Genomic DNA, 57,671 nt, shown 5'->3' on the forward strand with positions numbered 1-57,671 from the left:
CAAGGCTTTCTCGTCTCCCTCGCGGAGGCATTTTGCCAAATAAATCTTGCGGAGCATGGCGGGAAGCACATGGCTCGTCTGGAGGTCGAAATTATCGTTCGGGCCATACAGATTCGTGGGCATCACGGCAATGTAGTTCGTACCATATTGCAGATTGAAACTCTCGCACAGTTTCAGCCCCGCGATTTTGGCAATGGCGTACGGTTCGTTGGTGTATTCCAGCGGAGAAGTCAGTAGCGCCTCCTCACGAATGGGCTGCTCGGCATCGCGCGGATAAATGCAGGTGCTGCCCAAGAATACCAGTTTACGCACGTCGTGTCGGAAGCTCTCGCCGATAACGTTCTGCTGTATTTGCAGATTCTGATAAATGAAATCCGCGCGGTAACGATTGTTTGCCATAATGCCACCGACGTGGGCCGCTGCGAGGATGACACATTCGGGGCGTTCCTCGTCGAAGAAACGACGCACCGCTACGCTGTCCAGCAAATCCAACTCCGCATGTGTCCTTCCCACTAAATTCGTATACCCCTTTTCCTGCAAATTTTTCCAGATGGCCGAGCCGACCAATCCGCGATGCCCGGCTACATAGATTTTCGTTTGTTTCTCCATTTGCTTATGCCTCCTCGTTTAAGTGGTCTTTCAGATAGAGCTTCCGGACGAAACGCATATCGTGGCGCACCATGATACGCACCAACTCTTCGAACGAGGTCTTGCGCGGATTCCATCCCAAGAGCGTGCGGGCTTTCGTAGGGTCGCCGAGGAGTTGTTCCACTTCGGCCGGACGGAAATATTTCGGATCTACTTCCACCAGCACGCGGCCTGTCGCTTGGTCGATGCCCTTTTCGTCTACGCCTTCGCCCTCCCAGCGCAAATCGATACCGACTTCATGAAATGCCAACGTGCAGAAATCGCGGACGGAATGATATTCGCCGGTCGCAATCACAAAGTCTTCCGGCGTCTCGTGTTGCAGCATCAGCCACATGCATTCCACGTAGTCTTTTGCATATCCCCAATCGCGCAGCGCGTTCAGGTTTCCGAGGTAAAGTTTGTCTTGGTGCCCCTGCCGGATGCGTGCCGCCGCCAAGGTTATTTTCCGCGTCACGAACGTCTCGCCGCGCCGTTCGGATTCGTGGTTGAACAAGATGCCGTTCACCGCAAACATGCCGTAACTCTCGCGGTAGTTTTTCGTAATCCAGAAGCCGTATTGCTTGGCTACCCCGTAAGGCGAACGCGGGTAGAAGGGCGTCGTTTCCCGCTGCGGCACCTCTTGCACGAGTCCGAACAGCTCTGAAGTAGAGGCTTGGTAAATCTTCGTGCGCTGCTCGTATCCCAAAAGGCGCACCGCTTCGAGGAGGCGGAGCGTCCCGATGGCATCCGCTTCGGCCGTGTATTCCGGCACGTCGAAGCTCACCTTCACGTGGCTCTGCGCCGCCAGGTTGTAGATTTCGTCCGGTTTTACCGTATGAATGATGCGGACGAGCGAACTCGAGTCCGTCATGTCGCCCCAATGCAGGTTCACGAGCCGCTTGTTTTTCATATCGCGCACCCATTCGTCGAGGTACAGATGCTCGATTCTTCCCGTATTGAACGACGACGAGCGGCGCATAATCCCATGCACTTCGTATCCTTTTTCTATCAAAAATTCGGCGAGGAAAGAGCCGTCTTGCCCCGTTATCCCCGTAATCAACGCTACTTTCGACATAATTTCTTCCTTTTTTCCTGTTTTGGCGACTAAGGTACGCATTTTTCCGCAATTTTGCACGATGGGAAAATGGGGCGGAATTCTCCGCAGACCTCCCAACGTTGTCGGCAGCTCGGAGGAATTCTCCACAGACCTCCCGCAAGTTGCAGCAAGGCGGCGGAAATCTCCGCAAGCCTCCCACAAGCTGCAGCAAGGCAGCGGGATTTTCCGCAAGCCTCCTGCAAACTGCAGCAAGGCAGCGGGATTTTCCGCAAGCCTCCCGCAAACTGCAGCAAGGCGGCGGGATTTTCCGCAAGCCTCCTGCAAGCTGCAGCAAGGCGGCGGGATTTTCCGCTGCTTCCTTTTCACCCTTCCAACGTGACCACCGCACTTTCCACGTCTCCCCCAAAGGGCGGATTCCGTTTCGCGACACTCACCTTGGCTTGCAAAATGCGGGGAAAGCGGCCGCGCAATGCCCGTAGGATGCGCCCCGCCACGGCCTCGAGCAATTGCGAGGGCTGCGCCATCTCCTCCTTCACCACGGCATACACGGCGGCGTAATCAATCGTATCGTCCAGGCAATCGGTTTCCGCCGCCCGACCAATGTCTGCCTTCAACCAGACATCCACCACAAACCGGTTCCCTACAGCCCGCTCCTGCGGCGCCACGCCATGAAATGCATAAAACTTCATGGACTTCAATTCAATCACAGCATTCATTTCACAACCTATTTTAACTGCGTAAAAATAATACAATCAAATTATCAAGCCAAAATTTAATCTTATCTTTGCAAAAACGAAATTATCCACATCATGATTATGGGCAAAACAAAAGAAGAACAAACGAGCAGTGGCCTCCACAACGCCATGGCTGCCGGGAGTTTTGTAAAAGGAAACATCACGAGCGAGGCGGACTTCCGGCTGGACGGACGCGTAGAGGGCGACATCGCCTGCAGCGGAAAAATCGTAGTCGGGCAAAAAGGTTCGGTGACAGGTAATATCCGTTGCCAAAATGCCGAAATACATGGCGAAATCATAGGAACCATCCAAACCGACAACCACCTGACGCTGAAAGCCACCGCACGCATCCAAGGCGACATCCGCACGCAAACCCTCGAAATAGAAGCCGGTGCGCAATTCGACGGGACATGCCGGATGAAGGGAGAAGGAGAGTAAGACAGGCCGGAATGACACCATACTATCGACTAAAAAACAACACTTGTGGATAATAAAAAAGCCCACAAGCGGGAACTCATCCCCTTGTGAGCCTTTATCTTTCCTATCATTTATCGACTTATCCGCATCTCGAAGCCCCGCAATTGGTGCAAATCAAGCAACCTTCTTGATAAATGAGCGTTTCTTGTCCGCAATTCGGACATTTTTGTCCTTTAGCTTCTGTCCCATTCGGCAAATATTTCTTCAAAGCACGCTCCACACCGTTCTTCCACGTATTAATGGACTCGTTATTCAAATCCATGCCTTGCACAAGCTTAATGACTTGGTCGATGGGCATACCATAGCGCAAAACGCCCGAAATAAGTTTCGCATAATTCCAATATTCCGGGTTGAACTTACCATCCAAACCCTCAATGGTCATCTTATAGCCCCGCTTATTCTTGAATTGGAAATCATAGTGCTTCTTGCCATCTTCGTCGTAACTTTTAATGATAGACCCCTTGGTGATATTCTTCGGAAGCATGATACCCTCTTCATCGTCGGCCAAACCGGTAAAGATTTCATAAGGACGACCATTCAACAACCCTACAAAGGCAATCCATTTCTCCTTATTGTTTTGGAAACGGACCACATCCGCCTCCAATTCACGTGGACGAGTCGATACAATAACCGGCGGCTGCATGCAATTGCAATCGTCATTCTTTTTCTTTCCCTTCTCGGCAGCCAATAAGACGCCCGAACGCGAACCATCGCGATAAACCGTACAACCTTTACATCCGCTCTTCCAAGCTTCGATGTACAAGTCATTCACCAATTCTTCGCTTACGTCGCTCGGCAAGTTGATAGTTACGCTAATGGAATGATCCACCCACTTTTGAATACGTCCTTGCATACGTACTTTTTGTAACCAATCCACATCGTTAGAAGTAGCTTTATAATAAGGAGACTTAGCGACTAAGTTATCTACCTCTTCTTGCGTATATTTTCTCGTCAACGAATAGCCTTGTGCTTGCATCCAAGTCACAAACTTATGATGAAATACAATATATTCTTCAAAGGCATCACCCGTTTCATCCACGAAGTCCACCCGTGTATCGGCATCATTCGGATTCACCTTGCGACGACGTTTATAAACAGGCAAAAAGACCGGTTCGATACCGGAAGTCGTCTGCGTCATCAAGCTGGTAGTTCCAGTCGGGGCAATCGTCAAGCACGCAATATTACGCCGCCCATGCTGTACCATATCTGCATACAAGTCCGGGTCAGCCTCTCTTAAACGATTGATGAATGGATTTTTCTCTTCCCTTTTGGCATCATAAATAGGAAAAGCACCGCGTTCTTTTGCCATCTCGACTGACGAACGATATGCAGCCAAAGCTAACGCACGTTGCACTTCCTCTGCAAAATCTGTAGCCTCTTCTGTACCATAACGCAAATTCAAAGCCGCCAACATATCGCCTTCAGCCGTAATTCCTACTCCTGTACGACGTCCCATCAACGTTTTGCGACGGATTTTCTCCCACAAATAATGTTCCGGCTGTTTGATTTCCATAGACTCCGGATCGGATTCAATTTTCTTTAAAATCAAATCAATCTTTTCCGATTCCAAATCAATAATATCATCCATGATGCGCTGCGCTAACATGACATGCTTCTTAAACAACTCGAAATCGAAATAAGCTTCCGAAGTAAATGGATGTATTACATAAGAATATAAATTAATAGCTAACAAACGGCAACTATCGTACGGGCACAATGGAATCTCGCCACACGGATTTGTTGACACCGTACGAAATCCTAAATCAGCATACGAATCAGGCACCGATTCGCGTAAAATCGTATCCCAAAACAACACACCTGGTTCTGCCGATTTCCACGCATTATGAATAATTTTCCGCCACAAATCCGCCGCATTTATCTCTTTCGTATATAAAGGATTCGACGAATCTATCGGATATTGTTGGCTATACATCCGTCCTTCTATCGCTGCCTGCATGAATTCATCATCAATCTTCACAGAAACATTTGCCCCTGTTACTTTCCCTTCCACCATTTTAGCATCGATAAACGATTCCGAATCCGGATGTTTAATAGAAACGGATAGCATCAAGGCTCCTCTCCGCCCATCTTGCGCCACCTCACGTGTGGAATTAGAATAACGCTCCATAAACGGCACCAATCCGGTAGAAGTCAACGCCGAGTTCTTCACCGGCGAACCTTTCGGACGAATATGCGACAAATCGTGCCCTACACCTCCGCGCCGCTTCATTAATTGCACCTGCTCCTCATCAATGCGGATGATAGCACCATACGAATCAGCCGGGCCATCTAATCCGATTACAAAACAATTTGACAAAGAAGCAACCTGATAATCATTACCAATCCCCGTCATCGGACTTCCTTGCGGAATAATATAACGGAAATGGTCAAACAAATCAAAGAGTTCCTGTTCCGTCAACGGATTCGGATAATTACGTTCTATACGAGCAATTTCTCGCGCTAAACGACGATGCATATCCGCAGGAGATTGCTCATAAATATTCCCATAAGCATCTTTCAAGGCATATTTGTTCACCCATACCTTAGCCGCCAATTCGTCACCGGTAAAATAATCAAAAGATGCTTTATAAGCTTCATCGAATGTATAGATTTTGCTTTCCACGGCCTATATATGTTACCTTTTAATTAATACTCTTATTAACTTCTCAACAGACTTTCAATTTCTTCTACCGATGTCCGAAACGATTTGTTTGTTTCCATCTGGTCTTTGATTGTCTTACATGCATGAAGCACCGTCGCATGATCCTTCTTTCCCACAATCTTTCCGATATGTGAAAAAGAACAATCTGTATATTTCTTCGCCAAAAACATCGTTATCTGACGAGCTTGCACAATCTCTCGCTTACGAGAATTAGTCTGAATAACAGATTGATCTAAGTTGAAATATTTACAAACTGTTTCTTGGATTGACTGAACAGAAAGCTGTTTCTGCTCCAAACGCACCGAATGGCTGACTATTCGCTTCGTAAGAGAAAGATCAATTTCCTTATTGCTTACCAACGCATTCGCCATTAAAGAGACCAGAATTCCTTCTAAATCTCGAACATTTTCTGTTACATTATCTGCAATGAAATTGAATACATCTTCTGGTACATTCAATCCATCGTGCGTAATTTTGTTTTTCAAAATCTTACGACGCAAATCCAAATCCGGATGTTCCAATTCTGCTATCAATCCCCACTTCAACCGAGTGAACAGACGCTTCTCCATGCCTTGCAACTCTACAGGCGGTTTATCTGATGTCAAAACCAATTGCTTATTCAGCATGTGTAAATGATTGAATATATGGAAGAAGGTATTTTGTGTCTTATCTTTTCCTATAAACTCTTGGACATCGTCAATAATCAACACATCTACACCTTGATAAAAATATAAGAAATCATTGACATTATTCTTTCGTACTGCTTCCGTAAATTGTGTACCAAAGAGATGAGCCGACACATATAAGACTTTTTTTGACGGATGTAATTCTTGAATCCGGTTTCCTATTGCGTGACAAAGATGCGTTTTTCCTACTCCAGATGCTCCAAAGATAAACATGGGATTAAATGCTGTCTTACCTGGATTCTGAGCAATTGCTTCGCTGGCTGAACGAACAACCTTATTACTTGTTCCTTCAAAATAGTTATCAAAACTGTATTTCGAATTCAAATACGAATTCCAATCTTGCTGCGCCCGACGTTGTTCAAATAGATTCGGTACTGACGCATGTGGCATTTCCCGCGTAGGCGACGGATCCACATGCGAATCCATCATCGAACCTTCGTCTGTTACATCGCCTCCTGTAGCCACACGATAAATCAACGTCACTTCCGGTCCCATCACACGTCGAACCACCGGCAACAACAACTTTTGGAAATTCGCCTCTATATATTCACCGAAAAAATTAGACGGTACCAAGATTCGAAACTCATTCTTCTCATTAAAAGAATAAGGAATAATAGGTCGAAACCAAGTATTAAACTGTTCTTCCGACAAATTATCCTTAATAATCTCAAGGCACTTCTTCCACAATATTTGACAATCAGACTGCATCTTCTTTCTTAATACTTCTTCCTACTATTTACTTGTTTGACGGTACAAAGTTTGAAAATTAATTCCGAAAAAAAAAGTCTCTTTTTATTTTGTATTTCCAAATAAATTTATCACTCTAAAAGTCAAGTAATTAAGAAAATTCGCTCATTTCCAAATACTTACACTGTGATCTTTTTCTTTTTTTTCTTCAAAAAGCTCTTTTCGCGACATTCTGTCATTTCGTCCTTAAGAACCTTCCTGAAAGAGGAAAGCTCTATTCTTCTTATTTTCAAACGACTTGGACACATTCCTTTTTTAGAAGAAAAAAATGTGTCCAAGACAGAAAGACAGTGTCGTTTTTTAGTTTTTTTACTCTTTCCTGAATTTTTAAAATACAGAAAAATGAACATAACGCTTCGGATGTTCACGCAAATCCAACAACAGCTTCGAAGCATTGTCTGCTGTACTATTGAGATTGTCATACAAAGCGCGGTCGTTAAGCAAAAGGCCAATGCTGTTATCTGTCGAGTTGAATTTCTCAGTCGTCACCTTCAAACTAGCCAAGGTAGCATTGATACTTTCGACAGTCGTTTGCAAGTCGAGCGTTTTCAATTCCGAACTGACATCCGAGAAATTCGCCGTAATGGTCTTCAATCCAGATACAATTTCTGGCACATCGTTGGCCAATAGTTGGTTCAACTGGCGAGTTGAAGTTTCCAAATTCGCGGTTGTCTTCTCTACATGGTTGAGCGATTGTGCCAATGCCGGATGGTTTATCAACGTCTGCAAACCACCTAAAATAGAATCAATCTTTGGCAACATCGCCTCGACGCTGGGTAATATCTTCTCTTGTACAGACTGCATCATCTCTTCCGCCATGCGTCCTTCAATTTCATCACCTGGCTTCAAGTACTCGTTTACATATTTATTTAAATGGATATGCAACTCCGAGCCGCCCAGAAAGCTATTCACAATGGTAATATAGCTACCTTTATTGATGCGCATTTCGTCTTCAAGGCTGATATCGACCGTAATTTTATCCATCTTGTCATAATCGTACGTGATGTCACGCACAAGTCCGACTTTGAATCCATCGATATACACTGGACTGGAAATAGTGACTCCTTTCACATTCGTGAATATCACTTCATAATGGTTGACCGGCTTAAACAGATTAATCCCTTTCAGGTAATTAATTCCGATATACAATAAAGCCAGACTGACGATTGACACAATGCCAATCTTTGCTTCCTTGGTGAATTTCGTTTTCATCTTCTTATTATTTCGTCTTTTTGTTTTCTACTTAATTTATTGTTTCTGTTTTTGCAAACGTTGTTGCTTGCGCATCAATATATCCTCTTCGCTTCCTGCCGGAGGAAGTTTCTTTCCGGAGGCTTTCGCCTTCATCGCCGACTGATTAGCTTCGCCAACTCCCGATGCAGCCTGTCGCGTGTCAAACGTATGTTTATATCGATCAAACGCATCCGATATCGCTTTGGCCAAACGTTGTTGTCCTTCGGCCGAAGCCAAGTAACGCTCTTCCGTTCGATTCGAAATAAAACCCACTTCGATTAATACGCTTGGCATACTTGTCTTACGCAACACCAAAAAACCAGCTTGCCGTACCCCCCGGTCTTCCCTTTTAGCCTCCGAGAAACACCGCTGGATGTCAGATGCCAAACTAATACTCTGCTCCATATGCCGATTCTGGATAAACTCGAAAATAATGTACGACTCCGACGAGTTCGGATCAAAACCTTCATAACGCTGCTGATAATCTTCCTCTAAAAGGATAACAGCATTCTCGCGCATAGCTACCGCCAAATTCTCGTCCGTGCGGGCCAAACCCAACGTATAAGTCTCCGTACCCTGCACTGCGCCTCCTTTCGCCACCGAATTGGTATGGATGGAAATAAACAAGTCGGCTTTGCATCGGTTGGCTATCTCCGCCCGGTCATCCAAAGCCACAAATTTGTCCGAACTACGGGTATAAACCACGCGTACATCCTCATGGTTCGCCTCAATCAGCTTGCCCAATTTCAAAGCAATGCCGAGGTTTATCGCCTTCTCTTGGATGATTCGCCCACGCGCACCCGGATCTTTACCGCCATGACCCGCGTCGATAACGACCGTAAAATCCTTTGCCGTAGCCGGGAAAACCGTACTCCAAGCCAGCAATGCCATTATATATATAAGGTAATAACGAACCACTTCTATACATTAACTTATCATTTCCGAGGGCAAAGGTAATGTTTTTTTATATCGACCCATCATTTCCCTGCCTGATTTTTAGAAATGATTAAAGAAGATAACGGAGGAAAAGGAAAATGACTGGCGGAAAAACTTCCGACGGTGCCTATCTATTCTTTACGTATCGACGATATTTCTGTATCTTTAGACTAAAGATATACAAATATCGGCGATATTTATACAAACATCGTCGATACGTGAAGATTTAATAAGTACATACGGAAGTTTACGTAGGCACCTCGCCATTTTTTCTCCCAAACCAAGAAAAATACCCTTCGAATGAAATAAATCCGCCCCCACCCATCCAAGATTCAGCTTTTAATCGTAAATTTGTCGCAAAACAATATACATTAAAAAACAAATCATACACATGAAACCTACATTATTTGTATTAGCAGCCGGAATGGGAAGCCGTTACGGCGGATTGAAGCAGTTGGACGGACTGGGTCCTAACGGGGAGACCATCATGGATTATTCTATTTTCGATGCGATCCGCGGCGGCTTCGGGAAATTAGTATTCGTCATTCGCAAATCCTTCGAACAAGATTTCCGCGAGAAAATCGTTTCCAAATACGAAAACCATATTCCTGTAGAAGTCGTATTCCAAGACTTGAACGACTTGCCCGCCGGTTTTACTTGTCCGGAAGGACGCCAAAAGCCATGGGGAACGAACCACGCCGTGCTGATGGGAAAGGACGTCATCAAAGAACCGTTCGCCGTTATTAATGCCGACGACTTCTACGGACGTGATAGTTTTGCAGTTATCGGGAAATGGCTTTCGGAAGCAGCCGGGAAAAAGAACGAATACTGCATGGTGGGTTACCGCGTAGGTAATACGTTAAGCGAAAGTGGTTCTGTCGCACGTGGTGTTTGCGAGACGAATGCGGAAGGCTATCTGACAGGTGTCGTAGAACGGACAGCCATCGAACGTATCGATGGTGACATTCAATTCATCGACGAGAACGGCCAGAAGGTGGTACTTGAAGAAAACACGCCTGTTTCGATGAACATGTGGGGCTTCACGCCAGATTATTTCCAATACTCGGAAGATTATTTCGTAGAATTCCTAAAGAAAAACATCGATAACCTGAAGTGCGAATACTTCATCCCACTGATGGTAAACGAACTTATTACGAAAGGTATCGCCACCGTCAAAGTATTGGATACGACTTCGAAATGGTTTGGCGTTACTTACGCAGCCGACCGCCAAGGCGTAGTAGATAAAATCCAAGCATTGGTAGATGCCGGAGAATATCCCAATAAGTTGTTCCAATAAAGAAAAGAAAATGTGTCCCTATTGAAAGACACAGGTAAAACAAACCAAGCGCAGAGCTTCCTGATTCATATTTAAATCAGTGATGTTCTGCGCTTTTCATATTATCTACGCATAGTAATGCCTATTTATATTGTTCGTATAGACAAAAAAACGTAATTTTGCGGACAAATAGAAAAAAAGATTTATGACAGAGAAGAACAACGCGTTGCTGCCTGCCGCCATGTCGTACGGACTTGCAATGGGGGCGTATTGGGTAGTGAAGTATGTGTTTAATATGTTCAGCCTCTCGCATCCGCTGATGGCGGTGGTCTATTGGTTGTTGTCGTTAGCGGTACCGTATGTAGGCTATGTGTTGACGAAACGGTATAAGGCGGATTTGGGCGGACAAATCACATTTGGACAGGCTTGGCGCTTCGGCGTACTGGTCTATTTCTTTGCCGCATTGATTGTTTCGGTGATGCATTACGTATTTTATCGGTATGTAGCTCCGCCCGACTATGTAGCAAATGCTGTCAGTCAAGCTCTCGCGACACTCCAAGAGATGCAAGCAAGCCCAGAGACCATGCGTGCTATTGCGTCGATGAGTTTCTCCCCTATCCAAATGGCGTTGCAAGGTATTCTGAACAATATATTATATGGTATCATCTTTTCCCTGCCGGTCGCTGCGTTGGTGTGCCGCAAAGGGTAATGGAAAATTAAAATTTGAAAATGGATATATCAGTAGTCATTCCTTTATACAATGAAGCCGAATCGCTCCCGGAGCTTTTCGCTTGGATTCAACGTGTGATGGAAGAGCATCATTTCACGTACGAAGTCATTTTCGTAGACGATGGAAGCACAGATGATTCGTGGAAGATTATCGAAGGGTTCCGAAAACAATCAGACGTGGTACGCGGTATCCGCTTCCGCCGCAATTATGGCAAATCACCGGGATTGCAATGCGGTTTCCAACGGGCAGAGGGCGACGTAGTCATTACCATGGATGCCGACTTGCAAGATAGTCCCGACGAAATCCCTGAACTTTACCGCATGATTACCGAAGAGGGTTACGACCTCGTCTCTGGCTGGAAGAAGAAACGGTATGACCCGCTCTCGAAAACTATCCCAACGAAACTCTTCAATGCTACAGCGCGCAAAGTATCAGGTATTCATAACCTGCATGATTTCAATTGTGGACTAAAAGCCTACAAGAATGTGGTAGTGAAGAATATCGAAATTTACAACGACATGCACCGTTATATTCCCTATTTGGCGAAGATTGCTGGCTTCTCGAAGATTGGCGAAAAGGTGGTACACCATCAAGCTCGCAAATACGGCAAAACGAAATTCGGACTGGATCGTTTCGTGAATGGATATCTGGACCTTATCACACTCTGGTTCACCTCCAAGTTTGGAAAGAAGCCCATGCATTTCTTTGGTTTTTGGGGAAGCGTAATGTTTTTCGTGAGCTTTATTTCGCTGATTATCGTTTTGGGTGCCAAAATGGTATCGCTCTGGGCCGGAACGCCGCTACGGCTCGTGACCAACTCGCCCTATTTCTATATTGCCTTGACAGGTATGATTCTGGGGACGCAAATGTTCCTCGCGGGTTTTATTGGCGAACTCATCTCGCGCAATTCGCCTAACCGAAACAAGTACAAGATTGCAGAGGAAATTTAAAACAAAAGACTATGGAGAATAGGGTATAAAGCCTAATGACCAATGGCCCTATCTCCTTTGTCTATGAAAAAACATCGTCTTATATGTCTTTGATTGAGATTATACTATTAGCCGTCGGACTATCGATGGATAGTTTGGCGGTATCCGTGACGAGTGGTGCCATTATCCGCCAATGTACCGTATGGCGTGTAGCAAAGATTGCAAGCGTATTGGCTTTCTTCCAAGCCTTGTTTACGTTGGTAGGTTATTTGCTTGGTTATAGCTTCTTGAAGTTGATTGAAGCATTCGACCATTGGATAGCTTTCGGTCTCTTGCTCTATTTGGGTGGACGAATGGTTTGGGAAAGCCTCAGCCATAAGGAAGAAACGGAGCGTATGAATCCTCTTTGCTTGAAAACATTATGCGGATTGGGGGTGGCAACCAGCATCGACGCATTGGCTGTCGGCGTGTCGTTGGCTCTCTTGAAGAGTTCTTTATCCCAGATTGTCTTGATTATTGCTTTGGTAACGTTCCTATTCGCCTCCTTTGGCGTCTGTTTCGGGAGCAAAGTGGGAAATCGAGTAAACTTGAAGCTCGACCTTATCGGTGGCCTTATCCTTATTGGCATCGGAGTGAAAATCCTTATCGAGCATTTATTCTTAAACTAAACACGGCGAGGCACGAGGTTTTCCCTTTCAATTCCCAACAGGAAACTTCATGCCTCTTCTTATATTTCAGCGGGTAGTTATTCCCTCACCGTCACATGGAAACAACCTTGACGACGTTCATGTTTCACATAGCAACGGTCGTCTCGCTTTAAATCGCGGAGCACCATGGCTAGCACCATCTTAAGACGGTCTTTGTCTATATTCAACGTATCACTCTCGTCCACTTTGGTATAACGTACCCACGAAATGTCGAAGGTCGTACCGTATTGGTGCGTCGAGTTCTTCGACGAATTCGTATTACGTTTGCGGAGCTTTTTTACATCGTCTATCGTTCGTGTAACGCTTGTCACCTTTATCTTATAGAGCGAAGCATTGCGATGGCGTAGCGTATCTTGGAAATTCCGTCCGATATCTTCCAGCAACTCGGCTGCCGAAGGAATCAGATATGGGATAGAGTGCGTCAGCTCTTCCACCTCATAATACTCGTTCGTCTCCACCTTTTCCATTTTGTGCAACGCCTCTTCGGCCTCTTCCCGCGTCGTAGCGGGTTGGATACCAATCTTCTTCGCCATCGCCAGCTGGACATCATTCATGTCGTTGAAATCGCGATTGTAACTACCATCATACCAAATCCGTTTCAGCGGTCCGCGCTCCTCTTTACATGAGGGCAAGAGTGTCATCAGGCTAAAAGCGCCTATCAATAAAGAAATTCCAATATGTTTCATGCGATACTAATCCTTATTTCTTCCTATTCCGGATAAATTCGGACACAAAGGTAAACGTTTCTTGCCGCTATGCCAAGCAATCGAGAGAGAAAAACAGGCTTCCGCCTTAGGCAATGGAAAACATATGGAAAGAACTATCCCGGCTGAACTTCTTCAGGAAAAGGGAGGGAAAAAAGAATTCCCCCTTTCCAAAACTTTATAACATCCGACAAAATCTCTATCTTTAGGCTAAAGATACATATCTTCAACTTAAAGATACATATCTGCAGCCTAAAGATATGTATCTGCAACTTAAAGATAAAGATTTCCTCCTATCTTTTCTATTTTTAGGTCGTATCTTTTGGGAAATTAGTCCGATGGTTTAGAAAAAAAGAGCCGCCCCAGCAGGAAAGCGGAGCAGCTCAGGGAGAAACGTACTAACCTGTGGTTTTCCGTGTGGTTTCCAGGTTAACGCATAATAGTTTATTCGTTCTTGATGCTATTCACCGGGTTCTCGTTTGCTGCGTGCCAGTTCTGGTACGTCACGGTTGCCACCGTAATCAAACCAATCAAGAGGAATGCGAGCGGGAATACCCACCAATAGATAGGTATCTTGTAAGCAAAGTTCTGCAGCCAAACGTGGATGCCGTACCACGCACAGGGAGCCGCCACGACGAAACAGAGGACGAGCACTTTCACGTAACTCTTGTTGAAAAGCACCAATATCTCTGCCGTAGTCGACCCCAATACCTTGCGGATGCCAATCTCTTTCCGCTTGTATTCGCTGTCGAACACCACCATGCCGAACACGCCGACGATGGAGATGAACACCGCGAGGAGGCTGAACAGGGTGATGAGCGTCGTGAAGTTGCGTTCCGTCTGGTAAGTCGTCTCCAGCATCGTGTCGAAGAAGCGGACGTTCGAGGGGTAAGAGCTATCGAACTGCGCCAAGGTCTTCTCGACGGCTTCGCGGACGGTATACATATCCACGCCCGGCGCGGTCTTGATGTAGGCGTAAGGCATCTCCCAATCAGAAAGGTAGAAGGCCATCGGCTCGACCTCCGAACGCAAGGAGGCAAAACGGATATTCGGGACAACGCCCACGATTGGCCAGGTATTGCTGAGTTTCGCCCCTACCGGTATTTCATACTTGTCTTTCATCGCTTTATTCATGATGAATGAACCACGCCCCACACTATCGCCAGGCAGGAAGTCGCGCCCTTCCAAGATGGGGATATTCATCAGCTTCAAAAACGAAGGATCAACATGCAGGATATTGAACTCGACCGCCTTGCCGTTGTATTCGCGTCCCCACGAAGGGAAGTTATCGCCCGAAGCCAAGACCACGCTGGCAAAGGATACGCCTTCGATGCCTGCCTGCTTCTGCAAGTCGGAACGCACTGCTTCATAGGACGCTTGTGCTTTCGGACTGAGGTCGACAATGAGGATATTCTCTTTGTCATACCCTAACGAAGTCGTCCGCATGAACCGGTTCTGCAAAGACATGAAGATGGAGGCAATGACAAGGGCAAAGGCGGTAATGAACTGCACGCTCATCAGCACCGTGCGCAACCGCCTGCCTGCCAACGACAGCCCGAACGAGCCTTTCAGCACGAGGGCGGGTTGGAACGAGGTCATATAGTAAGCCGGATAAACACCTGCCACCGCACCCAAGAGCAATGAAATCAAACCGGTCAGCAGCACAATACCAACGTTCTGCCATACAGAAAGCTCGGCAGTAATCAACGCACCCAAGCCTAATCTTTCTGCCAAATACAACCAGTAAACCGAAAGAATATAGGCAAAGAAGGAAACAAGCACCGTCTCAATCGTCAGGTTCCGTCTTAACTCTCCTACCGTGCTACCCAATACCCGCTGCGTGTTGATGCTCTTCATGCGGATGGGCGAAAGGGCGGTGTTGAAGTTAGTAAAGTTGATAGCGGCGATAATCAGGATGACCCACGCGATGGAGAAAAGCAAATAGACGGTCATGCGGTTTGCCTTCGGGGTGAAATCATACATGATGTCATTCGCAAAGTGTAATCCAAGCAGCGGTTCCAATGTCATTTTATACATAGAGCCACCATATCTACTATTGTTTATCATCTCCTCCAGGCCGATTTGCTTGGCATAGCGGTCGAAGTTGTCCATCAAACCCTCTGCTGCTTCCGGCGAATCCAAGCGGACATACAAAGCGCCGGTCATTGTCCCCCATTCGTCTTTACCATAATCGTTCATAGAGATATAGGGACGGTTCGAAAGCAGGCTGTTCTCCGGGAAATCCCGAAAGACACCGCCCACATAATAGATGCCATTCTCTTTGAAGCGCGTCAAATCGGTATCGAACCGTTTGCCTAATGCCGACTCGTCGCCAAACATCTTCCGAGCCAAACTCTCTGGAATCAAGATTTGGTCGGGCACTTGCAACGCATCTGCCGCCCCCTCCAACATATCGAACTGGAAAACACCCGTAATGCCAGGCGTACAAGCAATGACCTGTTCCTTAAAAGATTGTATATTGCTTTGCATTCCTTCTACCTTCATATAGGTAGTTCCTGGATATTGTACCATCATCCCTCCTGCCACAATGTGCGGCGAGGATTGAATAAATACATTCGCCATCGGCAAACTTGACGTGGCTGCTTGGCGCATACCAAATGAATCCAACACATCCACCCGATAGATACAGTCTGCATTCGGGGTATCCTTGTCGAACGTCGTGTCGTACCGCCACTGCATCATGATAATCATGAAGGCGGTAAAGGCTATCGATAGCCCTAAGATGTTGAGCGTCATTGCCAACTTGAACCGCTGGAAGATGCGGATGAAGTTTCGTATTATCAGTCTCATATTCTTATTCTTTTAGTTTATTCGTTCTTGATGCTATTCACCGGATTCTCATTTGCTGCGTGCCAGTTTTGGTACGTTACCGTTAGCAATGTGACCGCAGAGACCAGCAGGAAGGCGAGCGGGAAGACCCACCAATAGATAGGTATCTTGTAAGCAAAGTTCTGCAACCAGCCGTCGACGGCGTACCACGCCAAGGGTGAGGCCACGATGAAGCAAATCAGCAGGATGTAGACGTAGCTCTTGTTGAACATCAGGAGGATTTCGCCCGTCGTCGAGCCTAATACCTTGCGGATGCCTATCTCTTTACGACGCGATTCGCTGTCGAACACCACCAATCCGAACACGCCCACTACCGAAATGAACACCGCGAGGAGACTGAAGAGCGTGATGAGCGTCGTAAACCGCTGCTCGTCCTCGTAGAGTTGGTTCAGCACATCGTCGAAGAAGCGCACGTCGAACGGATAATCCGGGCTGATGGCGTTCAGTTCGTCGCGAACAATCTGCAACATTGTACTTAAATCGGTTCCGGAAGCGGCCTTTACATATAAATATTGATACGGGCTCCCGAAGTTTCCATTTTCATCCATCGCTAACATCGCCGTCGGCACATTACCCAAACGCATCGAACGATAGATAAAGTCCGGAACAATACCGATAATTTCTGCATCATTAATTTTGTCTCCGACTTGCATGTCATATTCGTCTGCCATACGACGGTTAATCAAATAAACGCCGGCACCTCGTCCATCACCTTCGCGGAAACTCCGTCCTTCCAATGGCTGAATGCCCATCACGGTGTTGAAATTATCAGCCACGACAAGCGCATTATACGTAATCTGATGGTCCTGGTATTCGCGCCCCCAATTAGGATAAATATCTTCTTTATTACCTATTTGGTTTTGAGCAAATGTGACACCTACGATTTCAGGATGGCCCAGCAATTTATCCTGCAATACTTTGCGTTCTTTAATTGTTTGTTCGTTCATATCGGATAGAATCAACATCTCCTTGTCAAAACCCAGTGAAGTCGTCTTCGCATAGCGATTTTGTAAGAACATAAAGGCGGCTGCGATAATCAACGTAAACGAAGCCACGAATTGGACGCTCATCAACAAACTGCGCAACATTCTTCCTTTCGGAGAGAGACCGAACGAACCCTTCAGTACCAATGCCGGAGCGAACGAGGTCGTATAGTAAGCCGGATAGGCTCCTGCCAACGCACCCACCAAAGTCGCAATGCCTGCCGAAATCAACAGTAAATAGGGATGATGCCATACATGGATGTCCGCTTTCACCAACTGATTAATACCTGTTTTTTCCAGATTCCATAAGATAAGCACACCCAATACAAAAGCGAACAGGCTCACCAAGACAGATTCTATAATCAACGCTCTTCGCAATTCGCCACTCGTCGCACCCAGGACCTTTTGCGTATTGATGTTTTTCATGCGCAAGGGAGATATGGCGGTATTGAAGTTCGTAAAGTTGATGCCGGCAATCACCAAAATAATAATAGCAATGGAAATCATCACAATTACGGTCTGCCGTGTGGCCCGCGGCGTACTGTCGTACAACACAGGACCAAACGAGTGGATTTCGGGTAATGCCAATGCTGTCAGTTTGATATCCACACCCATTTGCTCGAATATACCTTTGCTTCCGGTCAGTTCTTCGCGCTGCATAAAGGTATCGAGCAGCTGGTATAACTCTGCCACATCGGTAAAGTCCGTCTGCACGTAAAACGTGTAATTCATATTGCCCCATTCGTTCTTATTCTCATCGCCCATCGAAACGTAAACGGCATTGCGCAACGATGAATTGCCTGGAAAGTCACGATACACACCACCCACGGTAAGAGACTGGCCGTTGCAGACCGCCATTTTGCCCACCGCCGATTCGTGTCCAAACCATCGTTGCGCCATGCTTTGCGGAATAAGGCATTGCCTCTCGTCGACAATCGATTTCGTATCGCCTTCTACCATATTAAAATGGAACACGTCAGAGATTTCAGGCGTGACGGAAATAAACGTCTCCCTAAACATGTGCTGCGTGCCGTCTCGGTCTATCTGAAAGGTATTATCTTCTGGGAAGTTCAGCAAGCAACCCTTCAAAATGTGCGGAGACGATTGCATGAACATCTCTGCCATAGGCCGGCTGGCAAGTGCCACCTGACTTCCTTGCCAAAGCGCGTCGATACGATATATCTTATCGGCATTCGGGTCGTGCCGGTCAAACTGCCGGTCGTAATCCCATTGCATCATCAACAGCATAAAGGCGATGAAGGCGACCGAGAGTCCCAAGATATTCAACGTCATGGCCAACCGAAACCGCTGGAAGATGCGGATGAAGTTTCGTATTATCAGTCTCATAGATTTATCTTTTTCGTCATTACTTAATGCGTTACTTATATACTCCCGACCTCAGAACAACCCTGCTCGAAACCTCAGAGCAGCTCTGCTCAAGACCTTAGAGCAACCCTGCTTGAGACCTTAGAGCAAGCCGCCTCTTGGAATTAGATGAACTCCGATACGGAGTTGACAATCTGCCCGTCGAAGAGGTTGATGATGCGATGCGCGAACCCGGCGTCGTGGCGCGAGTGCGTTACCATCACGATGGTCGTGCCCTCCTTGTTGAGTTCGGTCAGGAGCTGCATCACTTCGGCACCGTTCTTCGAGTCCAAGTTACCCGTCGGCTCATCGGCGAGGATGATTTTCGGATTCGAAACTACGGCACGGGCGATGGCTACGCGCTGTTGCTGACCACCGGAGAGCTGTTGCGGGAAGTGCTGCGCACGGTGGCTAATGTCCATGCGGTCGAGGATTTCCTTCACGCGCTGCTTGCGTTCGGGCGCCTTGACGTTGAGGTAGGTCAAGGGCAGTTCCACGTTCTCGAACACGTTCAGCTCGTCAATCAAGTTGAAGCTCTGGAACACGAAACCGATGTTTCCCTTGCGCACCTGCGTACGCTCCTTCTCCTTCAGGTGGCCCACCTCTTGCGAGCCAAGGAAATAATCGCCCGCCGTCGGGTTATCCAGCAAACCCAGGATGTTCAACAACGTAGATTTACCGCAACCCGAGGGACCCATGATGGCAACAAACTCCCCATCCTTCACCTCCAACGACACTTGGTTCAACGCAATCGTTTCTACTTCTTCCGTACGGAATGACTTACAAAGTCCTTCAATCTTAATCATAATCTCAATCTATTTATAATGTTATTACTATTATCTAAATCCATTTATTCCTCATGCAAACCGACCGTATCCGACCCTGCCTACCAGATAAGACGCATCCCGTGGGCAAATGGTTGCGAATAATCGGATTCTTATTTCTTCCATTTTATTTTTCTCACCTTAAATCAAGCAAATATCGTGCCAAACAAGATAAACACATAATAACCAACGCAGTAACACTCCTTAACAAACAGAAAAGTGTCAAAAAATTTGACACCACTGTCCAATTTTTTGACACTCTACCGAGCCGCTGCGCTCACGGTCTATACCGTCCCGTCGTCTGCCTCCTTCACTACTTCGATGCGCTCAAACTTGGGCTGGGCAGCCATGTTCTTCAGTTTGGCACCCGGCGTGAAGATAATCTTCCCTTTCTTGAAGAGCGAGGTATCGAAGTCCTCTTTGTTGATGACACCCCTCGAACCACAGCTCATGCGAAAGCTCCCGAAGTCGCCCATCTGCACAGAGTTCCCGTTTTGGAGCTGCTGGTTGAGCACATGGATGAGCCCATCAAGCACCACCTGCACGTCTCCTTTCGAGGCCGTCGAGCGGTCGGCAATCGTTTCACACAGTTGGTCGAACGTAATCTGTTGCCTTACGCGCACCTGTCCGTAATACAACTTGGCATCCTCGGCTGCCCCTTCCGACTTGTCGGGGCGTTGCACTAAATGATACATCAATGACATAATCTGTTTCCTCCTATCTTTTGGTTTACGATGTAAAGGTACGAAACATGCCAGACTCCCTGTGAAGGAATGTGAAGATAGCCGAAAATAGCGGTGCATAGGTTTGCATATCTCCCTGTTTTTCCATATCTTAGAGACATATAAAGAATGAGTTATGACGATAAACGAATTTAAAATACGTGCCTACGGTTGGCAGGAGTTGGCTGTATGCTATGCCCCGAACCTCACGCCCGAATCGGCTGGCAAACGGCTCTCTGCGTGGGTGAAGCAGAACCCTTCCCTTACTGAAGCCCTGCAGCTAGCAGGTTGGCAACGCGGGCAAAAAGTACTTACACCGCTTCAGGTACAACGGATGGTGGAGTACCTGGGCGAGCCGTGATAAGTCCTTACCTATATAGAAATAGGTGCCTATGTTTTTATAGATACATAGCTATTTATATATTAAAATATACTAAAATGTGAACCAATATTTGGATGTAAATGATGAATCTTGTATACTTGCATCGTCTCTCTTAGCTAAGAGATAGAGATATTTAAGTTATTAATGCTACTGCTAAAGGTAAGAGACCTCCTGTTGGTAATGATGAAGTTAGAGGTCGTTCTAATAATGTTTTTAAGGGTAGTGCTGATAATCCTCCTCGAACTGGCAGTGGCTTTTTTACTAATCATCACGTGATAAGTCGAGGAGCACGTGATAATAATTTTATAAACCTTTTTTAAATTCTTTTTTATGAAAGAAAAAATTTCAATGCCAAGTCTTCGCACCGTGCAAGTGTCATGGTTCGAAGACAAAAGAGTCAGTGCTCCCTCAGGCGACCTGACTTTAGAACAAGTTGCGGACATCATCTGCAACCCCAAATGCACCTTTCTGCAGGGAAGGGTTTTAGGCTACACCAAGACGGCGTATGCTATGTTGAAACAGGGTAAAAAGCAGGCGTATGACCACTGGAAAGGCAAAATGCCAGCCTTTACACCTGCGGGACTCTTCCGCGAAAGACGTGCTATCAGCTGCTGTATAGCAGAAACAGGCGCAGCCTTGATAGACTTCGACCACCTTCCGGAAGATGTGTGCCAAGAGGTCTTGAAGAAGGCGAAAACGCTTTCGTATGTTGTTTTTGCTTGGCGCTCTCTGTCTCGCAACGGTGTCCATCTTTTAATCGCACTGCCAGATAGCGGTACGTTTAAGGAAAACATCGAACCGGCGCAGCGGCAAGTCATCAAAGACATGGCTATCCCTGGGCTGGAGCTGGACAAAGTATGTAAAGACGTATCCCGTCTCTGCTTTTTTAATCATGACCCTGAGCTTTATGTAAACTGGGACGCAGAGTCGATGGTGCTTAGCGAGGAGGTGAAGCAAACCGTGCAGACCCCCCGTAGGAAAGATGTACCGAGAAGGGGCGTATGCAACAAACCTGACATCCGCCTCTTTATGGCAGACCTGGAGCGTTACTTCAACGCAAAGATGGCAGGGTTGGTAAAAGGCAGTACAGCAACGCCTACCGCAGGTTTGGCAGGTATGTGCAACTCGCGCGGTTACGCCGAAGCTGAAGTCGTAGACCTGTGTTGGAAGCAGTTTGGAAGCCGTACCGGGCAGACGGAGGAAGAGTTCCGCAATACCTTTTCTTTTGTGTACCGTAAATATGCCGACCAGTTTGCGTCAAAAAAAGATGAAGCCCTCTTCAAGGGGGCTACCTATCTTGGCAAGGCTGCTTTGGCTGCTGAGGCTGCTATAGATGTTTTGGAAAAAGACATCGAGCTGCCGGTACTTCCGAAAGAGGTGTATGAGCTTCTGCCTACCTTCTTTACCGATGTACTGAACTTGGAGAAAAGGGAAGTGCATGAAGCGGATGCCGTCGTCATCGGTCTGTTGCCACTTTTGGGTGCTGCGCTCAACAACACGGAAGTCTATGAAGGCAAGTGGGTTTATCCTGCAGTCTATGCAACGGTGGTAGGCAAACCAGCTTCGGGAAAGGGTGCCGTATCGTCTATCCAGTTCCTTTCGGCTTTATGGGAACATCATCTGCAGCAGTACTACGAAGGCAACGATACGCAACCAGCACACCGCGTAGGTGGAGACATCACGCTGGCCAAGTTCGTAGAACAACTGCGCGACAACGGTGCGTATCCTTTGCTGCAACACGATAGCGAGATGAACGCGATGGCAAAGGCTAACAAAAACCGCGATACAGGTGGCTACGACCCTATCCTAAACAAAGCGTATGAAGGCGAAGATGTGTTGCGCAGCACAAAGACGGCAGGCAACATCGTCGTGAAAGCGCCCAAGCTCCAGTTGAGCATGACCGGAACGAAAGGCCAGTTCTTTAACGCTTTCGAGACGAACGAGAACGGGCTGACGTCGCGTCTCTTGGGCTATGTGATGCCGGAGAAGGTTAAGTATAAAAAACTCGTTTACATCGAAAGCGAAGATGCGCTGAAAGAACAGGAGAAGGCCGGACTCCAAGAGCGTTACGAACAGTTGGCTGCCTCGCAAGCAAACCACAACACGCCTATGCGTTGGGTACTGAGCGAAAAGCACACAAACAAGCTGAACTCGCTTATCAAGAAGCAACTGGAAGATAGTTCGGATACGCCCTACGAGGAGAGCACCATCATCCGTATGCGGGCGAAGGTGATACGCATCGCGGCTATCCTGTCGGCGGTACGTTTCTTTGAAACGGGTGGAGATGCTGAGCTCAACCCTTTCTCTACGGGGTATCTCACGATAGACGACAAGAGCTTCCGGGCAGCCTGCCTGACAGTGGAAACTTCGCTGGAGCATACCCTTGCGCTGCAAAGCATGTTGAGTGAAGCGAGCGGACGGAAACCGATGCACCTGCGCAAAGACTGGCGCGACCAGTTCATCGAACAGCTGCCCGATGTGTTCAAGTACAGCGAAGGGCTCCAGCTCTGCCTGGAGTATGGCAAGCGAAAGGACTCTTGGAAGAAGGCGTTGCACTACTGGCGGGAAAAAGGCCTGCTTGAAAAGTGCGAAAACGGCAAGTGGGTCAAACTGAAACCTGCTCCCGAAGCTGACGCACCTAAGCAGCCTTAGCAGCCCAGCAGCCTAAAGTGCGACTGTACGGCTAAATGATTTATCCCCGGCAAAATATTTCCCAAAAAAGTTTGGAAGTTTGCCGGGGATCTTTTATACCTTTGTAGCATGAGCGAGGGAAGTGTCCCGTTTGGGAAGCTCATGGATAGTTTGAAAATAGACGAAGCGTTATGTCTTCTTCTTGTGTGTACGAAGCCTGAGAAACTTCAAAAAACAAAGGAAACAAGAGATGATATGATGGCTCCTGCGCATACGCGTGGGGCTGTTATACCCACATCTTTTCCGAAGGTTTTCTCAGGGCCTGTACACAGAGGAGTGTGGCATACAGTTCCACGCTTCGTGTTTATGTAACCTTTTAAACAAGTCTTTTTGGGAGCTGTGAAGGACACGTTTTTAGAACATGAATAACAGAAAATGCATAAGATTTTTGATGACAATTCCTTTGTTGTTATCTTCTATAACAGCATACGCAGGGATTGATTGGAGTAGATATGATGATGGTCCTGTACTTTTCTTTGGATGGGAAACGTCTTTATATTTCGCTATCGCAGCGGTCATCCTTTTTGGGGTATCAGGTTTTTTATCAAATTTATTCAGAAATGACCAAGGAAGCATAGAAGGGGGAGGAGTTGGATGTTTTATTTGTATTATTAATATTGCGATGATAATTTGTGCAATATGCTCATTTTATCTATTGATACCTTTGGTAATGATTTTTATATTTCTTAGAGGAAACAAGAAGTAAAAATCTATTGCTACTTCCATTGTTAAGATAAGAAAGAAACAGAATATATACAAACTAAAAATAGGGAGGATATCGTCATGAGAACTTCAACGAAACAAGTTATTGTTAGGCTTATTTTTATGGTACTTTGTTTCATACCGCTGGTGACACATGCACAGTCTTTTCGACTGAAAGCGTTTGGGATATCTTACAAAGTAAAAGATAGCTGGGGAGGCTGGTCCGACTGGACCGACTGGAAAGCTTGCAACATCGATATATCTGTCAACTTTAACACTCATCGGATTCTTATCTTTTCAAAAGAGACGCAAGACTATGCTATTTCAGAGATGCTACCTACTGCGCGTTACGACGAAAACGGAAAGTCGGTCGTGATGCGATGCGTGGACGACGATGGTTTGATCTGTATCCTCCGGCTAAGATCTCAATATCACCCCGATATGATACAACTCTATATAGAGTATAGTGATATGATTTGGGTGTATAACGTGGAAGAATACTAAAGTTCTCCCCTTGTAGGGAAAAAGGCAACTCCATCCATCTCTCCTACGGGGGGTATCCCATAATATAACATATATATATCACTAAAATCCCACAACCTTTCCCCCACCCTCGTTGTTATGATAAGAAAGTAACGAAAGGAAACGAAGATGAAAAGTTTGAACAACGCCATTTGGCGAGGTATTTTTGCAATCCTGTTAGGATTAGCACTTATTTTATGGCCAGAAACGGCTGTGATCTATATGATTATGGTGATTGGTGCAGGGTTCTTGCTGCCTGGGATTTTTACGATTGTCAGTTATTTCTTGCGAAGCCGGAACGACGTGATGACCCCGATGTTTTTCCCGTTCGATGGGTTGGGAAGCATCTTGCTGGGCATTTGGTTGCTCTTCATGCCAGCGTTTTTTGTCAACATATTAATGTATGTGTTGGGCGCGATTCTGGTGATTGCCGGCCTACAACAGATTATATGGCTCATCTCTGCCCGTAAATGGCGAACGGTCGGGGCGATGTTTTATATCCTTCCGTCGCTCATTTTGCTGACGGGCATCCTCATTCTGGTATATCCCATGGGCGTCATTGCCAACACGCTCATGCTCTTTGGCATTGCCATCTTGGTATATGGCGCGAACGAGCTGGTAAACTGGTTTAAGTTTCGGAAATATAGATACATCCAGCTGGATTAGTTGGGAGACTTGCGATACTCCATGGGCGACATGCCGGTACGCCGCTTGAAGAACTTCCCAAACGTGCTTTGGTCGGAAAAGTGCAACGCATCGGCCACCTCTTGGATAGAGGCTTGAGGCGCTTTAAGCAAGAGTTTGGATTCCTGCAAGAGCGCATCGTCTATCCATTTATTGGCCGATTGCCCACTCAGTTCTTTTAATACAAGCGAAAGGTATTGAGGCGTAATTAATAGATGATCCGCATAAAAAGAAACCACATGTTGTTCGCGACAATGGGTATACAAAAGCTTAAGAAACGACTCGAAGAGTTCCTCTTTGCGGGTTAATGCGGGGGGAGTAGCAAACTCCTTGCGGTCGTAAAAGATATTTCCTATCTCAATAAAGAAGCCTAAAATGACGTTCTGCAACAAGGCACGATGCAAGTTATGATGCCGAAGCCCCATCTTGGCACGGAGCACCGCCAGGTTATCATAAAGTACTTCCGTCTCACGCGGAAGAAGTTTCACGCAGGGATTCTTGCGGATCGTCATATATTTAATGGTAGGCGAGGAATTGCCCGGGTGCATCGTTTGTTGAAGAAACGAATGCGAAATGATTAACAACCTCCCTTTGAAGTCGGAACTGATTTCCTGTATCTGTACGATATGCGTCGGCATAATGACTACCATCGTATCCGGTTGGATCGCATAAGCTTTATAATCAATATTTATCTTGAGCGACCCCTTGCGCAACAATAACACCTGCAGCGCATTTGTCCGTATTAACCCAGATGTATACGTGAAATCTGCATCTAAGTCGGCCAACAAAAGGTCGTTTTGGAAACTCGTGCTTCCAGGCAAAAGCTGTTTTAATCGTTCGAACTCAATAATAGGCAATTCTATCATACCAATCCAATCTTTAATTTTTCATTCATTCCAAGGGCACAAACATACGGAAAAGATAAGAAACTTCCCGAAGAAAAAGACTAAAAAATTTGGCACGTGCGAAAAAAAGAGCTACTTTTGCACCGTTTTCTCGCGTGTGATGGGAAAATTAGAATGTATTAACAAACTGAGTAACTCTAATTTTGAGTAACACATTTAACAAAGTAAAATGAAAACATTTCAATTAACAGGCAAGACAAGAGAAATCGCCGTTCGTTCGGCAGATCAGAAGAGAGCATTGAAAGCAATGCGCAACCAGAGTGAAATCCCAGCTGTATTGTATGGTGGAGAACAAGTTGTTCACTTCGCTGTAACACAGAGTGACGTACGCAAATTAATCTATACGCCAGACATTTTCGCTATCGAATTGACTATCGACGGCGTACAGAAAATGGCTGTGATGAAAGAAATCCAATTCCACCCGGTAACAGATGCTATCCTGCATATCGATTTCTTGGAAGTATTCCCAGAAAAGCCTATCGTAATGGAAGTTCCGGTCGTATTGGAAGGTCATGCGGAAGGTGTAAAAGCCGGTGGTAAGTTACAGCTCCAGATGCGTAAGTTGAAAGTTAAAGCCAACTATACGGATATTCCTGAAAGATTGATTATCAATGTAGATAACTTAGGCTTGGGTAAGACAATGCAAGTAGGCGATATCCATTTCGAAGGATTGGAAATCATGAACGCGAAGAATGCAGTCGTTTGTGCTGTTCAGTTGACGCGTGCCGCTCGTGGAGCTCAAGCTAAAGCTTAATAAGATAATTTCATAAGAGATTCATATTTATAAATTGTGAAAAGTATGAGGGTTTATTCGTGAGAATAAGCCCTTTTTTTATCGAGAAAAGAGATTAATTGAAAGATGAAATATTTAATTGCTGGATTGGGAAACATCGGACCAGAATATTTAGGTACACGCCATAATATAGGTTTCCGCGTCGTGAACCGCTTGGTAGAAGCGTGTGGTGGCACATTCCGCGAAGAGCGGTACGGAGCGATTGCCCGCGTGCGCGTCAAAAACTGCGAACTGGTCGTGTTGAAGCCAAATACTTTTATGAATTTGAGCGGAAACGCCATCCGCTATTGGCTACAGAAAGAGAATATTCCGGTAGAAAACCTATTGGTGGTCGTAGACGATTTGGCACTTCCGTTCGGGACGTTGCGCCTCAAACCCAAAGGAAGCGATGCGGGGCACAACGGACTGAAAAACATTGCCCAGATGTTGAATACGCAAAATTATGCCCGGCTGCGCTTCGGGTTGGGTAATAACTTCCCCAAAGGTGCCCAAATTGATTTCGTATTAGGTCAGTTTCTCCCTGAAGAATTAGAAGCCATGCCCGAAAAGTTGGACAGAGCCGTCGAGATTATCAAGGCTTTCTGCCTTTCGGGCGTACAATTTGCCATGAACCAGTATAACAACAAATAAATAAACAAGCAAGCCGACTCCCGCTCCGTACCTACCCGGAAGGACACAAGTACCTACCCGGATATACAGCGGTAGGGACATAGGCTCGCCTCAAAAAGCGAAAGGAAAAAAGATATGAACGAAGTTCGGATAGATAAATGGATGTGGGCGGTGCGCATCTTCAAGACGCGCAGTATCGCGGCTGATGCCTGTAAGAAGGGCCGCGTCATGATAGGCGGCGTGAACGTCAAACCCTCGCGCATGGTGAAAGTAGGAGATGTCATCCAAGTACGGAAACCGCCCGTGACGTTCTCTTTCAAAGTCCTTGCCCTAAGCGAAAACCGAATGGGTGCCAAACTGGTCCCCAATTTTATGGAGAACGTGACAACACCAGACCAATACGAAATTTTAGAAATGAACCGCATCTCCGGATTCGTGAACCGTGCCAAAGGATTGGGACGGCCCACGAAGAAAGACCGGCGCGAGTTGGAGCAATTTACCGGTGCCGATTTCTATGAGGCAGCCGACGACTTCGACTTCGATTTCGATTTTGATTCGGAAGAGGAGGATTCATAGTTTGTCGCGTTTTCTTGCCGGAACTGTTTCCGGCATTCGGTAGGCGACATTCCAAAGTGTTGCCGGCAATATTTCCCGAAAAAGGAGATGCTGGGAAAATCCAGGTAATCTGCCACCTCCTTAATGGATTTGGTGGAGTTCTTCAGCAGATGGCGAATGTCAATCAGCATATATTCGTTAATCCAATCGAAAGCGGTTTTCCCACTCACCTGCTTACAGACGGTAGACAAATATTTGGGCGTGACGCACAATTGGTCGGCATACCAAGAGATATAGCGGGGTTTCACCTTACAACCTGAAAGAAGTTTGATGAATTGTTTGAAAAGGACATCCCGTTGCTTCGTCGACTCGCTTTGGTCGGACGTGTAGTTGTCCGCACTGGCCAGCAATTCATACATGACCGCCCTGACGAGCGACAGGATGATTTCTTTCCTGAACAGTGTCTGTTTGTTCCTTATTTTCGTTTGAATAATCTCTCCGTAAAGTTGGAACAAGCGGATGTTCTCCTCATTAATAAAGATGACCGGATTCTTGGCGAAATGAAACGCCCGGTCCCATAAATTGCTATCGGAAAAACTCTCCATGACCATCTTTTGCGACATATGCAATACGCCTCCCTCGAAATCAGGGCTCAGCATACAGTTGCAGACCAGGTCGTTCGGGAGACATATCAGGAGGTGGTTCTGCTGGATGGTGTAGGGTACCGTATTGATTTCCACTTGCAGTTTTCCCGTGATACAGACGGCTATCGTATACATATCCGTTTTAAAGGCGCCGTCTTTGAGAGGAATCTCTCGTATGTCGGAATGAAACGCGATGTTCCCATCCATGTAATCCACGTCTTGAATATGGTCTTCTATTTGATCGAAACTAACCTGTTTAATGTCCTCTTTCTTATCCATAATTTTTCTTCCTTGTTCAATTTGTCCGCAAAAATAGTTCTTTAAGGGGCAAGGAATCTGTTCTACAAATCTTAAATAGTTGTCTTATATTCGGATGTTGGGTTCTGGGTGAATTATAGTTACGCTATATCGTACTTTTAGAACACAAGGGATAGATGATTTATCCTCATTTTTGCAACCAAAAGTTTAGTATCAAGCAAATGAGAACAAATATGAAGATGAAGTATTATGACTTACTGGTCTTGTGTTCCCTCGTGTGTTGGGCGACGGGATGTAAGCAACCGGCCACAACGGAATCACGTCCGGTAAAAGTGAAAATCATGAGGGTTGAGTCCGTTCCTATTCATCAGGGGCGGGAGTTTTCAGGTACGATTGAGGAATCGGTCGGCTCGACATTGAGTTTTCCGGTAGCAGGAACCCTCGAGCAGATACGGGTCTCGGCGGGACAGCACGTCGAGCAGGGGGAATTGATTGCCGCATTGGACGAGTCGACCTTACGTCATGCGTATGAGGCGGCTTCCGCTTCGCTCGTTCAGGCGGAGGATGTCTATCAGCGTATGAAACAGCTGCACGATAACCATAGTTTGCCGGATATCCAATGGGTAGAAGTGCAAAGCAAACTGAAGCAAGCGCAATCGATGGAACGTATCTCGCGGAAGAATCTGGAGGACGGTAGGCTGTATGCTCCCTTCTCGGGCGTTATCTCGGAGAAGCATGTAGAGGTCGGCCAAAATGTGATGCCGGGTATCCCGGTCGTGAAGTTAGTGACCGTCAGTCCGGTGAAAGTGCGTATCTCGGTGCCGGAGAACGAAATCTCCCAGGTGGACTTAGGGCAGGCGGTTCGTATTTCCGTATCGGCTTTAGGGGGAAAGCTCCTGGAGGGGAAAGTGGTGGAAAAGGGAATCGCGGCGGATCCCTTATCACGGTCGTATGAGGTGAAGGCGTTGGTCGATAATCCTTCAGGGGAACTCATGCCCGGCATGATCTGTGAGCTTTACCTGGAGAAAGCGGAGGAAAGGGATTCGGCTATTGTATTGCCCAGCCGGATTGTCCAGTTGGACCACGCGAACCATCCTTTTGTCTGGGTGCATCAAAGTGGAAAGGCGCATAAGCGGATAGTTGAGATGGGCCCGTTCGTACAGGAGGGCGTCACGGTTTTGTCGGGTATCTCCGTCGGCGACGAGGTGTTGGTGGAGGGACAACAAAAGGTAAGTGAACAAATGGATATCCAGATTGAAAATTGAGTACTATGAGAGAAGCAAAGAGACGTAACTTCGTGGAATGGGCCATGCACTACCGTCAGATTGTCATCTTGGTAGTGACCTGTCTGGTGGCCTTTGGTATTTATAGCTTGCCCGAAATGCGGAAGAACGAGTTCCCCGACTTTACGGTGCGGCAGGGAATTGTGGTAGCGGTGGCGCCCGGAAACACGGCGCAGGAGATGGTGGAACAGGTCGCCAAGCCGCTGGAATCGTATATCTTCACCTACAAGGAGGTAAAGAAGGAGAAGACCTTCTCGAAGAGTCGCGACGGCATCGTCTATATCCAGGTGGAGCTGAATGACGATCTAACGAACAAGGATGAGTTTTGGAGTAAGTTTAAGCATGGGGTCGCGCAGTTCAAGAGTTCGTTACCGAGCAACGTATTGGCAGTCATGGTGCAGGATGATTTTGGGGATACCTCTGCCCTACTCATTACGATGGAGAGCGAGGATAAAACCTATCGCGAGCTGGATAATTACATGGATCGTCTGCAGGACCGTCTGTGTCGGATCCCTACCGTCGGGCGTATGTCGGTGAGCGGACTTCAGCAGGAGCAAATCTCCGTCTACGTAGACCCAGACCGCCTAAGTCAGTATGGACTGAATGAACAGACGCTGGCGCTCGGACTGATGCAAAAGGGGTTCGTCACGGGCGGAGGCCGAGTAAAGGACGGCGAGATAGTGGAGCCTATCTATGTGGCTCGCTCACTGAATACCGTGCGCGACGTGCAGGAGCAGATTGTGTATGCGGATGCGCAGGGGCATATTATCCGATTGAAGGATGTGGCGCACGTGGTGCGCGAGTATCCCGAATCGGATAGCTACATTACGAATAACGGAAGGAAGTGTCTCCTCCTCTCGGTGGAGATGAAGAAGAATCAGAATATCGTGGCCATGGGCGACGAGGTGAATCGGGTGGTCGATGCTTTTCAGGAGGAACTGCCCAATGGTGTGACGCTCTACCGCATTACGGACCAGAGCCAGGTGGTTGCGGACAGCGTGGCGAACTTCTTGCATGAGCTGCTCATTGCCATCGTAGCGGTGGTGGTGGTCGTGATGCTATTGCTCCCCTTGCGCGTCGCGTTGGTGGCGGCGTCTACTATCCCGATTACCATCTTTATCTCCTTAGGACTCTTCTACGCCTTCGGTATCGAGCTGAATACGGTTACGCTGGCGGGACTGATTGTTACCTTAGGGATGATTGTGGATAACAGTATCGTGATTATCGATAGTTACTTAGAGAAGCTCGGCGAGGGCATGTCGCGCTGGCATGCTTCTATCGAGAGTACCACGCATTTCTTACGTTCTATCTTCTCGGCCACGCTGGCCATCAGCATTACCTTCTTCCCTTTCCTAATGACTTGCACAGGTATGATTCACGACTTCCTGCTGCACTTCCCGTGGAGCATTACGATTGTGCTGGCCGTCTCGCTATTGGTGGCTACGTTGCTGGTTCCCTTTATGCAGTTCTACTTTATCCGTAAGCCGATGGCAGTTTCACCGGAAGGAAGTAGGAAGTCCTTCTCGTTTCTCGACCTGCTGCAACGGTATTATACGAAGTTGTTTAACGTTTGCTTCCGTCACCCTTACGTGACGGTGGGCGTAGGTCTGGCCTCTATCGTCGTCGGAGGCTTCCTGATGAGCCGCCTGCCTCAACAGCTTCTTCCGGAGGCGGACCGCAATCAGTTTGCCGTGGAAATCACGTTGCCGACGGGGACAGACCTGGAGGTGACGGCGGCCGTAGCGGATAGTCTGGAGCACATCTTACGTCAGGATGCGCGGGTGGTAAGTGTGGCCTCTTTCAAGGGATGTGCTTCTCCCCGCTTCCAGAACTCGTATGCGCCGCAGATTGCCGGTACGAACTATGCGCAGTTCATTGTAAATACCCAGAGCGCGGAGGCGACGGTGGAACTGCTCGATGCCTATGCGCCACGCTTCACGGACTATTTCCCCGGCGCCCGCGTGCGTTTCAAGCAGCTGAGCTATAGTGATGCGGTCTATCCGGTCGAGGTAAGGCTTTCGGGGGAGAACTGGGAAGTATTGAAGGAGGAATCTCGAAGGATAGAGGCGCGTTTACGTCAGATGGAGGGGCTGGTATTGGTACAGACCGACCTCAACGAACCACTTCCGTCTGTCGACGTTTGCCTTAAGGAGGAGGAGGCTACTCGGTTGGGAGTGACCAACTTGATGCTGGAGTCTGTCCTGGCGATGCGCTATGGGGATGGCCTGCCTATAGCGAAGGTTTGGGAGGGCGACGAGGATGTCCCCATCGTCTTGAAGAGTACGAAAGCCGACCGCGCCCTGACGACCGACCTGGAAGATGAGTTAATACCTGCAGCTGCCGGACTGAGGAACGTGCCGCTCCATCAGGTAGCGGACGTGGAACCCAGCTGGAAAGAGGGACAGATGGTAAGGCGGAATGGTATCTATACGATTACGGTGCAGGCGGATATTGCTCGGGGCGAAAATGCGATGGCGATGAATGCACGCGTCCAGGAGGTCGTGAAGGAGCTGTCGATAGCTCCGGAAGTGCAGGTGAGCTTCGGCGGAGAACAGGAGGCGACCGACGATAAGCTGCCGATGATTCTAAGCGGACTCATGCTCGCCTCGGCCATTATCTTCTTTATCCTCTTAGCGCATTTCCGCAAGGTGAGTATCGCATGTCTGATGTTTGTCAGTCTGTTGCTCTGCCTCTTTGGAACGGCAATAGGCATCTGGCTGCAAGGCGTAAACCTAAGTGTTACTTGTGTACTGGGCGTCATTGCTTTGATGGGAATCATCGTGCGCAACGGCATCATCATGTTTGATTATGCAGAGGAGCTCCGGACGACCGAGCATATGACCAGCGCGGAGGCTATCTACCATTCGGCGCTCCGTCGGATGCGACCCATCTTCTTAACCTCAGCAGCCGCCTCGATGGGCGTAATCCCTATGATTCTTGGTGGGTCAGGATTATGGATGCCGATGGGAACTGTCATCTGCTACGGCACGTTGATTACGATGCTCTTTCTGTTGACCGTCCTGCCTTGCGCCTATTTAATCTTTTTCCGAGGCAGTACCCAGCGACGGGCGAAATGGGAGGCATTGGAACAGCAATAAGGAGGAAGCTATCGGCAGAAACGTAGGAAGCCATTGGCAGAACGGGAGGAAGCCACCGACAGAACGGGAGGAGCAAACTGTGTCATGGGCATGGCACAATTGTGCCGTCGGCATGGCAAAACTGTGCACTGCGCATGGCACAATCGTGCCGTCAGCACGGCACAATGGATACTTCGGCAAGAAGGAACGGATACTTCAGCAGGAAGCCACCGATACTTCGGCAGGAAGAAATAGGAATTACAGTATGAATAAAAACAAGAACAAGATGAAACGACAAATGAATAAGTATCTTTGGATGATCGTATGCGTAGGAATAAGCCTGACGGCCGTTTACGCACAGCGATCCTACATGTTGGATGAGTGCCTCGAACAGGCGCTCGCCCATAATCTGCGCCTTAAAACGGCGGAACGAAACCTACAGATGGCCCAAGAGGACCGGAAGAATGCCTTTACGAAATACTTTCCGAGCGTGAGCGCAACGGGAGGAGGCGTGCTGGCCAACAAGGGGCTGCTGGAGATGGAACTGCAACCCGGCGCGCTGATGTCGCTGGCAGACGACGGATTGATGGGTGGGGTGACGGCGACCCTCCCCCTATTTGCCGGCGGGCAAATCGTGAATAGCAACAAACTCGCTGAGGTGCAAGTGGAGGTGAACAAGCTACAACTGCGCCAGTCGGAAGAGGAAGTCCGGCTCACGACTACGCAATACTTCTGGCAGACGGTCATGTTGAAGGAGAAGCTCCATACATTATATATAATAGAGGAACAGCTGACGAACCTGCAGCGAGATGTGGAAGCGTCGGTCGAGGCTGGCGTAACAAACCGCAACGACCTGCTGCAGGTACAGCTGAAGCAAAATGAGACGCAGAGCCAGCGCATACAAGTAATGAATGCCCTCGCCCTCATGCGCAACCTGCTGGCTCAGTATATGGGACTGGGTGTAGACAGTGTAGAGGTCTCCTTCCAGCTGGAGGACCAGATGCCCCATACGCCCGCCTCGCTCTATACTACACCAGAAAGCGCCTTGCCCCAGACGAATGAGTACCATCTCCTCCAGCAACAAGTGAAGGCATCCCAGTTACAAAAGAAGATAGCCGTCGGGAAGAATCTGCCGAGCGTAGCGATCGGAGGAGGCTATGCCTATGAAAATCTGATGGGACGCGACCATGACTTCTGGGTGGGATTTGTGACAGTCAGCGTGCCCTTGACGGCATGGTGGGGCGGATCCCACGATATCAAGAAGCATAAGATAGTGGTACGCAATGCCGAAGATCAACTAAAAGACCAGAGCGAGATGCTCATCATCCAGATGCGCAAAAGCTGGAACGACCTGACCGATGCCTACAAACAAGTAGACATCTCCCGAAAGTCCATCGAACAGTCCACTGAGAATCTGCGCCTCCAAAATGAGTACTACACGGCCGGAACCTGTACGATGAGCGACCTCCTCGAGGCGCAGACGCTCTACCAACAGAGCCGAGACCAGTATGTGGAGAGTTACGCCCAATACGAGGTGAAGAAGCGTGAATACCTGCAAGCGACAGGACGATAACACGTCCCCGCTTGCCTATCCGCCAGCACGAGGAAGACGCAGCCCCTCCCTTATGGGAAAAAAGCGGGGAGCAACTTACTTATTTACATGTTTTGTATTATCTTTGCATCCAAATTTTAGATGACTAAAGAATGAAAAACAGCAAAATTTATTCAAAAGACTGGTTAATGCTGCACCCGTATGTGGAGAGCTCGGCAGTCGATGCTTATTATACGCAGATAGCCAACAAGATTTACGACATCTTGGTAGCTACGAATTTGGTCAATTCGTTTGAAGGCGATGAAGCACAACAGACGGCTTTGCGGCTGGCGGCTTATTTCGAAGACGTGATTTCGCAGACGAACATCTGGCGTACGTTCATCGTAGGATATAAAGAACGATATGGGCATTATTTGCCTTTCTACACGACAAGCGACCATTACTACGAAGACGAAGCGAACGTGGAAGATGTGCGTTTCTTGCTCTGGCATTATATCCAGCAATACCACGGCTGGCGGAAGGGGACGTTCGTCAATCCGGACAACCTGACCACACAGGCGGCTTCGAACATGATTTATAAACTCTTCTGCGACGAATGGACCACGGCGCCCGAGAATCCGCGCATGCAGCAATTATTTAGCAACGACACGCGCTACGAGACGCTCGACCAGTACAACGAACTCCTGCACTGGTTCCATTACCACGCTTACTTGTTTACCGAAACGGAAGCCGAACTGACCGATACGACGAAAGATTACTGGCAGAAAAAGGGCATCCAGAACCATGAGCAGGACGTGCTGCTGATTCATAACCTCCTGGCGCATGTCAGCCGTCTGCCATTTTTGGCATATACGTCACCCTACTGGCTCTCGAAGCTGGTCAGCGAAACGCATCCGGACTATGCCCTCTTCCAAGAGCAGGCAAACCAATCGCTGGCCTTCGTGAACCCGGAAGAGACGAAACGACGCGAAGAGGTGGCTACGGACTACGAGAAATTCAAGAAGTTCCTCCCCGACGACCTGTTCCTTTATCTCCACAGCGAGGCCGAGTTCTACGACTTCCTGGCACAACGCATGGGTAAATTCTTCCCCGGACGCCGTCCCAGTACGACTCCACGCCCCTTGGCGGTCTACGCATCGCCCGAAGATGGTATACAGCTCCTCAACCTGGACGTCGACTGCATCAAAGACGAGAAGAATCCCTTCTATAATCCCGAGCGGGCTGCCAAAGCTGCTTTGGGCTTCTTCATCGTGAAGCATTGTAGCCTCAGCGTGTTGCTCGAAATGCAGAAACGCGGCATGTTGGCCGACGCGCAGACGAAGAGCCTCCTCGGCGAAGAACGCGGTCAAGCCATCATTCAAGACAACTGGAAATTCCTGATTGAATATTTCTTCAAAGAAGAGGTAAAAGACTAATAGAAAGGCACGGAGCCATTCATAACAAGTACGAATTAAAAGCTCCGTGCCTTTTTTGGGGTGAATCCTTCCTTATTTCGTTTTCTTCTGGTAAGGATTCTTTACCGGTACTTCATGCTCTTCCTGCATATACGAAGGCCCATGTTTCTTTCCCGGTTTCTTCGGCTTTTTGTTTCCTGCAGCTCCCATTGTCTTTTACTCTTTTAATAATTAATTTATACCGATACAAATCTATCAAAATACATGCCACGAATGTTTGCACCGCGTTAAACTTTGCTTTTATTTCCAGCGAAAGAAAAGCGTTGTGATGAGAGTGTATCATAATGGGTGTATGGCACACAGAAAACACTGATTCAACAGATAACCACAGATTTATTTAGTTATAAGTCCATAAAAAAGAATCTGCGCCAATCTGTCTCATCTCGTATCCTCTGTGTGCCCACATATAAACTCAATAGATTCCATCAATACCCCAAATCGTACGTCTGCCGCACGGCCGGGACACCCTCTTTCATCCAGCGCGGCATCTCCTCTCCTTTCAAATAATGGTTGAAGAACTGGAACATACGGGTCTGGAAGTCGATACGGTTCGGGAGCTTCAAGGGCCAATGCGGCTCACCCGTATAGTTCAACATCCAGACCGGCTTCTGGAGGCGCTTCAGGGCCACAAAGTATTCAATACCTTGATACCAGGGCACATGACCGTCGGCATCGTTGTGCATGATGAGAAGCGGCGTCTCGACCAAATCCATACGGAAAAGCGGCGAGTTCTCGTAGTAACGCGGTTGCGCGTCCCACGGCGTCCCCCCCACACGGCTCTGTCCGTGCTCGTATTGGAACGAACGATTCAACCCGGAACCCCAACGGATACCACCATACGCACTAAACATGTTCACCACCGGCGCCCCCGATTCGATAGCCGCAAAGAGGCGTGTCCGTGCAGCCAGATAAGCTACCTGATAACCACCCCAGCTATGCCCCTGCGCACCAATCGCCCGAGGATTCACAAATCCTTGTTCGATGAGCTTCATGACACCCGGCATCAGACACTTGAAGCAATCCTCACCCGGGAGTCCGTATGCTTTATAACGAATATCAGGATTGAATATCACGTATCCGTTGCTCAGGTAGAGGTGATAATCGATAGTCGAGCGGTGCGGTTCGGGGATGTGATATTCGTAGAGCGTCTCCGCGTTCCGTTCGTAGAAATTCACCAACATCGGGTATTGCTTCGTCGGGTCGAAGTCGGCCGGCTTATACAAAACGCCTTCGAGCGTATCGCCATCCAACGAAACCCATGAGACCAACTCCGCGCTACCCCATTTATAGTTCGCTTGCTGCTCGCACAAATGAGTAAGGCGCGTTTCCTGCTTAAAAGAGGAATCGGTACAACGGATATCCGGATATTCCGCAAAACTCTCTTTCGAGAAAAGCAACACGTCCGCCTTCTTCGCCCGCTGGAGATTACCTACCTGATAAGCGCCACCCATCAACTTGACCGGTGTTTGCCCCGCCTTCCAACGATAAACGGCAGAACCTTTCGTTCGTTCGTCGAACGCCAAAAGAAGTTGCGGCGTGTTCATATCAACCGCACGTTCCTCTTCGTCCAAACGTTGCAACCGGTATGAGAGACGCTGTGCGCGTCCATTCTGCGTTAAGTTCCGAGGAGCCGATTTCCCTTCCGGATCAAATTGCCAAATGTCGTAACGGTCGTAAAGCAAAACAGACGCATCCCTCTTGCTCCATCCAGCCACGCCATAAGGATAAGGATAATCCGGCACATCCATCTCCTCTTCCCATGCACGGAAGGTGTGCGGCGTCGAGAGGCGATGCTCCTTTCCATCCGCCAACGAGATACTATACCAACTGCTATCCATCTCCGAATAAGCCAACGCATAACGAGCCTCCGGAGAGAGCCGGAACATGCGATAATCCGCCTCCGCCAACAAGGTCTTTTCGCCCGTATCAAGCGACACCCGATAGGTATCGTAGCGCGTCCGTCCTTCCCACATCGAAGAGACGAAATAGGGTTTCGAGGCCGAAAGCAACGCCCACGGCGCGTTCCCCTCATCGCCCAGTTCAATCTGTTCCAATAAAGTATCGGCCAATTGGAAGCAACTCCCCGCCTGGAGGTTGTAGACCGCCTGGTAAGAACGTTTCAAATCCTCTTCCCGATTGAAGTTTTGCACCGTATGCTGCACTGGCTCATTCCAACTCCAAACTTGCACGTTCGGGAAGTTCGTATCCAATATCGTTGAATCACGTTCGACGGGACAAGGCGCCGTACCAAAGAAAAGCCGCTCTCCGTTTCGCGAGAAAGATAACGTGCCATGCGGACTCACCACCCATGTGCGAGGTAATGCTTTGGCACCACGCGCCACCAGTTCCCGCGCCTTTCCCTTCTCGGCCAACCAAAGTGCGGCCTTCTTTTCAATAGAATCCTTTTCGGCATAGAGGAAAGCCAGGCGCGTACCACCCTCGTCGAATGCCATTTGTCGGAAATCCCCGTCGCCCGCTTTGACTTGCACCGCCTTCCCGACGTTCAAATCCAAGACATACAATCCCGCTTTCCCCGTTTCGACCGAGACGAAATAGAGCTGCGCCGCTTTTTCAGCAAAACCATAATCCGTTATCTTTCCGTATGTTTCCCGCTTCTTTCCATCCATCGAAACAACATATAACGTTGAATCTTTCCGCCCACGCTGGTAGGCCAACCAATCCGCCTCTTTGGACAATTGATAGCTTCGGATTGAATCGAGCACCGACTCCGCCCCGCGTTTCAAATCACGAATGTAGAGCCTATCCATCGGCATTTCTTCCTCTTTCGCCTTCTTTACCTTCAGCGAATCCAAGGTATGCTTCGAAGGTATCCCTTTCACCACGGCCCAACCCGATGAGGCCGAAAACTCCACCGATGAAGCGGGTTTATACGCCGCACATTCCTTTCCATCCGATTGATAAATCCGCACAGAAGCGTCACCCACCCACGGTGATATCTGAGCGGCGACATACGCCCCGTCATCCGAGACATGCCGCCCCGTGATGCGTTCCCATGCCGCCAAATCCTGCACCGTCATTGCTTTTTGCGCTTCCAACGCCGCCGGGCTTACCGCCAATAGCAATCCGCCCAGCCAATACTTCATTCCTTTCATGGTCTTTATGTTCTATTTTTCATTTAAAGACAAAGGTAAGAAAAAGAAACGAGCATTGCTCCAAGTAATAACTATGTGTGTAGAAAAATATAGTTACTTCCGCAGACATTCATAGGTAATAAACTCTCTAATTATACTTATGCATAAATCGAAACACTATAAAATCCCTAAAAGTAGGTATTGCCGGACAATTTCAAGCGCTGTATTTTTGCACAAGGGAAAAACAGTAACATTGTACATTATCCATGCAAATGCTGAAAGAAGACATACGCGACCGTATATTGGCTATTGCCAGACAGCAATTCGCACAGAAAGGATATTCCAAAACTTCCATACGCGAAATAGCCGGACTGGCAGGAGTTGGGGTCGGAAACATCTACAACTATTTTGCGAACAAAGACGAGCTGTTCCGTGAAGTGGTCCGTCCGGTCTTGTATGCCTTGGAAGCCATGTTGCAGGAGCATCACGGCATACGGGGCGAAGATATTATGATGATGCGGTCGGAAAAATACCTGAAATCCTGCATTGACGAATATGTTTCGCTTATAGACAAACACCGTTCGCTAATGGAAATACTGTTGTTCCGTGCGCAAGGTTCTTCATTGGAACGCTTCCGTGAGAATTATACCGACCGTTCCACGGAATTGGTTAAGGCGTGGTTCGCGTCCATGCAGCGGAAACATCCCGAAATCAATACGGCTGTGTCCGATTTTATCATTCATTTGCATACGGTATGGATGTTCACGATGTTCGAGGAGCTATTGATGCATTCCGTACCCCGGCAAGAGATGGAGGCTATTTTGCACGATTATATCCTGTTTGAAATCCAAGGTTGGAGGGCTATTATCAAGATATGAGATACAGACAACGTACATACGAACATTCAACCGCATCAGAACGGTTGGTAAGGAGGAAATCTTCACGGAGGTTTCCTCCTTTTTTTATGAACAATTCTGAATATCGTTCGCTTTTGCGCACTTTTCTCACATTCGGCAAAGCAAGTAAACTCGCTTTGCTCTCACTCAATCGAAACGTTTACTATTAAATTACAATATAATGAAACAGAAACACGAATTTAAGAGCATTGTGGCGGAGACGTTGCTCATTCCGCTATACATGAGAGCGAAAGAAAGCCGCCGTGTCAATCCCATTTTGGATGACAAGGCAGCGGAACGGTTGGCAGACAGCTTGGAATACGATTATTCCCAATTCGATGGGGCAAAGCTGAGCGAAGTGGGCTGCGTGGTGCGCGGCTGGTATTTCGACCGTGCCGTAAAACGGTTTATCGATACGCATCCCCGTCCGGTAGTCGTAAATGTAGGGTGCGGATTGGATACCCGTTTCCAGCGTATCGGCAACCCCAAAACTGTTTTTTATGACTTGGACTTGCCGGAAGTCATGGCACTACGTCGGGAATTGATACCCGAACAGACAGGTAATGTTTATATCGCAGCTTCCTTACTGGAAACCGACTGGATGGACGAGCTACGTCGGAAACATCCCGATGCGGAATTTATTTTCATTGTGGAAGGTGTGCTGATGTATTTTTACGAGAAGCAGGTAAAAAGCTTCCTGCATCACGTGGCAAGCCGTTTCGGAGGTGGAGAGTTGTGGTTTGACGTATGTGGCACCATGATGAGCCGGCATGGTGTAAAGCCCGATTCACTCCGCCATCATGAAGCGCAAATCCGTTCGGGATTGAGCGATGGACATCTGGTGGAACAATGGGAACCGGCTTTGCAACTCATCGAACAAGCTAACTACATGAAGTTTTTCCGCTCACGCTGGGGATTCTTCTTCGGACAAGTATTAGGGCGCATTCCTTGGCTATGTTATAAATTCAGTTCATTACTCGGATATAAAATCCTATCAAAATAATATACAATGAATCAAACAAAAAAGAAAGAAGGTCTGTCCCGGCTGTTCGAGATAGCGGGACAGAAGAAAGGGCTGCTCGTCATGGCAGGCGTGTTGTCTGCTGGCAGCGCGGTGTGTATGCTCGTGCCCTATTGGGCGGTTTATGAAGTTTTAAAAGAATTGCTGACACATGGAGGAAATCCCGCCGCTTCGGACGGAGCCGTCATGATACGTTGGGGATGGATAGCGTTTGGGGGACTTGTCGGCGGACTGGTATTGCTGTATGCCGCCTTGATGTCTTCCCACATTGCGGCTTTCCGCATACTCTATGGATTGCGTGTCCGCCTGTCCGAACACATCGGCAGGCTTCCGTTAGGGTATCTGAACAACACGTCCACCGGAGCCATCAAGAAAACAATGGACCAGAACATCGAAAAGATAGAGGGGTTCATCGCCCATACCATTCCGGACTTAGTGAACGTGGTAGCCACGGTGGCGGTGATGCTTGCCATCTTCTTTTCGCTAGATGCGTGGCTGACGGCCGTATGCCTAGTGGTTGTAGTGGTCAGTCTGTTTCTTCAATTCTCTAATTTCATGGGCAAGAGGGCAAGGGAGTTTATGGGCATCTACTACGACGCACAGGAGCGGATGAGTGCGTCCGCCGTGCAGTATGTGCGGGGGATGCCCGTGGTCAAGATATTCGGGCAAAGTGTCCGTTCGTTCCGTCAGTTCAATGCCGAAATCCAGGCATATAAGACCTTTGCCTTGAAGTGTTGCGACACCTACCAGAACGGGATGATCGCCTTTACGGTTCTGCTCAATTCGATGGTGACGTTCATTCTCCCCATGGGCATCCTGCTGATGCAGGCCAGTCCGCAGTCGCTATCATTGGCTGTGGTATGGCTGTTCTTTATCATCATGGGACCGGGCATGGCTTCACCCGTTTACAAACTGACCTTTTTAGGAGGCAACACGCGCGACATCGATGAGGGTGTAAAACGCATCGACCGCATCTTGGGAAAAAAGCCTGTACCGGAAGCGGAGCACCCACAAGTACCTACATCCTACGATGTGGAGTTCCGCCATGTATCATTCTCCTACGAAAACACGGAACAGGGCACGCGGACGAAAGCCTTGCACGATGTCAGCTTCACGGCACCGCAAGGAGAGATAACGGCGCTTGTCGGTCCTTCGGGAAGCGGCAAGTCTACGATAGCCAATCTGATTCCCCGCTTTTGGGATGTGGAACAGGGAGAAATACGCATAGGCGGCGTGGACATCCGCCAGATAGCCACGGAGAAGCTGATGGACATGGTGTCTTTCGTATTCCAGGACACGTTCCTGTTTTACGACACGCTCTATGAGAACATTGCCGTCGGCTCTCCCACTGCCACGCAGGAAAAAGTGATAGCCGCAGCCAAGGCCGCCCAATGCCATGACTTCATTGAGCGGTTGCCGCAGGGATACGACACACGGATAGGCGATAAAGGTGTGTATCTCTCCGGAGGCGAAGCCCAGCGGATATGTGTGGCACGCGCTATCCTGAAGAATGCGCCGATACTGGTGCTGGACGAAGCCACGGCTTTCGCCGACCCGGAAAACGAGTATAAGATGCAGATGGCTTTGCAATCTTTGATAAAAGACAAGACGGTCATCGTGATAGCGCACCGCCTCTCTTCCGTTGTTTCCGCAAGCCAGATTATCGTCATGAAAGAGGGACGGATGGCGCAGTGCGGAAAACACGAAGTCTTGTCCGTCACAGAAGGTGTATATAAGAATATGTGGGATGCCTATACGAGTGCTTACCACTGGACGTTGAACAAAAATTGAAAAGGAGAACAAGATATGAACGCAATCAAAAACATTACCATCGGACATACCGAACGGCTTTACAAGCCAGTCGGATACACCATGCTTGCCAACTTGGTCAATATCGTGCCGTTCTGCCTCTCTATTGAAGCGGTACGCATCATCTTCAGTGCTTTTGACGGGAGCGGACAGCCGCTTGACACCACCCGCCTGTGGTATATATTCGCTATTATGGTTGTTTATATGCTGGTCATGGCTTTGGCGGAACGGGCATCCTATCGCGCCAATTTCCGGGGAGCCTACGAAATGAGCGCATCGGGACGCCTGTCGTTGGCGGAACATCTGCGGAAACTTTCGCTGGGCTTCCTGTCCAGACGTGACCCCGGCGATTTGTCTTCCATGCTTATTATGGACTTCATGATGGCGGAAACCGGCATCTCGCACCACCTGCCCCAGCTGATGGGGGCCGTGGTCATGCCCGTACTGGCTTTTGCCTCGCTGGTCTGGATAGACTGGAGAATGGCGGTCAGCATGTTTGCCGCGCTTCCGCTTGCCATGCTTGTATTGTGGGCAAGCACTGGCGTACAAAGGAAACTGAGCGGCAAGCAGATTCAAGCCAAAATAGATGCCGGAAACCGGTTGGAAGAATACCTGCAAGGCATCCGGGCGATGAAAGCCTACAACCTGCTGGGCGACCGTTTCGTCCGGTTGCGTGATGCCTTTGCCCAGCTTCGCCGTGCCTGCATCCGCCAGGAAGCTTTGTTAGGTCCGTTCGTTTTGCTAAGTATCACAGTGGTTCGTGCCGGACTGACGATGATGGTTCTGTGCGGAACTTATCTTCTGCTAGGGGGCAAGCTTTCCATACTCGTATTCGTACTGTTCCTCGTGGTCGGCTCCCGTGTGTTCGATCCGCTGACTTCCGCCCTGACCAATTTCACCGAGTTCCGTTATTTCTCCATTGCCGGAGGACGCATCCTTTCACTGATGAACGAACCGGAAATGAAAGGGGAACGGCAATCTCCGGTGGCTGGCGACATCCGGTTCGAACACGTATCGTTCGCTTATCAGGACAAAGAAGTGTTACACGATATAAATGTGACATTGTCCAAGAACTCATTGACGGCTCTTGTCGGTCCTTCGGGAAGCGGGAAAAGTACAGTAATGAAGCTTTGCGCCCGCTTCTACGACCCACAGAAAGGGCGTATCTTCTTCAACGATGTTCCGATGGATGAAACAGATCCCGAAAGCCTGATGAGCCACATATCCATGGTATTTCAGGATGTTTACCTGTTTCAGGACACGATACGCAACAACATCCGTTTCGGCAAAACCGACGCGACGGAGGAGGAAATCATCGCCGCAGCCAAGAAAGCCTGTTGCCACGACTTCATCATGCGCTTGCCTCAAGGCTACGACACGATGGTAGGCGAAGGAGGCTGCACCCTGTCGGGCGGTGAGAAGCAGCGCATATCCATAGCCCGTGCCATTCTGAAAGACGCGCCAATCATTCTGCTGGATGAAGCGACCGCCTCCCTCGATCCCGAAAACGAAGTGGAAGTGCAGAAAGCCATCGACACGCTCATCAAAGGACGTACCGTGATAGCCATTGCCCACCGACTTAAAACCATTCAGAACGCCGACCGGATCATTGTTCTGGACAACGGGCAGATACAGGAAGAAGGTACGCACAATGAACTTATCCGAAAGAAAGGGCTGTATGCACACTTATGGAACATTCAGGAAAACATGGCTGGATGGAAATTGTAACATCATGAACTGCAAAGAGCCGGGCAGAAAGTTGGGAACACGGTATGAAAACTTTCTTACTCCGTTTTCTTTTCTTCGCATATCGACGATGTTTGTATAAATATCGTCGATATTTGTATATCTTTAGTCTGAAGATATACAAACATCGTCGATACGTAAAGAAAATATAGTTACCTATACAAGTTTTCATCGCATTCTTTTTTTCTTTTCATTCCTACCAAAATCTTATTTTTCTTTCACTTTTTTATGGTTATTCCAAATATCCTTTCTATATTTGCGGCATCCGGATAAGATTCAGCGGAGTCTTTCATCGGAAACATATTGAGTTAAAGCATTTACGATATTATTCTTGAGCGAGAAAAATCGGCAAAATTTTTACAAGATCAGAATAATAAACAAAGAATGCTTGCACTCATGCTATATTTTATTTCCCTGAAAGGAAGAAATATATCTTATAGCATAGAGTGCGGGCTATTGTTTCATTATTGATCTTGTAGGTGTTTGCCGATACCTTCTCCTCAGATAATAAACAACTCGCCCGCACTTTTTTTGTGCCCGTTTAGTTGTAGGTAAATGCACAAGCAAGCTATTTATTAAACAACTAAATTTATATGTATATGAAGAACAAAGTTTTTACATTAGTGTTCGCATTCCTGGCCATGGCCGGGAATGCGATTTGGGGGCAGAGTTATAGTGATCCAGAGGAGATTGAGATTACTGGAATTGAAGGCAATTCTTTCGGTACAGATGGAAAGAAAAGCGGAAATGGATGGGAAGCTACGCATGGGGATATAGAAAAAGAAGGAAATAAATTGGTTATTTCCGCGAATGGTTATTATGAAATTTCAGATAAAGCTACGACTGAACCGGACAATAGCAATGTCCAAATCATTGTAAAGGAAGATCTGGACAATGTTTTTATTACGGTAAAGAACGTAAAAACAAATGTCCAGCTGAATAATGATTTGGATGGGAAAAGTAGAAACGAGAAATATGGAAATCGTTGTGCCTTCGAAATAGGTTCAGGTACTACTGTTACCTTGAATTGGGAAGGCGAGAATAAGTTTTGGAGTAGTCCCGAACGTGCAGGTATTAATGTAAAGCCCGGAGCTACATTGATATTAGCGGGTCCAGATACCGGAGAAAATAGTTTGGAAGCCGGTTCGTTGTGTAATACAGGCACAGACAATACCAATGGCGCAGGCATTGGAGGAGATGAAATAGAACCAAATTTCGGAACAATCATTATAGAAAGTGGCCATGTTAAAGCACGTTGCGAATCAAAAGGAAATAAAGTAGACGCACAAGCAGCCGGTATTGGTGGTGGATATGACCCTGACGGAAAAGGAACATCAGGTACTATCATCATCAAAGGAGGTACTATTGAAGCAGCTTGCTGGTCGAATGACAAAGGGGAAGATTATAATGGAACAAATGGAAACGATTATGCCTGGGGTGCCGGCATTGGAGGCGGCATGGGTGGAACTGTTGATAACATCATTATATTAGGCGGAAATGTAAAAGCTTATTCTACAAAAGGCGATGACATTGGGACAGGTGCTAATTGTTATAATCATCCTAACATTATTATAGGCAATGCAGAAAAAGGTGGAAATACTCAAGTTAGTACTACAGATAATAACGAATTAACGGTTGATGAAACAAACTATTTCGATGGATTGTCTAAACCTGAAAAACCAGCAGAAGGTTACACAAACAAAGGTACCGTTACAATGCCCGAAGGAACACAACTTTATTATCCATATAAGATAAGCGATGAAGCTAAATTCTATGCCTATAATGTAAAGCTGGATGAAAATATGTTTTCTGAAGAGAGCCATTCTATTACAAGCAAAACAGAATATGGTAATCGAAGAAATTATTACTATGGCGCAAACATGAGCTTTACAGAAGGAGCTTTAAGTTGCAGCCAAGATCATTTGTTCTTGGGGTGGTATGATGCGGATGCTACTACCATCGTACCAATAAAAGAAGAAAAGGCTACGTTTATAATGCCTCCAACACCTCCAACTTCATTAACGCCTTATGAATATGACGCTGTCTGGGTAGATAATGAAATGGATATTACCGTAAGAACAGGTACCACATGGGCAGGAGAAACAGGTGACTATACACCGGAAATAGAGTATGTACCAACAGATCTCAATGTAAATAATTTGACTTTTAGCCTATCCACTTATGATGGTAGTACTACAACGCCAAGTGAATTTACAGACTTGAAATTTGAAGGGAACCAACTACAAGGCAAAGTTAATTTGCAAGACAATGATACATATAAAAAGATTGTTATTAAAGCCAAAGTCAAATTGGGAGATGATGGAGAAGAAAAGGAAACAACCATTAATGTGATTATTGTAGATGAATATATGATTAATTCGGCATCCGTAGATTTGAATAAAGATCATGTTTATAATGGTCAACTTCATAATGGTACAAGCGGAACAGAAATGGATGATTGGGTATTGGATGTAAAGATGACAAAAGACATTATGGACAATCCATTGCAAGAATCTGCAACATTAAGAGAAGGGAAACATTATCGCATATATCAATATACTTATAATAAGGGAACAAATCCCGAAACAGCACAAGATGATGATACAGAATCTTTGCCCATAAAAGATGCTGGTACATATAGCAATATCACTATTGAAGCCATTAATGATGCATTATTCGATTTTACTTTGGATCCAAAACAAACAGGTAAATATACACTGGCAGGAACAGACCAAGTAATTACAGTTAAACAGCGCGAAATGAATATTTTGCTTAAAGCAGAAGTAACCACTTTGGATGAATTAAACCAACTGGAAGAAAACGATGACGTGGAAAGTTTGGTGAATTTTGAAGAAATGAGAGGTATTCGCGGCTTAGTAAAAGGTGAAGTTCCAGAAGTAAATGGTACAATTTCTTCGGTGAAAAAGAAAGACGGTACAGATAATATTTATTTGGTAACGATTGAACGTTCTTCATTCAAGATTGGTGAAAGTACTACTTTCTTACCAAGCAATTATGAGATGAAAGTAGGATCAGAAAAGTTGACGAATGAAGGCCAAATGCCGACTACTGGTGATGAAGACTTAGTCATTGAAGTAGAAATAAAAGGTAATGATAACGACAACACCAACGACAACATCCACATCGACCGCCCCAAGAAGTATTACCATATTTATATAGATACCGTCTGCCCAGGTCTGCAACTGGAATTAAGCAAGGATTCGGTCATCGAAGGCGGACAAGTAAGCGTGTATCTGACGGTAGAAGAGAAGTGCGATACAACGGGCTTTACCTTCGAGTATAAACGCGGCCTCAAGAAATGGTGGCAGGATTTGAAACCGCTGGAGGGTGTCCAGCCAGGTGAGTATATCATCAAGCACATCTATTCCGACATCTATATCCAAGCCTTAGACGCGATACTGGAAATAGAAGAGGAACCGACCGGCATCGAAGACGTGGAAGGCGCGAAGGTGTATGCAAAAGAGGGAACTATTTATGTCTATACGCCGAACCACGAGCGGGTCATGATTGTTAGTATGAACGGTGCCATCGTGAAGAGCGCAGAGCAAGAAGGCATGCAATCCTACTCGCTGAACCGCGGCATTTACATCGTCCGCATAGGCGATAAGGTATTTAAGATAAAGAATTAAGGCCGATGCGAATCGCCCGATTCAATATGTTTTATTAGTGAATGGACGCCCCGGGCAATTAGTCCCGGGGCTTTTTGCATTTGCCGATAAAAAAGAACATCCAGAAAAAATATCTCAAAAAAATAGGCGAATTATTTGCACATTGTAAAATAATGCGTACATTTGCTGCCAGAATAACATAAAAAGAAAAATGAGAACAAACAATATACATACGTATTCCACCTCTAAGGTACAATATTATTATTGGTGGCGTCGCTTGCAACTCAAAAGGTCGTAAGAGACGAAGACGCGTGTATATAACTGGATAAAGAAACAGGATAAAGCGGTCTGTCGCACTTGCGACGGACCGCTTTTCTTTTTTATCCCAGACATGTAACAGCAAACTATAATTCATAATAAAAAATGGAAACATACCAAGTAAATGAAAACGGCTATTATGGGGAGTTTGGTGGGGCATATATCCCAGAAATCCTTTATCAATGCGTAGAAAACCTACGGGAAAACTACCTCGTAATCCTCGAAGACGAAGGTTTTCAATCGGAATATCAACGGCTACTTCGAGATTATGTAGGGCGTCCTTCCCCACTCTATTTGGCTCGTCGGCTCAGTGCACAATATGGATGCAAAATTTACCTCAAACGAGAAGACTTGAATCACACAGGAGCACATAAGATAAACAATGCCTTAGGGCAAGTCCTCCTCGCTCGAAGAATGGGAAAACAACGGATTATTGCCGAAACAGGTGCCGGGCAACATGGTGTAGCTACAGCCACAGCATGTGCATTGCTGAATATGGAATGCGTAGTCTATATGGGTAAAACAGACGTCGAACGCCAGCGAGCCAATGTCGAAAAGATGCGGATGCTGGGTGCGAAGGTCGTCCCAGTCACGTCGGGTAATATGACGCTCAAGGATGCAACCAACGAAGCCATCCGCGATTGGTGTTGCCATCCGGTGGATACCTATTACGTTATTGGTTCTACTATGGGGCCACATCCTTATCCCGATATGGTAGCCAGACTACAATCGGTCATTAGCAAAGAGATAAAAGAACAACTCTTGGCACATGAAGGGAGAGATTACCCTGATTACCTAATCGCCTGTGTAGGTGGAGGGAGCAACTCAGCCGGGACCATTTACCATTACGTAGACGACCTCCGAGTACAGATAGTCCTTGCCGAAGCTGGTGGGCTGGGTATCACTTCAGGAAAGAGCGCAGCGACTATCCAGTTAGGCAAGAAGGGTATTATTCACGGAGCACGTACCTTGGTGATACAAAATGAAGACGGACAAATAGAGGAACCTTATTCTATCTCTGCAGGCTTAGATTATCCGGGTGTAGGACCTATGCATGCGAATATGGCTGCTCGACATCGGGCACACATCTTGGCCATCAACGATGACGAGGCACTTCAAGCTGCTTTCCTGTTGACGCGCCTCGAAGGTATTATTCCCGCATTAGAAAGTGCCCATGCATTGGGAGCACTTCCGAAACTTCACTTTAATCCGCAGGATGTGGTTGTCTTGACCGTCTCTGGACGAGGCGATAAAGACATGGACACCTACCTGAAATTCATGTACGAATATCAACCTCAATAATACATTTGCTATGAATACTTATACGTATCAAACTGCAACTCGACGGGTATTGGGCGACCTTCAAACACCCGTCGGCATTTACCTCAAGGTAAGGGATATCTATCCGGAATCAGCCCTTTTGGAGAGTTCCGACTTCCATGGGCATGAGAACAGCCTCTCCTTTATTGCCCTCTGTCCAATAGCGTCAGTGGGTATCAATCGAGGAGAATGCCAAATGCGCTTTCCCGACGGACAAGAGGAACATATACCACTGAATACGACTTTCCGAGTCGAACATGCGTTGGATAATTTCCTATCCCGCTTCCACGTGGAGGGTAAACTGAGCGAGCGGTGCGGACTCTTCGGCTACACAGCGTTCGACGCAGTCCGGTATTTCGAGCCTATCCCTGTCCCGGAATCACACCACGAAGAGAACGACGCGCCCGACCTATTATATATAATGTATAAATACCTCATCATCTTCGATCATTTTCGTAACGAACTGACCCTTGTCGAACTGTTGGCACCGGGCGAATCCGAATCACTACATGAAATAGAGACAGCCATCAACAACCGCAATTATGCCTCTTACAACTTCCAGCGCGAAGGCGAAGAATACTCTCCCCTCTCGGACGATGAACACCGCGCACATATCCGTGCCGGCATCCGCCATTGCCTTCGGGGCGATGTATTCCAAATTGTCCTCAGCCGCCGTTTTGAACAAGCATTTACCGGAGATGACTTCAAGGTGTACCGCGCCTTACGAAGTATCAATCCCTCGCCTTACCTCTTCTATTTCGACTTCGGGGGCTTCCGTATCTTTGGTTCCTCGCCAGAAACGCATTGCAAAGTCGTCGGACGGCATGCGACAATCGACCCCATCGCAGGTACTGCCTTCCGCACGGGCGATGTAGAAGAAGATAAACGCCGAACCGAAGCACTCCGTCAAGACCCGAAGGAAAATGCCGAGCACGTCATGTTAGTCGATTTGGCGCGGAACGACCTCTCCCGGAATGCCATCCATGTACAAGTGGACTTCTACAAGGAAGTACAATATTATAGTCATGTTATCCACTTGGTATCGCGGGTATCAGGAGACCTTTTGCCTGAAGCTTCCCCCATCAAGGCTTTCATCGACACCTTCCCGGCAGGGACACTCAGTGGTGCCCCTAAAGTAAGAGCCATGCAACTTATTACGGAGATTGAAGGCATGAACCGGGGTGCGTATGGTGGTTGCATTGGGTTCATTGGGTTGAATGGCGACCTCAACCAAGCTATCACCATCCGTACTTTTGTCAGCCGGGGCAATGTACTCTATTACCAAGCAGGAGGCGGCATCGTGGCGAAAAGCGATGTCGAGCGTGAACTGCAAGAAGTGAACAACAAGCTGGGAGCGCTCAAACGAGCTATCCTTTTAGCTGAATCATTGAAGAACTAACTTAAATACATACAACAATGCGAATACTCCTATTTGATAATTACGATTCCTTTACCTACAATATCCTTCACCTGCTGCGCGAGTTGGGCGCAGACGCGGAGGTCCACCGGAACGACCAAATCACCCTCGACGAGGTGGCCCGCTACGATAAGATTATTCTTTCACCCGGACCCGGCATTCCGGAAGAGGCAGGCATCCTCTTACCGTTAATCCAAACCTATGCGCCTTCGAAACCTATCTTAGGGATTTGCTTGGGCGAACAGGCCATCGGGCAAGCATTCGGGGCAGCGTTGCAGAACCTCTCATCCGTCTTCCATGGCGTGCAATCTACAGTTCGTGTAACTGCAGACAATCCTCTGTTGGGACAAGTGGGACAATCGTACCGCGTCGGGAGATACCATTCGTGGGTGGTTTCCGACGAACACTTCCCCTCTTGTCTCGAAGTCTTGGCTCGGGACGAGGAAGACCAACTCATCATGGCACTCCGCCATCGTACCTATCCTGCATACGGCATCCAGTTCCATCCTGAATCCGTCTTGACGCCCAAGGGGAAAGAGATGATTCAACATTGGTTAGAAATGAAATAAGCATTCAAACAAACAAGATATGAAAGATATATTGTACAGGCTCTTCGAGCACCAGTATCTCGGACGGGAAGAGGCGCGGCGCATCCTCCAGTCTATCACGGCAGGCCAATATACCGAAGCGCAGGTAGCCAGCCTCATCACCGTATTCCTCATGCGCAATATCAGTCCGGAAGAGTTGGCCGGTTTTCGCGACGCCCTGCTCGACATGCGTCTTCCTGTAGATCTCTCCGAGTATACACCGCTCGACATTGTCGGAACAGGAGGAGATGGGAAGAATACCTTCAACATCAGCACGGCGGCTTGCTTGATTGTCGCAGGCGCTGGTTATCCGGTTGTCAAGCACGGGAACTACGGCGCCACGTCGGTCAGCGGCGCCAGCAACGTGATGGAACAACACGGACTCCATTTCACGACAGACGTGAACCTCCATCGCCGTTCGCTCGAGGCATGCCGCTTTGCCTATCTCCACGCGCCCCTCTTCAACCCCGCGCTCAAAGCCGTGGCGGGGGTACGGAAAAACCTCGGCGTCCGTACCTTCTTTAACATGCTGGGTCCGTTAGTAAACCCAGTGCTTCCAGCCTACCAATTGCTGGGAGTGTATAATCTTCCGCTCATGCGCCTTTACAACTACACGTACCAAGACAGCTCCACGCGCTACGCGATTGTGCATAGCCTGGACGGATACGACGAGATATCGCTCACCGGCGAGTTCAAGGTCGTCATGAAAAACCGGGAGAAACTTTACACACCGGAGATGATTGGGCTGGCTCGTTGCACGGAATCGGAATTGGAAGGAGGGCAAACTCCGGAAGAGGCCTCGCGCCTGTTCGACCGGGTACTCCGCTGCGAAGCAACCGAAGCGCAGTTGAATTGTGTCCTGGCCAATGCCGCGTTTGCCATCCGGGTCGTTTGCCCGGAAAAGAGCGTGGCGGAATGTCTGGAAGAGGCACGAAATTCTCTCTTCAGCGGACGGGCGCGCGACGTATTACATAAAAGCATAAGTATTTACAATAAATAAATTCAAAAACAAACGAAAGGAAGCCGCCGGGAACCGCTCCGCTTTTGGGAAAGGCGTTTTTACCGATAGAGGGAAGATGCTTCCCCTATGTTAGGGCGGAGGTCGCCCTAAGTAAGGAGAGGATATCGCCCTAAGTAAAGGGTGGGTGTCGCCCTGGGACGGTGGCTTTCGCATCATTAAAACAACGATTGGGATATGAAAGACATATTAGAATGGATACGAGACGAGAAACAAGCGGAAGTCTTGCAGCGGAAAATGGAATTGCCCGTAGAAGCGATGCACCATGCGTTGGCCAAGAAACCGAGGCGGGACGTGCGTTCGCTCAGCGGCGCGTTGAGGGCATCCCGCACGGGTATCATTGCCGAGTTCAAACGAAAGAGCCCCTCAAAAGGATGGATTGCCCCAGACGCGCTGGTCAGCGACATCGTACCCAAGTACGAACAGAACGGCGCCTCGGCCTGCTCTGTTTTGGGAGACAAGCATTTCTTTGGAGGTTCGATGGAAGACGTGCGGCGGGCCAGGCAGACCACCTCGCGCGTACCTATATTATATAAAGAGTTCATCGTAGACGAATATCAAGTATACGAAGCCCGGATGATTGGAGCAGATGCCATCTTGCTTATCGCCGCACTCCTATCAAAAGAGGATTGTCGGACGTGGGCGAAACTGGCCAACAGCCTGGGATTGGAAGTATTGCTCGAAATACACAACCTTGAAGAGCTGGATTGCCTCCACGAGCATGTGCAGGTGTTGGGCGTCAACAACCGCAACCTTCGTACTTTCGAAACGGGACTTTCCGAAGCGGAAAAGCGGGCAAAAGTCATCCAGAATAGATTGGCCGGAATGGAACGCCCACCCGTCCTCATCTCTGAAAGCGGACTCAAAGATGCGCAAACCATTCGCCAGTTACGGCAAATGGGCTACGAAGGTTTTCTAATTGGAGAATACTTCATGCGGCAAGTCTCTCCGGCCGACGAACTTCGCGAACTCATTCATACCTTGGAAAATGGAGAAGCTCGTTAAGGTATGCGGTATGTGTGAGGCGGAAAATATCCAGGAGGTGGCTTCGTGCGGTATCGACTGGATGGGTTTTATTTTCTATGATAAGTCACCGCGGCGATTCCGGGGAGAAACCATTGCTTTGCCGAAAACCATCCAGCGGGTCGGCGTATTCGTGAATGCGTCTTTAGACGACATCCGCTCTACAGCCCGTCGTTTCGCGCTCGACCTGCTCCAGCTACATGGGGAGGAAAGCCCGGAGATGTGCGCTTTCCTACGAGCAGAAGGCTACCGGGTCATCAAAGCGATATCCGTCGCCAACGAAGCCGATATGGAACAGACGGCACGATATGAAGCCGTTGCAGACTATTTCCTGTTCGACACCCGCTGTCCGGGCTACGGAGGCTCAGGGCTATCCTTCGACTGGTCTATTCTCAAGACTTACCACGGTTCAATCCCCTTCTTCCTCAGCGGAGGATTGAAGATGGATAGCCTCCAAACTCTTCAGACGTTACACCACCCGCAATGGATAGGTATCGACCTCAACAGCGGTTTCGAAACCCGTCCCGGACACAAGGATACACTCTTATTACAACACTTTATTAATTCATTAAAAAACTAAAAACAATGAACCGTATCACCACATTATTCGAAACAAAACAACAGAATCTCTTATCTATTTATTATCCGGCAGGTTATCCGAAACTCGACGATACACTGCCCATCTTGCATACGCTGCAAACGAAGGGTATCGACCTGGTGGAAATCGGCATTCCCTTCTCCGACCCTATGGCGGACGGACCCGTAATCCAAGAAGCGTCTACTCAAGCCTTGCGCAACGGCATCACGCTGAAACGCCTCTTCGAACAAATCCGTCCGATGCGGGCGGAAGGTATCACAATGCCAGTACTTCTTATGGGTTATCTTAATCCCATCATGCAATATGGCTTCGAACATTTCTGCCAGTCGTGTGTAGAGACAGGCGTAGATGGCGTTATCATCCCCGACCTTCCCTTCGCCGACTACCTGGCCGACTACAAACCGCTGGCCGACCAATACGGATTGAAAATGGTCATGCTCATCACACCCGAAACATCCGAAGCCCGCATCCGCCAGATAGACCAGCATACCTCTGGCTTTATCTATATGGTATCAAGTGCAGCCACGACAGGCGTCCAGCAAAGTTTTGACCAGCAGAAACAAGCCTACTTCCAGAAGATAAATGACCTGCATCTTACGAATCCTCGTCTTGTAGGCTTCGGCATCAGCAATAAAGCCACTTACGAAGCAGCGACACGTCACGCGTCGGGTGGCATTATCGGAAGCCGATTTGTTCAATTATTAAAGAGCGAACCGGATGCTGAACAAGCAATCGATAAACTTCTAGTGACGATACGCTAAATATCTGGAATATTTTCCGTACCTTTGCCTCACTTCATTAATCATAATTATTAATAATTGCATGCACGAAAGACTTATTATCCTTGATTTCGGTTCGCAGACCACTCAGCTCATCGGACGCCGCGTCCGCGAGTTGAATATGTACTGCGAAATCGTGCCCTACAACAAATTTCCGCACGAGGCTACCGACGTAAAAGGCGTAATCCTGTCAGGAAGTCCCTATTCCGTCTACGACGAGAATGCCTTCAAGGCAGATTTGAGCCAAATACGCGGTAAGTACCCCGTATTAGGTATCTGTTATGGAGCACAATTCATCGCTTATACGTCGGGCGGCAAAGTAGAACCAGCCAACTCACGCGAATATGGACGTGCCAATCTGACTACTATCGAAGCAAACGATCCGCTTTTCAATGGTATTCAGCCAGGTTCTCAGATTTGGATGTCGCATGGTGATACCATTACGCAATTGCCCGATAATTTCCATATCATTGCCAGCACAGATGATGTGAAAAATGCAGCCTATCGCGTGGAGGGAGAACAAACATGGGGGGTACAGTTCCACCCGGAAGTATTCCACACGGTAGATGGTACCAAACTACTCGACAATTTCTTGCATATTTGCGGATGTGCCAAAGACTGGACGCCTGCTTCGTTTATCGAATCGACCGTAGCTGAATTGAAAGATAAACTGGGCGACGACAAAGTCATTCTGGCTCTCTCGGGTGGCGTGGATTCGTCGGTGACGGCCGTATTGCTCAACAAAGCTATTGGCAAGAACCTGACATGTATCTTCGTAGACCATGGGCTCTTGCGCAAAAATGAGTTTGAAAACGTTTTAAGGGACTACGAACACTTAGGATTGAACGTAATTGGCGTCAATGCAAAAGCAAAATTCTATAGCGAATTAGCTGGCGTAACGGACCCGGAGAAGAAACGCAAAATCATTGGCAAAGGATTCATTGATGTATTCGACGAAGAGGCTCACAAACTGAAAGACATCAAATGGTTGGGGCAAGGTACTATTTATCCGGATGTAATCGAGTCGCTTTCTATCACGGGAACAACCATCAAGAGTCACCACAACGTAGGCGGACTTCCTAAAGAGATGAACCTGAAGTTGGTCGAACCTCTTCGCTTGTTATTTAAAGACGAAGTACGTCGCGTGGGTCTCGAATTGGGTATGCAGGAACATCTTATCAAGCGGCATCCATTTCCCGGTCCCGGACTCGGCATCCGTATTTTGGGCGATATCACCGAAGAAAAGGTACGCATCCTCCAAGATGCCGATGATATTTACATGTCGTTGATGCGCGAATGGGGCTTGTACGATAAAATTTGGCAAGCGGGTGCCATTCTGCTCCCTATTCGTTCAGTGGGCGTGATGGGCGACGAACGTACGTATGAAAATACGGTAGCTCTCCGTGCTGTGACCTCTTCCGATGCGATGACAGCAGATTGGGCACACCTCCCCTATGAGTTTTTGGCTAAAGTATCCAACGAAATCATCAATAAGGTGAAAGGCGTGAATCGCGTAGTGTACGATATCAGTTCAAAACCGCCTGCAACCATTGAATGGGAATAAAAAAACTCTGCTATTTTAATTCTATTTTAGAATGGAGGCTGTCTCAAAATTTATTTGGGATGGCCTTTTTTATAATGTCTTGACTCGGACGTTCATGTGCGTCGAAATTCCGGCAGGAAAGTGCAAATATTCCGGGAAGAATTTCGTATTCATCTCCATTGAAAGTATGAATTGGATAGTGAAACCGTCCAATTATGCGTAACCGACTGTATGATGTGAAACGGCATTTGCAGTCTATATACACTCTATATAATGTATTCTATTTATATAAAAATTTCCGACATTCCCATTCTCTATTTATTCGGAAACTTTTGTTTCTGGTGTGAAAAAAAAATTTTTTTAGCTGGAAACTTTTGTAATCGCCTTGCCGGAACTTCTGAGAAGGCGGAAACTTTTGTAACCACCTTGCTGGAACTTCCGGGAGGGCGGAAACTTTTGTAATCACCTTGCCGGAACTTCCGGAAGGACGGAAACTTTTGTAATCGCCTGGCCAA

Annotated in this window: 45 protein-coding genes and 1 pseudogene (1 of these 46 only partly in view); 30 read left to right on the forward strand and 16 right to left on the reverse strand. The window is 47.6% G+C overall.

Going from position 1 to position 57,671, the window contains the following annotated elements; genetic code table 11:
* From B5F77_RS04250 to folB, 3 genes are all read right to left on the reverse strand, one after another.
* Positions 1 to 609, reverse strand: the 5' portion of a protein-coding gene (locus B5F77_RS04250) for a GDP-L-fucose synthase (RefSeq protein WP_087328136.1). It extends 483 nt beyond the left edge of the window; 609 of the gene's 1,092 nt are visible here — the first part of the coding sequence; it begins with the start codon at positions 607 to 609; its stop codon lies off the left edge, out of view.
* A gap of 4 nt (positions 610 to 613) precedes the next feature.
* Complete coding sequence (gene gmd / locus B5F77_RS04255; protein ID WP_087328285.1) at positions 614 to 1,702, reverse strand: GDP-mannose 4,6-dehydratase; 1,089 nt, start codon at positions 1,700 to 1,702, stop codon at positions 614 to 616.
* 344 nt (positions 1,703 to 2,046) lie between these two features.
* On the reverse strand, positions 2,047 to 2,400 hold the full coding sequence (gene folB, locus B5F77_RS04265; RefSeq protein ID WP_087328141.1) for a dihydroneopterin aldolase: 354 nt from the start codon (positions 2,398 to 2,400) through the stop codon (positions 2,047 to 2,049).
* Positions 2,401 to 2,499: 99 nt separating this feature from the next.
* Between folB and B5F77_RS04270 the strand changes: the two genes are divergently transcribed.
* Entirely contained in the window at positions 2,500 to 2,856 is a 357-nt protein-coding gene (locus tag B5F77_RS04270) for a polymer-forming cytoskeletal protein (RefSeq protein ID WP_087328287.1), read from the forward strand.
* A 118-nt stretch (positions 2,857 to 2,974) separates the two neighbouring features.
* Here B5F77_RS04270 and B5F77_RS04275 read toward each other — a convergent pair whose 3' ends face one another.
* From B5F77_RS04275 to B5F77_RS04295, 4 genes and pseudogenes are all read right to left on the reverse strand, one after another.
* Complete coding sequence (locus tag B5F77_RS04275) at positions 2,975 to 5,518, reverse strand: adenosylcobalamin-dependent ribonucleoside-diphosphate reductase (RefSeq protein WP_087328144.1); 2,544 nt, start codon at positions 5,516 to 5,518, stop codon at positions 2,975 to 2,977.
* 35 nt (positions 5,519 to 5,553) lie between these two features.
* Complete coding sequence (dnaA, locus tag B5F77_RS04280; RefSeq protein ID WP_087328147.1) at positions 5,554 to 6,951, reverse strand: chromosomal replication initiator protein DnaA; 1,398 nt, start codon at positions 6,949 to 6,951, stop codon at positions 5,554 to 5,556.
* A gap of 366 nt (positions 6,952 to 7,317) precedes the next feature.
* Positions 7,318 to 8,202: an MlaD family protein gene (locus B5F77_RS04290; protein WP_087328152.1), complete on the reverse strand. Its 885-nt coding sequence runs from the start codon at positions 8,200 to 8,202 to the stop codon at positions 7,318 to 7,320.
* A 60-nt stretch (positions 8,203 to 8,262) separates the two neighbouring features.
* A pseudogene (locus B5F77_RS04295) lies at positions 8,263 to 9,114 on the reverse strand (N-acetylmuramoyl-L-alanine amidase); the annotation flags it as partial.
* Positions 9,115 to 9,550: 436 nt separating this feature from the next.
* Here B5F77_RS04295 and B5F77_RS04300 point away from each other — a divergent pair.
* The 4 genes from B5F77_RS04300 to B5F77_RS04315 all read left to right on the forward strand — a co-directional run bounded on the left by B5F77_RS04300 (position 9,551) and on the right by B5F77_RS04315 (position 12,762).
* Entirely contained in the window at positions 9,551 to 10,456 is a 906-nt protein-coding gene (locus B5F77_RS04300) for a nucleotidyltransferase (RefSeq protein WP_087328154.1), read from the forward strand.
* Between the two features lie 184 nt (positions 10,457 to 10,640).
* Entirely contained in the window at positions 10,641 to 11,144 is a 504-nt protein-coding gene (locus B5F77_RS04305; protein ID WP_087328157.1) for a DUF4199 domain-containing protein, read from the forward strand.
* 20 nt (positions 11,145 to 11,164) lie between these two features.
* Positions 11,165 to 12,115, forward strand: a complete 951-nt coding sequence (locus B5F77_RS04310) for a glycosyltransferase family 2 protein (protein ID WP_087328160.1) — start codon at positions 11,165 to 11,167, stop codon at positions 12,113 to 12,115.
* Between the two features lie 83 nt (positions 12,116 to 12,198).
* Positions 12,199 to 12,762, forward strand: coding sequence for a manganese efflux pump (locus B5F77_RS04315; protein WP_087328164.1), 564 nt, complete (start codon positions 12,199 to 12,201; stop codon positions 12,760 to 12,762).
* Between the two features lie 77 nt (positions 12,763 to 12,839).
* Here the strand turns inward: B5F77_RS04315 and B5F77_RS04320 are convergent, their stop codons facing one another.
* The 5 genes from B5F77_RS04320 to B5F77_RS04340 all read right to left on the reverse strand — a co-directional run bounded on the left by B5F77_RS04320 (position 12,840) and on the right by B5F77_RS04340 (position 20,231).
* Positions 12,840 to 13,487, reverse strand: a complete 648-nt coding sequence (locus tag B5F77_RS04320) for a DUF5715 family protein (RefSeq protein ID WP_087328167.1) — start codon at positions 13,485 to 13,487, stop codon at positions 12,840 to 12,842.
* A 462-nt stretch (positions 13,488 to 13,949) separates the two neighbouring features.
* Positions 13,950 to 16,316 carry an ABC transporter permease gene (locus B5F77_RS04325; RefSeq protein ID WP_087328169.1) on the reverse strand — a complete coding sequence of 789 codons (2,367 nt, stop codon included), beginning with the start codon at positions 16,314 to 16,316 and terminating at the stop codon, positions 13,950 to 13,952.
* 17 nt (positions 16,317 to 16,333) lie between these two features.
* Positions 16,334 to 18,685: an ABC transporter permease gene (locus B5F77_RS04330; RefSeq protein ID WP_087328171.1), complete on the reverse strand. Its 2,352-nt coding sequence runs from the start codon at positions 18,683 to 18,685 to the stop codon at positions 16,334 to 16,336.
* A gap of 143 nt (positions 18,686 to 18,828) precedes the next feature.
* The gene (locus tag B5F77_RS04335) at positions 18,829 to 19,509 is read right to left on the reverse strand and encodes an ABC transporter ATP-binding protein (protein ID WP_087328174.1); all 681 of its coding nucleotides are present in this window, start codon (positions 19,507 to 19,509) and stop codon (positions 18,829 to 18,831) included.
* Positions 19,510 to 19,811: 302 nt separating this feature from the next.
* The gene (locus B5F77_RS04340) at positions 19,812 to 20,231 is read right to left on the reverse strand and encodes an HU family DNA-binding protein (protein ID WP_087328177.1); all 420 of its coding nucleotides are present in this window, start codon (positions 20,229 to 20,231) and stop codon (positions 19,812 to 19,814) included.
* A 154-nt stretch (positions 20,232 to 20,385) separates the two neighbouring features.
* Here B5F77_RS04340 and B5F77_RS04345 point away from each other — a divergent pair, with 154 nt between their 5' ends.
* The 5 genes from B5F77_RS04345 (at position 20,386) to B5F77_RS04370 (ending at position 25,212) form a co-directional block, all read left to right on the forward strand.
* Positions 20,386 to 20,610, forward strand: a complete 225-nt coding sequence (locus B5F77_RS04345; protein WP_087328179.1) for a DUF4248 domain-containing protein — start codon at positions 20,386 to 20,388, stop codon at positions 20,608 to 20,610.
* 369 nt (positions 20,611 to 20,979) lie between these two features.
* Positions 20,980 to 23,283: a DUF3987 domain-containing protein gene (locus B5F77_RS04350; RefSeq protein ID WP_162607950.1), complete on the forward strand. Its 2,304-nt coding sequence runs from the start codon at positions 20,980 to 20,982 to the stop codon at positions 23,281 to 23,283.
* Between the two features lie 400 nt (positions 23,284 to 23,683).
* Positions 23,684 to 24,028, forward strand: a complete 345-nt coding sequence (locus tag B5F77_RS04360) for a hypothetical protein (RefSeq protein WP_087328186.1) — start codon at positions 23,684 to 23,686, stop codon at positions 24,026 to 24,028.
* Positions 24,029 to 24,147: 119 nt separating this feature from the next.
* The gene (locus tag B5F77_RS04365) at positions 24,148 to 24,528 is read left to right on the forward strand and encodes a hypothetical protein (protein ID WP_140392810.1); all 381 of its coding nucleotides are present in this window, start codon (positions 24,148 to 24,150) and stop codon (positions 24,526 to 24,528) included.
* Positions 24,529 to 24,675: 147 nt separating this feature from the next.
* Positions 24,676 to 25,212 (forward strand): DUF308 domain-containing protein, encoded by a 537-nt coding sequence (locus B5F77_RS04370; protein ID WP_087328192.1) that lies wholly within the window; start codon positions 24,676 to 24,678, stop codon positions 25,210 to 25,212.
* Here B5F77_RS04370 and B5F77_RS04375 read toward each other — a convergent pair.
* Positions 25,209 to 26,096 carry a helix-turn-helix transcriptional regulator gene (locus tag B5F77_RS04375; RefSeq protein ID WP_087328195.1) on the reverse strand — a complete coding sequence of 296 codons (888 nt, stop codon included), beginning with the start codon at positions 26,094 to 26,096 and terminating at the stop codon, positions 25,209 to 25,211. The two genes, B5F77_RS04370 and B5F77_RS04375, sit on opposite strands and share 4 nt — an antisense overlap.
* A gap of 208 nt (positions 26,097 to 26,304) precedes the next feature.
* Between B5F77_RS04375 and B5F77_RS04380 the strand changes: the two genes are divergently transcribed.
* The 3 genes from B5F77_RS04380 to B5F77_RS04390 all read left to right on the forward strand — a co-directional run bounded on the left by B5F77_RS04380 (position 26,305) and on the right by B5F77_RS04390 (position 28,113).
* Positions 26,305 to 26,889 (forward strand): 50S ribosomal protein L25/general stress protein Ctc, encoded by a 585-nt coding sequence (locus B5F77_RS04380; protein ID WP_087328198.1) that lies wholly within the window; start codon positions 26,305 to 26,307, stop codon positions 26,887 to 26,889.
* A gap of 105 nt (positions 26,890 to 26,994) precedes the next feature.
* Positions 26,995 to 27,558, forward strand: a complete 564-nt coding sequence (gene pth / locus B5F77_RS04385) for an aminoacyl-tRNA hydrolase (protein ID WP_087328201.1) — start codon at positions 26,995 to 26,997, stop codon at positions 27,556 to 27,558.
* 114 nt (positions 27,559 to 27,672) lie between these two features.
* A complete protein-coding gene (locus B5F77_RS04390; RefSeq protein WP_087328203.1) occupies positions 27,673 to 28,113 on the forward strand; it encodes an RNA-binding S4 domain-containing protein in 441 nt (146 codons plus the stop codon).
* Here the strand turns inward: B5F77_RS04390 and B5F77_RS04395 are convergent.
* A complete protein-coding gene (locus B5F77_RS04395) occupies positions 28,050 to 29,015 on the reverse strand; it encodes a helix-turn-helix domain-containing protein (RefSeq protein ID WP_087328208.1) in 966 nt (321 codons plus the stop codon). The two genes, B5F77_RS04390 and B5F77_RS04395, sit on opposite strands and share 64 nt — an antisense overlap.
* A gap of 212 nt (positions 29,016 to 29,227) precedes the next feature.
* Here B5F77_RS04395 and B5F77_RS04400 point away from each other — a divergent pair, with 212 nt between their 5' ends.
* The 4 genes from B5F77_RS04400 to B5F77_RS04415 all read left to right on the forward strand — a co-directional run bounded on the left by B5F77_RS04400 (position 29,228) and on the right by B5F77_RS04415 (position 36,321).
* Complete coding sequence (locus B5F77_RS04400; protein ID WP_087328294.1) at positions 29,228 to 30,259, forward strand: efflux RND transporter periplasmic adaptor subunit; 1,032 nt, start codon at positions 29,228 to 29,230, stop codon at positions 30,257 to 30,259.
* Positions 30,260 to 30,264: 5 nt separating this feature from the next.
* Entirely contained in the window at positions 30,265 to 33,375 is a 3,111-nt protein-coding gene (locus B5F77_RS04405) for an efflux RND transporter permease subunit (protein WP_087328210.1), read from the forward strand.
* A 265-nt stretch (positions 33,376 to 33,640) separates the two neighbouring features.
* A complete protein-coding gene (locus B5F77_RS04410; protein ID WP_239445725.1) occupies positions 33,641 to 34,927 on the forward strand; it encodes a TolC family protein in 1,287 nt (428 codons plus the stop codon).
* A 131-nt stretch (positions 34,928 to 35,058) separates the two neighbouring features.
* Positions 35,059 to 36,321, forward strand: coding sequence for a DUF3843 family protein (locus B5F77_RS04415; protein WP_087328212.1), 1,263 nt, complete (start codon positions 35,059 to 35,061; stop codon positions 36,319 to 36,321).
* Positions 36,322 to 36,393: 72 nt separating this feature from the next.
* On the opposite strand, the gene B5F77_RS04420 is transcribed toward B5F77_RS04415, so the two are convergent.
* Together B5F77_RS04420 and B5F77_RS04425 are read right to left on the reverse strand one after the other, a co-directional pair.
* Complete coding sequence (locus B5F77_RS04420; RefSeq protein WP_087328215.1) at positions 36,394 to 36,510, reverse strand: RNA-binding protein; 117 nt, start codon at positions 36,508 to 36,510, stop codon at positions 36,394 to 36,396.
* Positions 36,511 to 36,785: 275 nt separating this feature from the next.
* On the reverse strand, positions 36,786 to 39,473 hold the full coding sequence (locus tag B5F77_RS04425) for a prolyl oligopeptidase family serine peptidase (protein ID WP_087328219.1): 2,688 nt from the start codon (positions 39,471 to 39,473) through the stop codon (positions 36,786 to 36,788).
* 245 nt (positions 39,474 to 39,718) lie between these two features.
* Here B5F77_RS04425 and B5F77_RS04430 point away from each other — a divergent pair, with 245 nt between their 5' ends.
* The 13 genes from B5F77_RS04430 (at position 39,719) to guaA (ending at position 57,177) form a co-directional block, all read left to right on the forward strand.
* Positions 39,719 to 40,330, forward strand: a complete 612-nt coding sequence (locus B5F77_RS04430) for a TetR/AcrR family transcriptional regulator (RefSeq protein ID WP_087328224.1) — start codon at positions 39,719 to 39,721, stop codon at positions 40,328 to 40,330.
* A 199-nt stretch (positions 40,331 to 40,529) separates the two neighbouring features.
* Positions 40,530 to 41,351 carry a class I SAM-dependent methyltransferase gene (locus B5F77_RS04435; RefSeq protein WP_087210030.1) on the forward strand — a complete coding sequence of 274 codons (822 nt, stop codon included), beginning with the start codon at positions 40,530 to 40,532 and terminating at the stop codon, positions 41,349 to 41,351.
* A gap of 6 nt (positions 41,352 to 41,357) precedes the next feature.
* Positions 41,358 to 43,160 (forward strand): ABC transporter ATP-binding protein, encoded by a 1,803-nt coding sequence (locus B5F77_RS04440; RefSeq protein WP_087328226.1) that lies wholly within the window; start codon positions 41,358 to 41,360, stop codon positions 43,158 to 43,160.
* Between the two features lie 15 nt (positions 43,161 to 43,175).
* Positions 43,176 to 44,906 (forward strand): ABC transporter ATP-binding protein, encoded by a 1,731-nt coding sequence (locus B5F77_RS04445; RefSeq protein ID WP_087328227.1) that lies wholly within the window; start codon positions 43,176 to 43,178, stop codon positions 44,904 to 44,906.
* Between the two features lie 617 nt (positions 44,907 to 45,523).
* On the forward strand, positions 45,524 to 48,574 hold the full coding sequence (locus B5F77_RS04450; RefSeq protein WP_140392811.1) for a hypothetical protein: 3,051 nt from the start codon (positions 45,524 to 45,526) through the stop codon (positions 48,572 to 48,574).
* A gap of 402 nt (positions 48,575 to 48,976) precedes the next feature.
* Positions 48,977 to 50,173 carry a tryptophan synthase subunit beta gene (gene trpB / locus B5F77_RS04455; protein ID WP_087328234.1) on the forward strand — a complete coding sequence of 399 codons (1,197 nt, stop codon included), beginning with the start codon at positions 48,977 to 48,979 and terminating at the stop codon, positions 50,171 to 50,173.
* A gap of 10 nt (positions 50,174 to 50,183) precedes the next feature.
* Positions 50,184 to 51,590 (forward strand): chorismate-binding protein, encoded by a 1,407-nt coding sequence (locus tag B5F77_RS04460; protein WP_087328237.1) that lies wholly within the window; start codon positions 50,184 to 50,186, stop codon positions 51,588 to 51,590.
* 17 nt (positions 51,591 to 51,607) lie between these two features.
* Positions 51,608 to 52,177, forward strand: a complete 570-nt coding sequence (locus B5F77_RS04465) for an aminodeoxychorismate/anthranilate synthase component II (protein WP_087328240.1) — start codon at positions 51,608 to 51,610, stop codon at positions 52,175 to 52,177.
* Positions 52,178 to 52,196: 19 nt separating this feature from the next.
* Positions 52,197 to 53,195 (forward strand): anthranilate phosphoribosyltransferase, encoded by a 999-nt coding sequence (gene trpD / locus B5F77_RS04470; protein WP_087328243.1) that lies wholly within the window; start codon positions 52,197 to 52,199, stop codon positions 53,193 to 53,195.
* 195 nt (positions 53,196 to 53,390) lie between these two features.
* Positions 53,391 to 54,218: an indole-3-glycerol phosphate synthase TrpC gene (gene trpC, locus B5F77_RS04475; protein WP_087328246.1), complete on the forward strand. Its 828-nt coding sequence runs from the start codon at positions 53,391 to 53,393 to the stop codon at positions 54,216 to 54,218.
* Positions 54,202 to 54,816, forward strand: coding sequence for a phosphoribosylanthranilate isomerase (locus tag B5F77_RS04480; RefSeq protein WP_239445726.1), 615 nt, complete (start codon positions 54,202 to 54,204; stop codon positions 54,814 to 54,816). Before trpC ends, B5F77_RS04480 begins: the two co-directional genes overlap by 17 nt.
* 5 nt (positions 54,817 to 54,821) lie before the next feature.
* A complete protein-coding gene (gene trpA / locus B5F77_RS04485; protein ID WP_087328249.1) occupies positions 54,822 to 55,595 on the forward strand; it encodes a tryptophan synthase subunit alpha in 774 nt (257 codons plus the stop codon).
* Positions 55,596 to 55,656: 61 nt separating this feature from the next.
* The gene (gene guaA, locus B5F77_RS04490) at positions 55,657 to 57,177 is read left to right on the forward strand and encodes a glutamine-hydrolyzing GMP synthase (RefSeq protein ID WP_087328253.1); all 1,521 of its coding nucleotides are present in this window, start codon (positions 55,657 to 55,659) and stop codon (positions 57,175 to 57,177) included.
* Positions 57,178 to 57,671 lie beyond the last annotated feature (494 nt).

The organism is Parabacteroides sp. An277, assembly GCF_002159645.1.
Taxonomy (GTDB): domain Bacteria; phylum Bacteroidota; class Bacteroidia; order Bacteroidales; family Tannerellaceae; genus Parabacteroides.

Coding starts and splice junctions, on each gene's coding strand:
- gmd (WP_087328285.1), bottom strand. CDS start 1,702: ATGTCGAAAGTAGCGTTGATTACGGGGATAACGGGGCAAGACGGCTCT.
- folB (WP_087328141.1), bottom strand. CDS start 2,400: ATGAATGCTGTGATTGAATTGAAGTCCATGAAGTTTTATGCATTTCAT.
- B5F77_RS04270 (WP_087328287.1), top strand. CDS start 2,500: ATGGGCAAAACAAAAGAAGAACAAACGAGCAGTGGCCTCCACAACGCC.
- dnaA (WP_087328147.1), bottom strand. CDS start 6,951: ATGCAGTCTGATTGTCAAATATTGTGGAAGAAGTGCCTTGAGATTATT.
- B5F77_RS04290 (WP_087328152.1), bottom strand. CDS start 8,202: ATGAAAACGAAATTCACCAAGGAAGCAAAGATTGGCATTGTGTCAATC.
- B5F77_RS04300 (WP_087328154.1), top strand. CDS start 9,551: ATGAAACCTACATTATTTGTATTAGCAGCCGGAATGGGAAGCCGTTAC.
- B5F77_RS04305 (WP_087328157.1), top strand. CDS start 10,641: ATGACAGAGAAGAACAACGCGTTGCTGCCTGCCGCCATGTCGTACGGA.
- B5F77_RS04310 (WP_087328160.1), top strand. CDS start 11,165: ATGGATATATCAGTAGTCATTCCTTTATACAATGAAGCCGAATCGCTC.
- B5F77_RS04315 (WP_087328164.1), top strand. CDS start 12,199: ATGTCTTTGATTGAGATTATACTATTAGCCGTCGGACTATCGATGGAT.
- B5F77_RS04320 (WP_087328167.1), bottom strand. CDS start 13,487: ATGAAACATATTGGAATTTCTTTATTGATAGGCGCTTTTAGCCTGATG.
- B5F77_RS04325 (WP_087328169.1), bottom strand. CDS start 16,316: ATGAGACTGATAATACGAAACTTCATCCGCATCTTCCAGCGGTTCAAG.
- B5F77_RS04330 (WP_087328171.1), bottom strand. CDS start 18,685: ATGAGACTGATAATACGAAACTTCATCCGCATCTTCCAGCGGTTTCGG.
- B5F77_RS04335 (WP_087328174.1), bottom strand. CDS start 19,509: ATGATTAAGATTGAAGGACTTTGTAAGTCATTCCGTACGGAAGAAGTA.
- B5F77_RS04340 (WP_087328177.1), bottom strand. CDS start 20,231: ATGTCATTGATGTATCATTTAGTGCAACGCCCCGACAAGTCGGAAGGG.
- B5F77_RS04345 (WP_087328179.1), top strand. CDS start 20,386: ATGACGATAAACGAATTTAAAATACGTGCCTACGGTTGGCAGGAGTTG.
- B5F77_RS04350 (WP_162607950.1), top strand. CDS start 20,980: ATGCCAAGTCTTCGCACCGTGCAAGTGTCATGGTTCGAAGACAAAAGA.
- B5F77_RS04360 (WP_087328186.1), top strand. CDS start 23,684: ATGAATAACAGAAAATGCATAAGATTTTTGATGACAATTCCTTTGTTG.
- B5F77_RS04365 (WP_140392810.1), top strand. CDS start 24,148: ATGGTACTTTGTTTCATACCGCTGGTGACACATGCACAGTCTTTTCGA.
- B5F77_RS04370 (WP_087328192.1), top strand. CDS start 24,676: ATGAAAAGTTTGAACAACGCCATTTGGCGAGGTATTTTTGCAATCCTG.
- B5F77_RS04375 (WP_087328195.1), bottom strand. CDS start 26,096: ATGATAGAATTGCCTATTATTGAGTTCGAACGATTAAAACAGCTTTTG.
- B5F77_RS04380 (WP_087328198.1), top strand. CDS start 26,305: ATGAAAACATTTCAATTAACAGGCAAGACAAGAGAAATCGCCGTTCGT.
- pth (WP_087328201.1), top strand. CDS start 26,995: ATGAAATATTTAATTGCTGGATTGGGAAACATCGGACCAGAATATTTA.
- B5F77_RS04390 (WP_087328203.1), top strand. CDS start 27,673: ATGAACGAAGTTCGGATAGATAAATGGATGTGGGCGGTGCGCATCTTC.
- B5F77_RS04395 (WP_087328208.1), bottom strand. CDS start 29,015: ATGGATAAGAAAGAGGACATTAAACAGGTTAGTTTCGATCAAATAGAA.
- B5F77_RS04400 (WP_087328294.1), top strand. CDS start 29,228: ATGAAGATGAAGTATTATGACTTACTGGTCTTGTGTTCCCTCGTGTGT.
- B5F77_RS04405 (WP_087328210.1), top strand. CDS start 30,265: ATGAGAGAAGCAAAGAGACGTAACTTCGTGGAATGGGCCATGCACTAC.
- B5F77_RS04410 (WP_239445725.1), top strand. CDS start 33,641: ATGAAACGACAAATGAATAAGTATCTTTGGATGATCGTATGCGTAGGA.
- B5F77_RS04415 (WP_087328212.1), top strand. CDS start 35,059: ATGAAAAACAGCAAAATTTATTCAAAAGACTGGTTAATGCTGCACCCG.
- B5F77_RS04420 (WP_087328215.1), bottom strand. CDS start 36,510: ATGGGAGCTGCAGGAAACAAAAAGCCGAAGAAACCGGGAAAGAAACAT.
- B5F77_RS04425 (WP_087328219.1), bottom strand. CDS start 39,473: ATGAAAGGAATGAAGTATTGGCTGGGCGGATTGCTATTGGCGGTAAGC.
- B5F77_RS04430 (WP_087328224.1), top strand. CDS start 39,719: ATGCAAATGCTGAAAGAAGACATACGCGACCGTATATTGGCTATTGCC.
- B5F77_RS04435 (WP_087210030.1), top strand. CDS start 40,530: ATGAAACAGAAACACGAATTTAAGAGCATTGTGGCGGAGACGTTGCTC.
- B5F77_RS04440 (WP_087328226.1), top strand. CDS start 41,358: ATGAATCAAACAAAAAAGAAAGAAGGTCTGTCCCGGCTGTTCGAGATA.
- B5F77_RS04445 (WP_087328227.1), top strand. CDS start 43,176: ATGAACGCAATCAAAAACATTACCATCGGACATACCGAACGGCTTTAC.
- B5F77_RS04450 (WP_140392811.1), top strand. CDS start 45,524: ATGAAGAACAAAGTTTTTACATTAGTGTTCGCATTCCTGGCCATGGCC.
- trpB (WP_087328234.1), top strand. CDS start 48,977: ATGGAAACATACCAAGTAAATGAAAACGGCTATTATGGGGAGTTTGGT.
- B5F77_RS04460 (WP_087328237.1), top strand. CDS start 50,184: ATGAATACTTATACGTATCAAACTGCAACTCGACGGGTATTGGGCGAC.
- B5F77_RS04465 (WP_087328240.1), top strand. CDS start 51,608: ATGCGAATACTCCTATTTGATAATTACGATTCCTTTACCTACAATATC.
- trpD (WP_087328243.1), top strand. CDS start 52,197: ATGAAAGATATATTGTACAGGCTCTTCGAGCACCAGTATCTCGGACGG.
- trpC (WP_087328246.1), top strand. CDS start 53,391: ATGAAAGACATATTAGAATGGATACGAGACGAGAAACAAGCGGAAGTC.
- B5F77_RS04480 (WP_239445726.1), top strand. CDS start 54,202: ATGGAGAAGCTCGTTAAGGTATGCGGTATGTGTGAGGCGGAAAATATC.
- trpA (WP_087328249.1), top strand. CDS start 54,822: ATGAACCGTATCACCACATTATTCGAAACAAAACAACAGAATCTCTTA.
- guaA (WP_087328253.1), top strand. CDS start 55,657: ATGCACGAAAGACTTATTATCCTTGATTTCGGTTCGCAGACCACTCAG.